The organism is Paracoccus thiocyanatus (assembly GCF_900156255.1).
GTDB lineage: Bacteria > Pseudomonadota > Alphaproteobacteria > Rhodobacterales > Rhodobacteraceae > Paracoccus > Paracoccus thiocyanatus.
Map to the genome: position 1 here is coordinate 1 of NZ_FTMK01000004.1, position 55294 is coordinate 55294.

The 55294-nt window shown below is 68.4% G+C and carries 57 protein-coding genes and 1 pseudogene; 34 read left to right on the plus strand and 24 right to left on the minus strand.

Features of this window, described 5'->3' with window-relative positions:
• The 4 genes and pseudogenes from F3H32_RS04110 to F3H32_RS04125 form a co-directional block, all read left to right on the plus strand.
• Positions 1-270 (plus strand): annotated as a pseudogene (locus tag F3H32_RS04110) (IS5/IS1182 family transposase); the annotation flags it as partial.
• A 112-nt stretch (positions 271-382) separates the two neighbouring features.
• Complete coding sequence (locus F3H32_RS04115) at positions 383-529, plus strand: NepR family anti-sigma factor (RefSeq protein ID WP_115756974.1); 147 nt, start codon at positions 383-385, stop codon at positions 527-529.
• 5 nt (positions 530-534) lie between these two features.
• On the plus strand, positions 535-1128 hold the full coding sequence (locus tag F3H32_RS04120) for an RNA polymerase sigma factor (protein ID WP_149764651.1): 594 nt from the start codon (positions 535-537) through the stop codon (positions 1126-1128).
• A 9-nt stretch (positions 1129-1137) separates the two neighbouring features.
• Positions 1138-2919 (plus strand): sensor histidine kinase, encoded by a 1782-nt coding sequence (locus F3H32_RS04125; RefSeq protein WP_149764653.1) that lies wholly within the window; start codon positions 1138-1140, stop codon positions 2917-2919.
• Positions 2920-2960: 41 nt separating this feature from the next.
• Here the strand turns inward: F3H32_RS04125 and F3H32_RS04130 are convergent, their stop codons facing one another.
• From F3H32_RS04130 to F3H32_RS04150, 5 genes are all read right to left on the minus strand, one after another.
• Positions 2961-3833, minus strand: coding sequence for a YihY/virulence factor BrkB family protein (locus F3H32_RS04130; RefSeq protein WP_149764655.1), 873 nt, complete (start codon positions 3831-3833; stop codon positions 2961-2963).
• 87 nt (positions 3834-3920) lie between these two features.
• On the minus strand, positions 3921-4640 hold the full coding sequence (gene dnaQ / locus F3H32_RS04135; protein ID WP_149764656.1) for a DNA polymerase III subunit epsilon: 720 nt from the start codon (positions 4638-4640) through the stop codon (positions 3921-3923).
• Entirely contained in the window at positions 4633-5229 is a 597-nt protein-coding gene (coaE, locus tag F3H32_RS04140; protein WP_149764658.1) for a dephospho-CoA kinase, read from the minus strand. The genes dnaQ and coaE overlap by 8 nt, the downstream gene beginning before the upstream one ends.
• Positions 5226-6074, minus strand: coding sequence for a shikimate dehydrogenase (locus F3H32_RS04145; protein ID WP_149764660.1), 849 nt, complete (start codon positions 6072-6074; stop codon positions 5226-5228). Before F3H32_RS04145 ends, coaE begins: the two co-directional genes overlap by 4 nt.
• A 157-nt stretch (positions 6075-6231) precedes the next feature.
• Positions 6232-6678: an RrF2 family transcriptional regulator gene (locus F3H32_RS04150; protein ID WP_149764662.1), complete on the minus strand. Its 447-nt coding sequence runs from the start codon at positions 6676-6678 to the stop codon at positions 6232-6234.
• A 156-nt stretch (positions 6679-6834) separates the two neighbouring features.
• Here F3H32_RS04150 and F3H32_RS04155 point away from each other — a divergent pair, with 156 nt between their 5' ends.
• The 9 genes from F3H32_RS04155 to F3H32_RS04195 all read left to right on the plus strand — a co-directional run bounded on the left by F3H32_RS04155 (position 6835) and on the right by F3H32_RS04195 (position 13462).
• Entirely contained in the window at positions 6835-8052 is a 1218-nt protein-coding gene (locus tag F3H32_RS04155; RefSeq protein ID WP_149764664.1) for an NAD-dependent epimerase/dehydratase family protein, read from the plus strand.
• Positions 8049-8903 (plus strand): glycosyltransferase, encoded by an 855-nt coding sequence (locus tag F3H32_RS04160; RefSeq protein WP_149764666.1) that lies wholly within the window; start codon positions 8049-8051, stop codon positions 8901-8903. Before F3H32_RS04155 ends, F3H32_RS04160 begins: the two co-directional genes overlap by 4 nt.
• The gene (locus F3H32_RS04165) at positions 8900-9721 is read left to right on the plus strand and encodes an NAD-dependent epimerase/dehydratase family protein (RefSeq protein ID WP_149764667.1); all 822 of its coding nucleotides are present in this window, start codon (positions 8900-8902) and stop codon (positions 9719-9721) included. The genes F3H32_RS04160 and F3H32_RS04165 overlap by 4 nt, the downstream gene beginning before the upstream one ends.
• Positions 9722-9819: 98 nt before the next feature.
• On the plus strand, positions 9820-10182 hold the full coding sequence (locus tag F3H32_RS04170) for a hypothetical protein (RefSeq protein ID WP_149764669.1): 363 nt from the start codon (positions 9820-9822) through the stop codon (positions 10180-10182).
• Positions 10183-10301: 119 nt separating this feature from the next.
• Positions 10302-10697 (plus strand): GFA family protein, encoded by a 396-nt coding sequence (locus F3H32_RS04175; RefSeq protein ID WP_149764671.1) that lies wholly within the window; start codon positions 10302-10304, stop codon positions 10695-10697.
• Positions 10698-10745: 48 nt separating this feature from the next.
• Positions 10746-11372 carry a LysE family translocator gene (locus F3H32_RS04180; RefSeq protein WP_149764673.1) on the plus strand — a complete coding sequence of 209 codons (627 nt, stop codon included), beginning with the start codon at positions 10746-10748 and terminating at the stop codon, positions 11370-11372.
• Positions 11369-12016, plus strand: a complete 648-nt coding sequence (locus F3H32_RS04185; RefSeq protein WP_149764675.1) for a pseudouridine synthase — start codon at positions 11369-11371, stop codon at positions 12014-12016. Before F3H32_RS04180 ends, F3H32_RS04185 begins: the two co-directional genes overlap by 4 nt.
• 82 nt (positions 12017-12098) lie before the next feature.
• A complete protein-coding gene (locus F3H32_RS04190; RefSeq protein WP_223191338.1) occupies positions 12099-13040 on the plus strand; it encodes an MBL fold metallo-hydrolase in 942 nt (313 codons plus the stop codon).
• Positions 13040-13462 (plus strand): GFA family protein, encoded by a 423-nt coding sequence (locus F3H32_RS04195; protein ID WP_149764677.1) that lies wholly within the window; start codon positions 13040-13042, stop codon positions 13460-13462. Before F3H32_RS04190 ends, F3H32_RS04195 begins: the two co-directional genes overlap by 1 nt.
• On the opposite strand, the gene truB is transcribed toward F3H32_RS04195, so the two are convergent.
• The 3 genes from truB to rbfA are packed head-to-tail and all read right to left on the minus strand — an operon-like array spanning position 13449 to position 15508.
• Positions 13449-14345, minus strand: a complete 897-nt coding sequence (gene truB / locus F3H32_RS04200; protein ID WP_149764679.1) for a tRNA pseudouridine(55) synthase TruB — start codon at positions 14343-14345, stop codon at positions 13449-13451. The genes F3H32_RS04195 and truB overlap by 14 nt on opposite strands.
• 1 nt (position 14346) lies before the next feature.
• Complete coding sequence (locus F3H32_RS04205) at positions 14347-15102, minus strand: phosphodiester glycosidase family protein (RefSeq protein ID WP_149764681.1); 756 nt, start codon at positions 15100-15102, stop codon at positions 14347-14349.
• Entirely contained in the window at positions 15092-15508 is a 417-nt protein-coding gene (gene rbfA, locus F3H32_RS04210; protein WP_115755649.1) for a 30S ribosome-binding factor RbfA, read from the minus strand. Before rbfA ends, F3H32_RS04205 begins: the two co-directional genes overlap by 11 nt.
• 69 nt (positions 15509-15577) lie before the next feature.
• Here rbfA and dapB point away from each other — a divergent pair, with 69 nt between their 5' ends.
• From dapB to trxA, 6 genes are read left to right on the plus strand one after another with little or no spacing between them, the layout of a single operon-like run.
• Positions 15578-16384, plus strand: a complete 807-nt coding sequence (gene dapB, locus F3H32_RS04215; RefSeq protein WP_149764683.1) for a 4-hydroxy-tetrahydrodipicolinate reductase — start codon at positions 15578-15580, stop codon at positions 16382-16384.
• 24 nt (positions 16385-16408) lie between these two features.
• Complete coding sequence (gene tsaE, locus F3H32_RS04220) at positions 16409-17827, plus strand: tRNA (adenosine(37)-N6)-threonylcarbamoyltransferase complex ATPase subunit type 1 TsaE (protein ID WP_149764685.1); 1419 nt, start codon at positions 16409-16411, stop codon at positions 17825-17827.
• Positions 17824-18495: a nucleotidyltransferase family protein gene (locus F3H32_RS04225; protein ID WP_188128582.1), complete on the plus strand. Its 672-nt coding sequence runs from the start codon at positions 17824-17826 to the stop codon at positions 18493-18495. Before tsaE ends, F3H32_RS04225 begins: the two co-directional genes overlap by 4 nt.
• On the plus strand, positions 18488-21430 hold the full coding sequence (gene addB / locus F3H32_RS04230) for a double-strand break repair protein AddB (RefSeq protein ID WP_149764687.1): 2943 nt from the start codon (positions 18488-18490) through the stop codon (positions 21428-21430). The genes F3H32_RS04225 and addB overlap by 8 nt, the downstream gene beginning before the upstream one ends.
• Positions 21420-24797: a double-strand break repair helicase AddA gene (gene addA / locus F3H32_RS04235; protein ID WP_149764689.1), complete on the plus strand. Its 3378-nt coding sequence runs from the start codon at positions 21420-21422 to the stop codon at positions 24795-24797. The genes addB and addA overlap by 11 nt, the downstream gene beginning before the upstream one ends.
• A gap of 53 nt (positions 24798-24850) precedes the next feature.
• A complete protein-coding gene (gene trxA, locus F3H32_RS04240; RefSeq protein WP_011749068.1) occupies positions 24851-25174 on the plus strand; it encodes a thioredoxin in 324 nt (107 codons plus the stop codon).
• 3 nt (positions 25175-25177) lie between these two features.
• Here trxA and F3H32_RS04245 read toward each other — a convergent pair whose 3' ends face one another.
• Entirely contained in the window at positions 25178-26098 is a 921-nt protein-coding gene (locus F3H32_RS04245) for a hypothetical protein (RefSeq protein ID WP_149764691.1), read from the minus strand.
• A 104-nt stretch (positions 26099-26202) separates the two neighbouring features.
• Between F3H32_RS04245 and hslV the strand changes: the two genes are divergently transcribed.
• The 4 genes from hslV to F3H32_RS04265 all read left to right on the plus strand — a co-directional run bounded on the left by hslV (position 26203) and on the right by F3H32_RS04265 (position 29582).
• Positions 26203-26757 carry an ATP-dependent protease subunit HslV gene (hslV, locus tag F3H32_RS04250; protein ID WP_149764693.1) on the plus strand — a complete coding sequence of 185 codons (555 nt, stop codon included), beginning with the start codon at positions 26203-26205 and terminating at the stop codon, positions 26755-26757.
• 155 nt (positions 26758-26912) lie between these two features.
• Positions 26913-28220, plus strand: coding sequence for an ATP-dependent protease ATPase subunit HslU (gene hslU, locus F3H32_RS04255; RefSeq protein ID WP_149764695.1), 1308 nt, complete (start codon positions 26913-26915; stop codon positions 28218-28220).
• A 54-nt stretch (positions 28221-28274) separates the two neighbouring features.
• On the plus strand, positions 28275-28451 hold the full coding sequence (locus tag F3H32_RS04260) for a PLD nuclease N-terminal domain-containing protein (protein WP_115755641.1): 177 nt from the start codon (positions 28275-28277) through the stop codon (positions 28449-28451).
• A 60-nt stretch (positions 28452-28511) separates the two neighbouring features.
• Entirely contained in the window at positions 28512-29582 is a 1071-nt protein-coding gene (locus F3H32_RS04265; RefSeq protein WP_149764697.1) for an alpha/beta hydrolase, read from the plus strand.
• Here the strand turns inward: F3H32_RS04265 and F3H32_RS04270 are convergent.
• Positions 29579-30175: a Smr/MutS family protein gene (locus F3H32_RS04270; RefSeq protein ID WP_149764699.1), complete on the minus strand. Its 597-nt coding sequence runs from the start codon at positions 30173-30175 to the stop codon at positions 29579-29581. The genes F3H32_RS04265 and F3H32_RS04270 overlap by 4 nt on opposite strands.
• A 3-nt stretch (positions 30176-30178) precedes the next feature.
• Positions 30179-30835 carry a Tim44/TimA family putative adaptor protein gene (locus F3H32_RS04275; protein WP_149764700.1) on the minus strand — a complete coding sequence of 219 codons (657 nt, stop codon included), beginning with the start codon at positions 30833-30835 and terminating at the stop codon, positions 30179-30181.
• A 110-nt stretch (positions 30836-30945) separates the two neighbouring features.
• On the opposite strand from F3H32_RS04275, the gene F3H32_RS04280 reads away from it, so the two are divergent.
• The 3 genes from F3H32_RS04280 (at position 30946) to F3H32_RS04290 (ending at position 32839) form a co-directional block, all read left to right on the plus strand.
• A complete protein-coding gene (locus tag F3H32_RS04280) occupies positions 30946-31515 on the plus strand; it encodes an FxsA family protein (RefSeq protein ID WP_149764701.1) in 570 nt (189 codons plus the stop codon).
• Between the two features lie 49 nt (positions 31516-31564).
• Entirely contained in the window at positions 31565-32086 is a 522-nt protein-coding gene (gene secB, locus F3H32_RS04285) for a protein-export chaperone SecB (RefSeq protein ID WP_149764703.1), read from the plus strand.
• A 141-nt stretch (positions 32087-32227) separates the two neighbouring features.
• Positions 32228-32839, plus strand: coding sequence for an HD domain-containing protein (locus F3H32_RS04290; protein ID WP_149764705.1), 612 nt, complete (start codon positions 32228-32230; stop codon positions 32837-32839).
• A 31-nt stretch (positions 32840-32870) separates the two neighbouring features.
• Here the strand turns inward: F3H32_RS04290 and F3H32_RS04295 are convergent, their stop codons facing one another.
• Both F3H32_RS04295 and F3H32_RS04300 read right to left on the minus strand, forming a co-directional pair.
• Positions 32871-33179, minus strand: coding sequence for an H-NS histone family protein (locus F3H32_RS04295; RefSeq protein ID WP_149764707.1), 309 nt, complete (start codon positions 33177-33179; stop codon positions 32871-32873).
• Between the two features lie 84 nt (positions 33180-33263).
• The gene (locus tag F3H32_RS04300; RefSeq protein ID WP_115756726.1) at positions 33264-33812 is read right to left on the minus strand and encodes an ActR/PrrA/RegA family redox response regulator transcription factor; all 549 of its coding nucleotides are present in this window, start codon (positions 33810-33812) and stop codon (positions 33264-33266) included.
• 472 nt (positions 33813-34284) lie between these two features.
• Between F3H32_RS04300 and F3H32_RS04305 the strand changes: the two genes are divergently transcribed.
• From F3H32_RS04305 to F3H32_RS04315, 3 genes are all read left to right on the plus strand, one after another.
• On the plus strand, positions 34285-35628 hold the full coding sequence (locus F3H32_RS04305; RefSeq protein ID WP_181900667.1) for an ActS/PrrB/RegB family redox-sensitive histidine kinase: 1344 nt from the start codon (positions 34285-34287) through the stop codon (positions 35626-35628).
• 73 nt (positions 35629-35701) lie between these two features.
• A complete protein-coding gene (locus tag F3H32_RS04310; protein ID WP_149764709.1) occupies positions 35702-37297 on the plus strand; it encodes a PAS-domain containing protein in 1596 nt (531 codons plus the stop codon).
• 109 nt (positions 37298-37406) lie between these two features.
• On the plus strand, positions 37407-38042 hold the full coding sequence (locus F3H32_RS04315; protein ID WP_223191339.1) for a 5'-methylthioadenosine/S-adenosylhomocysteine nucleosidase: 636 nt from the start codon (positions 37407-37409) through the stop codon (positions 38040-38042).
• 149 nt (positions 38043-38191) lie between these two features.
• On the opposite strand, the gene F3H32_RS04320 is transcribed toward F3H32_RS04315, so the two are convergent.
• The 6 genes from F3H32_RS04320 to F3H32_RS04345 form a co-directional block, all read right to left on the minus strand.
• Positions 38192-39814: a DUF4139 domain-containing protein gene (locus F3H32_RS04320; protein ID WP_149764712.1), complete on the minus strand. Its 1623-nt coding sequence runs from the start codon at positions 39812-39814 to the stop codon at positions 38192-38194.
• Between the two features lie 87 nt (positions 39815-39901).
• Positions 39902-40924, minus strand: coding sequence for an aspartate-semialdehyde dehydrogenase (locus F3H32_RS04325; protein ID WP_149764907.1), 1023 nt, complete (start codon positions 40922-40924; stop codon positions 39902-39904).
• A gap of 101 nt (positions 40925-41025) precedes the next feature.
• Complete coding sequence (locus tag F3H32_RS04330; protein ID WP_149764714.1) at positions 41026-41640, minus strand: glycosyltransferase family 29 protein; 615 nt, start codon at positions 41638-41640, stop codon at positions 41026-41028.
• Positions 41637-42683 carry a glycosyltransferase family 4 protein gene (locus tag F3H32_RS04335; protein ID WP_149764716.1) on the minus strand — a complete coding sequence of 349 codons (1047 nt, stop codon included), beginning with the start codon at positions 42681-42683 and terminating at the stop codon, positions 41637-41639. Before F3H32_RS04335 ends, F3H32_RS04330 begins: the two co-directional genes overlap by 4 nt.
• The gene (locus F3H32_RS04340) at positions 42676-43869 is read right to left on the minus strand and encodes an MFS transporter (RefSeq protein ID WP_149764718.1); all 1194 of its coding nucleotides are present in this window, start codon (positions 43867-43869) and stop codon (positions 42676-42678) included. Before F3H32_RS04340 ends, F3H32_RS04335 begins: the two co-directional genes overlap by 8 nt.
• Positions 43870-43959: 90 nt before the next feature.
• On the minus strand, positions 43960-45204 hold the full coding sequence (locus tag F3H32_RS04345) for an MFS transporter (RefSeq protein ID WP_149764720.1): 1245 nt from the start codon (positions 45202-45204) through the stop codon (positions 43960-43962).
• Between the two features lie 118 nt (positions 45205-45322).
• Between F3H32_RS04345 and F3H32_RS04350 the strand changes: the two genes are divergently transcribed.
• Entirely contained in the window at positions 45323-45910 is a 588-nt protein-coding gene (locus F3H32_RS04350) for a glutathione S-transferase family protein (protein WP_149764722.1), read from the plus strand.
• On the opposite strand, the gene F3H32_RS04355 is transcribed toward F3H32_RS04350, so the two are convergent.
• From F3H32_RS04355 to F3H32_RS04375, 5 genes are all read right to left on the minus strand, one after another.
• Entirely contained in the window at positions 45886-47094 is a 1209-nt protein-coding gene (locus tag F3H32_RS04355) for a TIGR03862 family flavoprotein (RefSeq protein WP_149764723.1), read from the minus strand. The genes F3H32_RS04350 and F3H32_RS04355 overlap by 25 nt on opposite strands.
• Entirely contained in the window at positions 47091-48119 is a 1029-nt protein-coding gene (gene holA, locus F3H32_RS04360) for a DNA polymerase III subunit delta (RefSeq protein WP_149764725.1), read from the minus strand. The genes F3H32_RS04355 and holA overlap by 4 nt, the downstream gene beginning before the upstream one ends.
• Positions 48116-48601: an LPS assembly lipoprotein LptE gene (gene lptE, locus F3H32_RS04365; protein ID WP_149764727.1), complete on the minus strand. Its 486-nt coding sequence runs from the start codon at positions 48599-48601 to the stop codon at positions 48116-48118. The genes holA and lptE overlap by 4 nt, the downstream gene beginning before the upstream one ends.
• The gene (gene leuS, locus F3H32_RS04370) at positions 48588-51122 is read right to left on the minus strand and encodes a leucine--tRNA ligase (protein ID WP_149764729.1); all 2535 of its coding nucleotides are present in this window, start codon (positions 51120-51122) and stop codon (positions 48588-48590) included. The genes lptE and leuS overlap by 14 nt, the downstream gene beginning before the upstream one ends.
• Positions 51123-51188: 66 nt before the next feature.
• On the minus strand, positions 51189-51710 hold the full coding sequence (locus tag F3H32_RS04375) for a DUF3576 domain-containing protein (protein ID WP_149764731.1): 522 nt from the start codon (positions 51708-51710) through the stop codon (positions 51189-51191).
• Positions 51711-52007: 297 nt separating this feature from the next.
• Here F3H32_RS04375 and F3H32_RS04380 point away from each other — a divergent pair, with 297 nt between their 5' ends.
• The 4 genes from F3H32_RS04380 to rpsO all read left to right on the plus strand — a co-directional run bounded on the left by F3H32_RS04380 (position 52008) and on the right by rpsO (position 55127).
• A complete protein-coding gene (locus tag F3H32_RS04380; RefSeq protein WP_188128583.1) occupies positions 52008-52988 on the plus strand; it encodes a porin in 981 nt (326 codons plus the stop codon).
• A 70-nt stretch (positions 52989-53058) separates the two neighbouring features.
• Positions 53059-53712 (plus strand): YggS family pyridoxal phosphate-dependent enzyme, encoded by a 654-nt coding sequence (locus F3H32_RS04385; RefSeq protein ID WP_149764735.1) that lies wholly within the window; start codon positions 53059-53061, stop codon positions 53710-53712.
• A gap of 99 nt (positions 53713-53811) precedes the next feature.
• Entirely contained in the window at positions 53812-54717 is a 906-nt protein-coding gene (locus F3H32_RS18150) for a calcium-binding protein (protein ID WP_149764737.1), read from the plus strand.
• A gap of 140 nt (positions 54718-54857) precedes the next feature.
• Positions 54858-55127, plus strand: coding sequence for a 30S ribosomal protein S15 (gene rpsO, locus F3H32_RS04395; protein WP_115754807.1), 270 nt, complete (start codon positions 54858-54860; stop codon positions 55125-55127).
• The last annotated feature ends 167 nt before the right edge of the window (positions 55128-55294 follow it).

Here is a 55294-nt window from a genome sequence, read left to right on the forward strand (position 1 = left end):
GGCCGCCTCTGGAAAGAAGATTGCCCCGCCGCCTTGGCCCGCAACGACATCCTGAGGGCAACCCAGCGCCTCGGCCGGACGATCTGGAAAAGGTGGTCCGGCTATCATGTCCGCAGCCGGGTCGAGGCCCGGATGAGGAATCTGAAATCCTTCGGCGAGCGGATCGCGTCGAGGGACCCCGACCGCCAGACAGCCGAGATCCACATCCGCGTCGCCCTGATGAACCGCTTCAACGCCCTCGGCACCGCCGAGATCGAACGCGTGGCCTGACCTCAGCTGGGGAAAGGGCCATCATGTCCTGAAGCCGACTTCTGCAACAATGCCGATCGGATAGGTAACGGTTAGGCAAGGTGCGCACAAGATTACCGGGAATAACTAAAAAATGAATACCAGGCGTGAGGAACGTAGACGAGCAGCCATCCAGAAGCAGATCGACGAGAATCTGCGACGGGTCTATGAACAGGATGCAACCCAGCAGATTCCGGACAGGTTCCTGCAATTGCTCGATAAATTGCGCGAGCAGGAGTGAACCGCATGGCTGAATCGAAACCGGCGCGGGCTGGTGGACCGCAAGGCCACGGCGATCCGCGCGACGAATTGGTGGATCATCTGCCGGCATTGCGGGCTTTCGCGCTGTCGCTGACGCGCGAGGGGGCCTCGGCCGACGACCTGGTGCAGGACACCATCGTCAAGGCATGGACTCACATCGACAAGTTCCAGCCCGGCACCAACCTGCGGGCCTGGCTGTTCACCATCCTGCGCAACACTTTCTATTCTGCCCGCCGCAAGACCAAGCGCGAGGTCAGCGACACCGATGGCATCCATGCCGCCCGCCAGGCCACCCGGCCCGAGCATGACGGCAGGCTGGCGCTGAACGATTTCCGCGTCGCCTTCGAAAAGCTGCCCGACGAACAGCGCGAGGCGCTGATCCTGGTCGGTGCATCGGGCTTTTCCTATGAAGAGGCGGCCTCGATGACCGGCGTCGCCGTGGGCACCGTCAAGTCGCGCGCCAATCGCGGCCGCCGGCGGCTGGCCGAACTGCTGCATCTGCAAGAAGGCGAGGAACTGGAAATGACCGACCAGGCCACGCTTGCGGTAATGGCGCAGAACGCCCCGATCCTGCGCTGAGATGCCGGCGTGCTGCGGCGATTGCTGGACAAGCTGGAATTCACCAAGAGGCTGGGCTTTCGGCTGGGCGGGCTCTTGTCGGTGGCGATCCTGCCCATCGGGCTGATCTCGGTCATCCAGACCCTGCACCTGTCGCGTGAATACCAGCGCTCTTCGGAAATTGCGCTGCTGGGCCGGACCGCGACCGCCGCCGCCGGGGAACGCGCGCTTTTGCAAAGCGCGCTTGGCACTGCGGACGCCCTGGGACCGGCGGTGCTTGAGACCATGGACCGGCCGCAAGCCTGTTCCGACATCATGCGCGGGCTGGTCCAGCGTACGGTGAATTTCGTCTATGCCGGCTTTACCCGGCTGGACGGGATCACGGAATGTTCGTCGGTGCGCGGCACCCACGACCTGACCGGCGAGGCGGCGTTCCGGCAATTCATCGAAAGCCCCGGCACGCTTGTCACCACCAGCCAGGACGGCCCGGTCACCGGAAAATCGGTGGTGGTGGTGATCCAGCCGCTTTACCGCGGGGTCGAGCTTCTGGGCTATATCGGCGTGTCGATGTCGCACGACTTGCTGCGCTCGACCCATGTGTCGGGCCTGGGAACCGACGGCGCGCGGGTGCTGACCTTCAACAATCAGGGCGAGATCATTTCCTCGGACCGCGAAGGGCCAGGCGATATCGAACGGGTTCTTCCGCGCGGCAAGTCGCTGCCTTCGCTTTTGTCGCGCAGCGAGACGACCTTTCGCGACATTTCCAATTCGGGCCAACGGCGCGTGTTCAGCGTCGTGCCGGTGGTGCCGGGGCTGGTCTATGCGCTGGGGTCGTGGAATCGCGCCGAATCCGGCATCACCGGCATCGACATCACCCGGCGCACCGCGCTGATCCTGCCGCTGATCCTGTGGGCGGCCTCGCTGGCGGTGGCCTATTTCGCCGTCTATCGCCTGGTGCTGCGCCATATCCGCGAATTGCGCAGCCAGATGCGCCGCTTTGCCATCGGCGACCGCTCGGCGCCGCCGCCGGTCCTGGCCGACGCCCCCGCCGAGATCGAGGACATGAGCCAGACCTTTCACAACATGGCCCGCATCCTGATCCGCGACGAAGAAGCGATGGAGGCGGCCGTCGACGAAAAGACCGTGCTGCTGAAAGAGGTGCATCACCGGGTCAAGAACAACCTGCAATTGATCGCCTCGATCATCAACATGCAGATCCGGGTGATCGACCACGAAGACGCCCGGCGGGTCCTGCGCTCGGTCCAGGACCGGGTGGCGTCGCTGGCGACGATCTATCGCAACCTTTATCAGGCGGAACATCTGGATTCGGTCCAGGCCGACCGGCTGATCCACGACATCATCAACCAGATGACCAATGCCTCGGTCGGGCCGGGGGCCGGGCTGCGCATCGACACGCGGCTGGAGCCCCTGGTGCTGATGCCCGACCAGGCGGTGCCGCTAAGCCTGCTGGCGACCGAGGCGTTCACCAACGCGCTGAAATATTCCGGCGTTTCCGACCCCGAGGTCGAGCCCTGGGTGCGGGTTTCGCTGCGCGCCGACGGGCCGGGCCATGCGGTGCTGGAGGTCGAGAACTCGATCGGCGCCAGCAGCCTGGCCGAAGGGACGGGGCTGGGCAGCCAGTTGATCGAGGCTTTCGCCACCCAGCTTGAGGGCGAGGCCGAGCAGGAAATGGGCGGCGGCCGGTTCCTGTTGCGGCTGCGCTTCCGGGTCGAGAACCTGCAAAAGCGCGACGGGGTGGAATTGCCGCAGGTGGTGCTGACCTCGGCCGCCCGGCCTGGGTCGCGGCATTAGGGCGGGCCGCGACCGCGGGGGCCGATGGCAGGTGCCCCGGCCTATTCGCCTGCCCGCTGCTGTGCTGCCTGCCGCAGCTTTCTTGCGGCGACAAAGCGGCGGCGGCGGGACAGTTCCACGTTGATCAGCGCCCCCAGCATCACCGTGAAGCCGCCCAGATAGAACCACATCAGAAGCGCGATCACCGCGCCGATCGAACCATAGATGCGGTTGTAGCTGTTGAAGCTGGCAAGATAGGCCGAAAAGCCATAGGAGGCCGCGGCCCAGGCCAGCGCCGCAAAGACCGAGCCCCAGGTGAAGATCGCCGTGCGCGGCGTCTTCACGTTCGGCCCATAGCGATACAGGATGCCGATCACCACCAGCACGATGAAAAAGATCGCCATCCAGGGCAGGGCGCCGATCAGCCAGTTGCGCAGCGGCACGTCGGGCAGGAAGTTGAAGGCGATGGGCACCAGGATGATCGTGGCCAGCCCCAGCGCGATGACCAGAACGATGACCAGCGTCAAAAAATAGGCCAGCAGGAACCCCATGACCGTGGAATGCGAGCGCACGCCATAGGCCGCGTTCAACCCCCGGATCAGCCCGTCCACCCCCGCCCGCGCCGAGACGGTGGCGACGATAAAGGAAATCGCCGTGGTCCAGCCAAGCTGCGTGCGGCCGGCGGCCACCAGCGAACTGATCTGGCCATAGATGATCTCGGCGGCGCTTTGCGGGATGAAGCCGTCGGTGGTGTGGACATATTGCTCGATCACCTGGGGGTCGTTCCAAAGTCCCCATAGTGCAAACAGCGCCGCCATCCCCGGAAACACCGCGAACATGGCATAAAAGGCCACGCCCGCGGCGATCAGGCTCATGTGGATCTTGTCCATCCGCTCAAAGATCGCCAGGACGAACTGCCACCAATCCCTGATCAAGGTTCCGTCCTCTTTGCTTGGGCCGCGGTCCCATAAGGGAAACCCGCTTCCCTGCCAGTAAGGTTCCGCTCTTTCTGCGCCCTTGCCTTACGTAACCGCGCCACCATAGCGCAGCCAGACCGCCTTTTCGCCCAAGGTCGCCACGAAGGCGGCATGGGCCTGGGCCTCGGCCGGGGTAATGCGGGGGGCAAGCGGGCGCGGCCGTGGCGCGCGTGGGGCGGGTCCCTGCGCCGCCTGCGGCCCGGCAGAGGTTGCGCCGCGCATCGGCCCGGCATCCAGCACCAGGCCCGGCTGGCGGCCGCCGCGCAAGGCCAGATAAACCTCGGCCAGCAATTCGCTGTCCAGAAGCGCGCCGTGCAGGGTGCGGTTCGAGTTGTCGATGCGAAAGCGCCGGCACAGCGCATCCAGCGAGTTCTGCGCGCCGGGGAACTGGCTGCGCGCCAGTTCCAGCGTATCCACCGCGCGGCTGAAGGGCATGAGCGGCAGGCCGCAAAGCCGCAGCTCGGCGTTCAGGAACTTCATGTCGAAGCTGGCATTGTGGATCACCAGCCGGGTGTCCTGGCCGATGAAGGCGGCGAAATCGGCCGCGATCTCGGCAAAGCGCGGCTTGTCGCGCAGGAAATCGTCGCCCAGCCCATGCACCTCGAACGCCTCTTGCGGCATCGGGCGCTCGGGGTTGACATAGACGTGAAAGGTGCGCCCGGTGGGCAGGTGGTTCATCAGCTCGACCGCGCCGATCTCGACGATGCGGTCGCCGGTATCGGGGTCGAAGCCGGTGGTTTCGGTATCCAGCACGATCTCACGCATGGGGCCGTTCTGCCATGATCCGGGTGCAGATGTCCACGATTGCCGCGCGCGCGCCGTCCAGCGTGTCCGAGGGGATCAGGAAATCCGCCCGCTTGCGCTTTTCCGCATCCGGCATCTGCCGCGACAGGATCATCTGGAAATCCGCCTCGGTCATGCCGGGGCGGGCCAGGACGCGGGCCCGCTGCACCTTGGCCGGGGCCGAGACCACGGCCACCCCGTCCATCTGCCGCTCGGCCCCGCCTTCGAACAGCAGCGGGATGTCCAGCACCACGATGGGCGCGTCCTGATGCGCGGCGATGAAGCTGGCGCGATCCAGGGCCACCAGCGGATGCACGATGGCCTCCAGCCGGGCAAAGCCCGAGGGGTCGGCGGCCAGCGCCTCGCGCAGCGCGGCGCGGTCGACGCCGCCATCCCGCAGCACACCGGGAAAGGCGGCGGCCACCGGCGCGACGGCCGCGCCGCCGGGCGCATAAAGCCGATGCACGGCCGCATCCGCATCCCAGACCGGATGGCCCAGGTCGCGAAACATCTGCGCGGCGGTGGATTTGCCCATGCCGATGCCGCCGGTCAGGCCCAGGCGGTAGCTCATGCCAGCACGATCCGGCGCAATTCGTCATCGACCTCGGGGCGCTGGCCGAACCAGCGTTCAAAGCCGGGCGCGGCCTGGTGCAAGAGCATCCCCAGCCCGTCCACGATCTCGCAGCCGCGCGCCTGCGCCTCGGCCAGGAACGGCGTCATCAGCGGCGTATAGACCAGGTCCGTGACCAGCGTGCCCGGTGCCAGCGCGTCCAGCGGCACGCGCAGCGGCGGCTTGCCCTCCATCCCCATCGAGGTGGCGTTGACCACGGTCATCGCGCCTTCCAGCATGTTGCCGGCCTGCGCCCAGTCATAGACCACGACCTTGGCGCCGAATTCGGCGCGGATCTGCTCGGCCCGGATGCGGGTGCGGTTAGCGATGCGCAGTTCCGGCACCCCGCTTTCCAGAAGCGAGGCGACAACGGCCCGCGCAGCACCCCCGGCGCCGATCACCGCAGCCGGGCCCAGGCCGGGGATCCAGTCGGGCGCATGCTGGCGGATATTGGCGATGAAGCCGTAGCCGTCGGTATTGTCGGCGTGGATCTTGCCGTCGGGGCGGAAGATCAGCGTGTTCGCCGCCCCGATCAGCGCCGCGCGGTCGGTGACGACATCGGCCAGCGCCAGCACGCTTTCCTTGTGCGGGATGGTGACGTTCACCCCGACAAAGCCCATATGCGGCATGGCGCGCAGCACCTGGGCCAGATGCTCGGGCATCACCGGCAGCGGCACGTAATGCCCGGCGATGCCATAGCGCCCAAGCCAATGCCCATGCAACCGGGGCGAGCGCGAATGCGCGATCGGCCAGCCGATCACCCCGGCAAGGGGCGCGTGTTTGGGGGCGGGGGAACTGTCAACCATGGCAGACCTGCGGTGCTTTCCGAGGGGCAAGGCCCCGGCATCGGGATGGATCGAACGTCGCGTCACAACTGCTATCGGGCCGCGCCGGGGTCAAGCCGCGGCGCCGGTTGCGCCCGCTGCCATGGCAAGAATGCCACCGCCGCAGGCCAGCCGGGCCTTAGGCCACGCTTATCTCTGGCAGGCCGCCTTGGGCCACCAGATCCTCCAGCGTCAGCGATTCGATCAGCAGCAGATAGGACCAGAACACCTGGCCGAACATGCGCCGCAGCCGGCAGGTCGCCTCGTCCAGGCAATCCTCGCAGCGCTGATAGGACTTGCGCGACAGGCAGGGCAGGGGGGCGATGGGTCCGTCGACCCGGCGCAAAAGCTCGCCGATGGAAATCTCGTTCGGACGCTTGATCAGCACATAGCCGCCGGCGCGGCCCCGGCGCGAGCCGACATAGCCGGCATTGCGCAGTTCCAGCATGATATGTTCCAGAAAACGCTTGGGCGCGCCGGACCGCTGCGCGATCTCTTCGATCGTCAGCGCGTGGCCGCCGGCAGCGACCTCATCGGCCAGGGCCATCAACGCCTTGATGGCATATTTGGTTTTCTGCGAGATCATAGGCAAGCCTTAGTGTTCGCCGGCTGGTCATGCAACGATTTCGGCAATAAATTGCGGGCCGCCCCGGCTTTCGTCTAGGAACCATCGCCAAATCGTCGTCGTTTTGTCACATTGTCCGCGCATTGCAGCGGGGCAACAGCAAGGAGTAGACCGACCATGCGCATCGCAGTCCTGGGGGGCGACGGGTTCGTCGGCTGGCCGACCGCCCTGCATCTGTCCAATCTGGGCCACGAGATTCACATCCTGGACAACCTGTCCCGGCGCTGGATCGACACCGAACTGGGCGTGCAGTCGCTGACGCCCATGGATTCCATCCAGGAACGCTGCCGGATCTGGCATCAGGAAACCGGGCGGCGGATCCATTTCCACCTGCTGGACCTGGCCACCGAATACGAGCGGCTGAAAGCCTGGCTGGCCGAGAATCGCCCCGACGCGGTGATCCATTTCGCCGAGCAGCGTGCCGCGCCCTATTCGATGAAGACCGACCGCCACAAGGTCTATACGGTGGGCAACAACATCAACGCCACGCACAACCTGCTGGCGGCACTGGTCGAAACCGGCATCGACGCGCATCTGGTGCATCTGGGCACGATGGGGGTCTATGGCTATTCGACCATCGGCGCGCCCATCCCGGAAGGGTATCTGGACGTCTCCGTCGACACCGCCGCCGGGCCGCGCGGCCAGCAGATCCTGTATCCGACGCGCCCCGGCTCGGTCTATCACATGACCAAGAGCCTGGATCAGATCCTGTTCCAGTTCTATGCCCAGAACGACGGGCTGCGCATCACCGACCTGCATCAGGGCATCGTCTGGGGCACCCATACCGACCAGACCCGCCGGCACGAGCAGCTTATCAACCGCTTCGACTATGACGGCGACTATGGCACGGTGCTGAACCGCTTCCTGATCCAGGCCGCCATCGGCTATCCGTTGACCGTGCATGGCACCGGCGGCCAGACCCGCGCCTTTATCCACCTGCAAGATTCGGTGCGCTGCATCGAACTGGCGCTGAAGGACGCGCCGGCGGCCGGGGAAAGGGTGCGCATCTTCAACCAGATGACCGAAACGCACCGCGTCCGCGACCTGGCCGAACTGATCGCCCGCATGGCCGGGGCCAAGGTGGCCTATCTGCCCAATCCTCGCAAAGAGGCGGACGAGAACGAACTGGTGGTCAAGAACGACCAGTTCCTGGCGCTGGGCCTCAAGCCGATCACCCTGGCCGAGGGGCTGCTGTCCGAAGTGGTGGACGTGGCGCGCAAATATGCGCATCGCATCGACCGCTCGCGCGTGCCGGCGGTTTCGGCCTGGACCAAGGACATCGCCCAGCGGGTCGAGCATGATCCCGAAGGCAAAAGGCTGCGTTCGGTATCGTGACCTCCGAAGGCATTCACCCGACAGGCAAGGCGCGGTCCGACCGCGCCTTTGTCACGCTGGCGACCAATCCCGACTATGCCATCGGGGCGGCGGCGCTGTTGCGGTCGCTGCGCCGTACCGGGACGACGGCCGACCTGGTCCTGCTATACACCGACCTGCCGCAGGACCTGGTCGAGGGGCTGCAGGCGCTGGGCGCGCGCCCGGTGCGGGTCGATTTGCTGCCGACCTCGGCAGGGTTCAACGAAAGGCACGCCCGCGACCGGCTGCATGGTGCCGCACCCTTTACCAAGGGCGAAAAGCCGCCCTTCCACACGCCCTTGGACAATTTCGCCAAGCTGCGGCTGTGGCAACTGGACTATGACCGCGTGGTGTTCATCGACGCCGATGCGCTGGTCTTGCAGAATATCGACCGGCTGTTCGACTATCCCGAATTTTCCGCCGCGCCGAATGTCTATGAAAGCCTGGCGGATTTCCACCGCCTGAACTCGGGCGTCTTTACCGCCAGGCCGTCGCAGGCGACCTTTCGGGCGATGCAGGAGCGGCTGGACCGGCCGGGCCAATTCTGGCGCCGAACCGACCAGACCTTTCTGGAAAGCTATTTTCCGAACTGGCACGGGCTGCCGGTCTTTGACAATATGCTTCAATATGTCTGGATGAACCTGCCGCAGCTTTGGCGCTGGCAGGATATCCGGGTGCTGCATTACCAATATGAAAAGCCCTGGCAGGATCACGCCAAGGTTGAGCAGCTTCGCCCGCTGGTCGATCTGTGGCGCGCCCATGCCGGCGACGGCCCGGTGCCCGATCCCCGCGACCTGCCGCCGCCGCCCGGTTCCATGGCCGGCGCGGCATGAGGATCGCGCTGACCGGCGCCTCGGGCCTTGTCGGGCGCTGGATTCTTCGCGCCGCGCGGGCGGGCGGCCACGATGTGGCAACCTTGCCCGGCTGGCGGCTGGGCGATGTGCCGGACCTGGCCGGCTGCGACGCGCTGGTCCATGCCGCTTTCCAGCATGTGCCCGGCCGCTATCGCGGCGGCGAGGGCGGGGATGCGCAGGGCTTTATCCGCGCCAACCTGGACGGTTCGCTGGCGCTGTTCCGGGCGGCGCGGGACCAGGGCGTCGGGCGGGTGCTGTTTCTGTCTTCGCGGGCCGTGCATGACGGCCATCCGGCGGGAATGGCGTTGCCCGACACGCTGTCGCCGCTGCCGACCAGCCTTTACGGCCAGGTCAAGGCCGATGCCGATGCGGCGCTGGCCGCCATGGCCGGGCCGGATTTCCGCACCGCCAGCCTGCGCCCGACCGGCGTCTATGGACCGGGCCTGCCGCAGAAATGGGCCGGGCTGATCATGGATTTCCTGCATGGCGTCACGCCCCAGCCGCGCGTCGCGACCGAACTTCACGGCGCCGACCTGGCGCGCGCCGCGCTGCTGGTGCTGGCCGACCCGGCGATGGCGGGCAGCTATAATGCCAGCGACCTGGTCCTGGACCGCCGCGACCTGCTGGCGCAGGTGGCCGGCTTGACCGGCTGCACCACGCCCCTGCCGGCCCGTGCGGATGCGGACCTGCTGCGCGTGCCGCTTTGCGCGCGCCTGCGGGACCTGGGCTGGCAGCCCGGCGGCGTGGAGCGCCTGCGCCGCGACCTGCCCCGGATCATGTCGGAGCTGCAATCATAGGCGGAACGCCGCCGACAGGATCGCGGCAGCTTGCAGCAGCCGGCATTTCCGCGCAATTTGGCCCCGAATTTGTGCGTTTTGTCGTCTGGTACCGTTCCATGCGCCTACTTTCGATCCTATGCGGCCTGTCCTTTGCGATGGTGGCCGGCAGCCTTTTCGCCTGCTGGACATTCTTCCTGCCCGCAGAGGTCGTGGCGAATGGCGGGCGGATTCCGTTTGGTCCGGTTTCCTGGACGGTAAGCGGCCTGGCGCTGCTGGGGGCCGTCATGGCCTGGCGGTCGCGCTGCGAAGGATGGACCGCGCTGGCGACGGGTTGCAGCCTGTTCCTGCTGGCCCAGACCGCGGTGCTGGCCGGGATCGGCGGGATTGCGCTGCCGGCGTTTTCATCATTGGCGGCCGCGGGCTTTGCGCTGTTGCCGCTGATGCATACCCCAAGCAGCTATAGGCGCGTGGCGGGATGAGGGCGGCCCGGCCCGGCATCGCCTGCCCGCGAAATCCCCTGGCGTCCGACCGGCGCGCTTGACTTCGGCAGCGGCCGGACCCACGCTTTCACATCACCGCAGATCGCAGGAGATCGTGGATGCCACAGCCCGACCAGACGGATTTCACCGGCCATTGCCTTTGCGGCGCAATCCGGTTTCGCGGCACCTATGACGGGACGAACGACCTGAGGGCCTGCCATTGCAGCCAGTGCCGGCGCTGGTCGGGCCATTACTGGGCCGCGATCCTGCCCCGGACGCTGAAGATCGAGGGGCAGCCGAAATGGTATCGCGCCTCGGACATCGCCCGACGCGGCTTTTGTCCCGATTGCGGCAGCTCACTGTTCTGGCAACGCGACGGGTCGGACATCATCGACGTGGCTGCGGGCGCCATCGACAGCCCGACGGGGCTGCACCTGCTGGGCCATATCTTCGTCGCCGACAAGGGCGATTACTATCCCATCGCCGACGGCCTGCCACAACAGCAGCAGGGATAGTTGACGCCGCGCCCGACCCGGCCTAGGCGGCAGGAAAAGGGGCGCGCGATGATCTGGGATACCTTGGCGAACTTTCCGATGCAGCAATTGCTGGCCTTTATGGCCGGGGCGCTGGTGCTGAACCTTGCCCCCGGACAGGACGTGTTCTTCGCCAGCGCCTGCGGCATCCAGAATGGCCCGCGGGCGGGGGTGCTGGCCGGCTTTGGCGTCGGGCTGGGCGTGGTCTGCCATGTGGGAATGGCGGCCGTCGGCCTGGGCGCGCTGGTCGCCGCCCATCCCGGCGCGCTGGTCGCGATCAAATATGCCGGCGCGGCCTATCTTCTGTTCCTGGCCTGGAAAAGCTGGACCGCGGGCCAGGTCGATCCCCGCGCCCGTTCCGCCAGCGGCCCCTGGGCCATCATCCGCCGCGGCGCGCTGTCGAACCTGCTCAATCCCAAGCCGGTGCTGTTCCTGCTGGCCTTTCTGCCGCAGTTCACCAGGGCGGATTATGGCCCGGTCTGGCAGCAGATCCTGGCGCTCGGGCTGATGTTTGCGCTGTCGGGCATGCTTGTGACCATGGGCTATGGCCTGGCGGGCGGCCTGGCCCGGCAGGCCATCGGCCCGCGGCTGGGCATCCTGAACCGCATCGCTGCGGTGATGTTTGCCGGGCTGGCGCTGCGGCTGGTGTGGAAATGAGCTTTCTCTACCAGCCGACCCAGGAACAGCCGCGGGTGATCCATGCCGATCACCAGATCCTGGTGGTGGACAAGCCCGCCGGGCTGCTGTCGGTGCCCGGCCGCGGCGACGAGCGCGCCGATTGCCTGATCGAGCGGCTGCGCGGCGTCTTTCCGACCGTGCTGCTGGTGCACCGGCTGGACATGGACACGTCGGGGGTGATGGTCTTTGCGCTGACCCGGCAGGCGCAGGGCCATCTGGGCCGGCAGTTCCAGGACCGGCTGACGAAAAAGACCTATGTCGCGCGGCTTTGGGGCCGGCTTGCGCCAGCGACCGGGCGGGTGGACCTGCCGCTGATCGTGGACTGGCCGAACCGCCCGCGGCAAAAGGTCGATCACGACCAGGGCCGGCCGGCGCAGACCGATTGGCGGGTCGTCCAGTCGACGGATGCCGAAACCCGTGTGCGGCTGATGCCCATCACCGGCCGCAGCCACCAGTTGCGGGTGCATATGGCGCAGCTTGGCCATCCGATCCTGGGCGATCCGCTTTATGCCACCGGGGCAGCGGCGGATTTCGCGCGGCTGATGCTGCATGCCGAAAGCTTGCGCTTCAAGCATCCCGAAACCGGGGTCATGCAGGGCTTTTCCGCGCCCTCGCCCTTCTAGCGGCGGGTCACGCAGGTTTTTCTGCCCCAACGGGCCGTGCTGGGCTAAGCTTGCGGAACCGACCCACCAGGAGGCAGCAACGATGACGTTCAGGACCGATATCACCCGCCGCGATGCCATGATGCTGGGCGGCGGCCTGCTTATGACCCTGGCGCTGCCGGGCCATGCCCAGACCGCGCCGGTTGCGCCGGCGGGCGGGGTGGCGCCCGCCTTTCCCGGCCGCGCCCATGGCATCCGGCTTGGCGCGTTCGAGGTGACGACTCTGCTGGGCGGCGCCAGCATGAGCGACGATCCGATCGCGACCTTCGGCCTGAACGCCGACCCGGCCGAGTTCGAAAGCCTCAGCGCCGAGAATTTCATCCCCGCCGACCGCAGCGGCGGCTCCTACACCCTGACGCTGGTGCGGACGCCCGACGCGCTGGTGCTGTTCGACGCAGGCATGGTTCCCGCGAACAACGCCGCCTCGCTGGCCCAGGCCGGCGTCCAGCCCCAGGACGTGACCCACGTCGTGCTGACCCATATGCATGGCGACCATGTCGGCGGGCTGATGGATGGCGGCAGCCCGGCCTTTCCAAACGCCCAGCTTATCCTGCCCCGGCCCGAGAACGACTATTGGGCGGCCAATCCCAGCGAGGCCTATACCGCCAAGGTGGTCCCGCTTCTGGACAAGGCGCAGCAGATCGAGGGAACCGAGGAAATCCTGCCCGGCATCAAGGCCGAGCCCGCCCCCGGCCACACCCCCGGCCATACCACCTATCTGCTGGAAAGCCAGGGGCAGCGGCTGCTGATCACCGGCGACAGCTTCAACCATTACGTCTATTCGGTGCAGCGACCGGCCTGGCATGTGCGCTTCGACGTGGACAAGGACCAGGGCGCGGCCACCCGCCAGGCGGTGCTGGCCCGGCTGGCCGAAGAGAAGATCCCCTTTATCGGCTATCACATGCCCTTCCCGGCCGTGGGCTTCATCGCCCCGAACGGCAAGGGGTCCTATCGCTTCGTGCCCGCGACCTATCAGTTCGACTGATGGGGGACGCCTGGCACAAGGGCGCCTGCCATTGCGGGCGGGTGCAGTTCCGGGTCCGGCTGCTGGACGGGTTCAGCAATGCGCGGCGCTGCACCTGTTCGCTGTGCCGGATGCGCGGCGCGGTGGCGGTGACGGCGCTGCTGGGCGACCTGGAGGTCGTCCAGGGCGCCGAGAACCTGGCGCTTTACCGTTTCAACACCGGCACGGCGCGGCATTATTTCTGCAAGACCTGCGGCATCTATACCCACCACCAGCGCCGCTCGAACCCGCAGGAGCTGGGGGTGAACGTCGCCTGCATCCAGGGGGTCAGCCCCTTCGATTTCGCCGAGGTGCCGGTCGAGGACGGGGTGAACCACCCGTCAGACGGCGGGTCGGAAGGCCGGGTGGGAATGCTGCGTTTCGTCCCGGTCAGCCCAGGTTGAACACCCGGCTTGGCTGCACCTCGCCGCCCATGTAGCGGCCGATGCAAAGCGGGCGGCCGTCGCGGCTGACCCAGACCTCCTCGCCGAATTCGGCATGGCCCAGCACCTGGCCGGGATTGCCGTTCAGGATGCGGGTGGCGCCGATCTCGGTCGCCTGCATCTGGGGCAGGTCGGCCAGCGCGGCTTGCAGGGGCAGCAGCGCCGCCTCGATCTCGGCCTGGTTGGCGCGGTCGATGCGGTCCAGGGCGATGCCATCCCCGGCCTCGAACGGTCCCGACCAGATGCGGCGCAGATGCGCGACATGGCCCAGGCAGCCCAGCTTGCGGCCCAGGTCTCGGGCGATGGCGCGGACATAGCCGCCCTTGCCGCAGACCATGCGAAGTTCGGCGCTGTCGCGGCTCGCGCCCAGCAATTCCAGCGATTCCACCCAAAGCGGCCGGGCGGCTAGTTCCACCGCCTCGCCCTCGCGCGCAAGGTCATAGGCCCGCGCGCCATCGACCCGCACGGCCGAGACGGCGGGGGGAACCTGCATGATCTCGCCGGTGAACGCCGGCAGGGCGGCGCGGATCGCCGCCTCGTCCGGGCGCGCGTCGCTGGTTTTCACCACCTGGCCCGAGGCGTCGTCACTCGCGGTCTCGGCCCCCCACATTACCGTGAAGTCATAGGCTTTCAGCGCCTCGGTCAGGATCGGCACGGTTTTTGTCGCCTCTCCCAGCGCCACGGCCAGCACGCCGGTTGCATCGGGGTCCAGCGTCCCGGCATGGCCGGCCTTCTTCGCGTCCAGCGCCCAGCGGACCTTGCTGACCACATCGGTCGAGCCGATGCCCGCCGGCTTGTCCACGATCAGCCAACCGTGGATCTCGCGTCCCTTTTTTCGCGCCATTCTAGTTCTGTCCTACATATCCGATGATCGGCCCCAGCCGCCGCCCGAAATCGGCGCGGTGCAGGCTTGGGGCGTATAGCCGCGAAATCGAGCCGTCGAAATACAGCGCATCCCGCGCCCCCAGCCCGTCGCGAAACAGCCGGCCGAACTGGTGGAACGTCACCGCCCGGTCCGAGATGGCAAACCACGCCGTCTGCCCGTCGGCCGAAACGCCGACCCCGTTCCTGATATAGCGGCTGTCGCTGTCCACCAGGAAACGCGGATGCAGCGCGCCGTCGATGACCAGCATCGGCCCCGATTGCGTGGCGATGCGGCATTCCGCGCCGGCATCCGCAAAGGCGCGGCTTTCGATCACCCGATATGGCCGCGCGCCGCCGGCGCAGAAGACGCCGTTCGGCAGCAGCCCGAAATTCCCGCCGCCGCCGGCCGTCACCAGGTCGTGTTCCTGCGCGCCGTCGCTGACATACAGCCCGACCGGGGTGAAATCGGGGTGATACATGCCGGCATTCATGGCAAAGCCCAGGCTCTCACCCTGCGCCAGCATGCGGCGGACGGCGGTGAAATCGCCCAAGACCCGGCCGTCGGGGCCGTTCAGCCACAGCCGCAGCCCCGGCTCTTGTTCCGCGGTCAGCGTGCAGATCACATAGCCCTGCCCGTCGAAGTCGCGCTTTTCGCAGATCCCGGCCATGGCGGGCAGGGTCATGGCGACCAGCGCGCCGATGGCCAGGCCCAGCCGGCGCTTAAGATCAATCCGCATCGTCTTCCGGGTCTGATTCGACGTCGCGGCGCACCCGGTCCTCGGACAGCAGGCGGCGGGTGTCGTCCATGCGGTCGAAGGTCTCGTCCAGGACAAAGCGTAGCTGCGGCGCGTATTTCAGCGTCATCGCCTTGGCGACCAGGTGGCGCAGCTCGCCCGAATTGCGGCGCAACGCGGCCAGCGCCTCTTCGGCGCCTTGGCCGCCCAGCGGCAGCACATAGGCCGTCGCGACCTTGAGGTCGGGCGAGGTCCGCACCTCTCCGACCGTGATCGAATGGCGGTTCAGCTCGGGGTCGTGGACATCCCCCCGCAGCAGGACGTCGGAAAGCGTGCGGCGGATCAGTTCGCCCACGCGAAGCTGGCGCTGCGAGGGGCCGGTGCCGGAATGAAAGCGGTTCTGTGCCATGCGCGCAGATGTAGGGGGTCGCGGCCCGCGCCGCAACGGGATAGACATGCCGCAAACGGGGGATCGAGCATGGAAAAACCGGGAATCGTCATCACGGGCGCGTCGGGCCGCATGGGACAGATGCTGGTGCGCACCGTTCTGGGGTCGGATCAGGCCCGTCTGGTCGGCGCCATCGAGCGCGAGGGCAGCCCCTGGATCGGCCGCGACCTGGGCGAGGCGATGGGGGGTGCTGCGCTGGGAATCACCGTCACCGACGACGCGGTCGAGGCCATCGCCAAGGCGCAGGCGGTGATCGACTTTACCGCCCCGGCGGCGACGGTGGCTTTCGCGGAACTGGCGGCGCAGGCCCGCGCCGTGCATGTGATCGGCACCACCGGATTCGAGCCCGCCGACCTGGACAAGCTGCGCGCCGCCGCCCGCCATGCGCCGATCATCCGCGCCGGCAACATGAGCCTGGGCGTGAACCTGCTGGTCGGCCTGACCCGCAAGGTTGCCGCCGCGCTGGGCGAAGATTGGGACATCGAGGTGGTCGAGGCGCATCACAACCGCAAGGTGGACGCGCCCTCGGGCACCGCCCTGATGCTGGGCGAGGCCGCCGCCGAGGGGCGCGGCCACGGCCTGGACGATCTGCGCACCCCGGCGCGCGAGGGTATCACCGGCGCCCGCACCCCCGGCTCGATCGGGTTTTCCGCCATCCGCGGCGGCGACATCGTGGGCGAACATGACGTGATCTTCGCCACCGCGGGCGAGCGGGTGGTGCTGCGCCACCTGGCCACCGACCGGGCGATCTTTGCCCGCGGCGCGCTGCGGGCGGCGCTTTGGGGCCAGGACAAGGGGCCGGGCGAATATGACATGGCGGATGTGCTTGGTCTTTGAAGCGCCAGCGTCTAGGTTCACGCCATGACCCTGCTTGCGACGCTTGACGATGCCGATGCCGACCTGACCGCCTGCCTGGCGCGGGTGATGGCGGCCGTGCTGAAGCCCGGCGACGTGGTGGCCCTGCAAGGGCCGGTCGGCGCCGGCAAGACGCATTTCGCCCGCGCCTTCATCCGCGCCCGCCAGGGCGAGACGGCCGAAGAGGTACCCAGCCCCACCTTTACCCTGGTCCAGACCTATGCCGACCCGATGGGGACCGAGATCTGGCACGCTGACCTGTACCGGCTGACCCATCCCGACGAACTGGCCGAGCTTGGCCTGGACGAGGCCATGCGCGAGGCCATCGTGCTGGTCGAATGGCCCGAACATGGCAGCCCGCTGGAAGGGGCGCTGACCGTGGGGCTGGAGCCGCTGGCGGATGCGCCCGACCTGCGCCGCATCACCTTGGCCGGGTCCGAGCCGCATTGGGGCCTGATGACCCGCCTGCCGGCCATCGCCCGGCTGATCCACCGCGCCGGCTGGTCCGGGGCGCGGCTGGTCCCGCTGGCGGGCGATGCTTCGTCGCGGCGCTATTTCCGGCTGGTCGAGGATGACGGGCGCAGCGCGGTCTTGATGGATGCCTCGCCCGGCGTGACCGCGCCCTATGTCGCGATGACGCAATGGCTGCGGGCACGGGACCTGCATGCGCCGGAAATCCTGGCCACCGACCAGGCCGAGGGGCTTTTGCTGATCGAGGACCTGGGCGACGACCTGGTCGCCCGCGTGCTGGAACAGCGGCCCGAACTGGCGCCGCGCCTCTATGACCGCATGACCGACCTGTTGGTGCGGCTGCATGGCCACGAGGCACCGGATTTCGTCCCGCGCCTCGACGGGCCGGAACTGGCGCGTCAGGTGGGCCTTTTCGCCGAATACTATCCCCCCGCGGCCGGCGTGCCCGGCAAGGGGGCCGAGGTCGCCGCGGCGGTCGAACGGCTCTATGCCGAACTGGCCGCCGATATGCCGCCGGTGCTGGGCCTGCGCGATTTCCATGCCGAGAACGTGGTCTGGCGGGACGAATCGCCGCTGGGTCTGCTGGATTTCCAGGACGCGGTGGCGGTGCATCCGGCCTATGACCTGGTCTCGGCCTTGCAAGACGCCCGCCGCGACGTGTCGCCGCAGATCGAGGCGGCGCAGATCGCCCGCTACATCGCCGCAACCGGGGTGGACGAGGCACGGTTCCGCGCCGCCTATGCCCTGCTGGGCGCGCAGCGCAACCTGCGCATCATGGGCATCTTTACCCGCCTGGCGCAGCGCGAGGGCAAGCGGCGCTACCTGGCGATGATGCCGCGCGTCTGGGCGGCGATCCAGCGCGACCTGGCCCATCCGGCGCTGTCCCCCCTGGTCCAGGCGCTGGAAGGCGTCCCGGCCCCCACGCCCCAGGTGATCGAGGGCATCGCCGGATGAGCCTGCCGCTGATGATCTTTGCCGCGGGCAAGGGCACCCGCATGGCGCCGCTGACGGATACGCTGCCGAAACCGCTGATCCCGGTCGGCGGCCAGGCGCTGCTGGACCGCGCGCTGGCGCTGTCGCGGCAGGCGGGCGTTGGACGCGTGGCGGTGAACATCCACCATCTGGGCCAGCAGATCCGCGACCACCTGGCCGGGCAGGACATCGCCCTTTCCGACGAATCCGACCTGCTGCTGGAAACCGGCGGCGGCTTGCGCAAGGCGCTGCCCCTGCTTGGCCCCGGCCCCGTGGTCACGATGAACCCCGACGTGGTCTGGACCGGCCCGAACCCGGTCCGCGCGCTGCTGGACGGCTGGCGCGACGATATGGACGCGCTTCTGATGCTGGTGCCTCTGGACCGGACGCATGGCCGGCAGGGCGGCGGCGATTTCAGCCTTGATCCCGCGGACCGGCTGATCCGGGGGGGCGACCTGGTCTATGGTGGCGTGCAGATCATCCGGCCCGAACGGCTGGCCGAGATTCCCGAGCAGGTCTTCTCGCTGAACCGGCTCTGGGACCTGATGATCGCCCAGGGCCGCGCCTATGGGCTGGTCCATCCCGGCGCCTGGTGCGACGTGGGGCGCCCCGACTGCATCCCGCTGGCCGAGAGCCTGCTCGATGCCTGACTGGCAGAACGGCGTCTTTGCCCTGCCTTGCGGCGCGGATTTTGCCGGTGGCCTGGCCCAGGGGCTGATCCGGCGCATGGCGGACCGGCCGCCGCAGGACATGGCGCGCGTCACGTTCTATGCCAATTCCGGCCAGTCGCTGATGGCGCTGCGCCAGGCCTTCATCCGGCGCGGGCCGCTGCTTTTGCCGCGGCTGCGGCTGATCGCCGACCTGGGCGGCGGTTCGGCCGCGGCGCCGCTGGCCCGCCGGCTGGAGCTGGGGCGGCTGATCGACGCCGCGCTGCGCGCCGATCCCGACTTGGCGCAGGGGCAATCGGTGCCGGAACTGGCCGCCTCGCTGGCGGGCTTGATGGCCGAGATGCAGCTTGAGGGGCTGGACGCCCAGGCGCTGGACCGCATCGACGCCAGCGAACACGCCCAGCATTGGGGCCGGGCGCTAACCTTTCTGAAGATCGCCGCCGGCTATTATCTGTCCGACCCGCCGCAGGACCGCGAAGCGCGCCAGCGCATCGCGGCCGAGGCGCTGGCCGCCGCCTGGGCGCGGGGCAAGGATCTGCCGCAAGGTCCGGTGGTGGTCGCCGGCTCGACCGGCTCGCATGGCGCGACGCGGGACTTCATGCGCGCCGTCGCCCGGCTGCCGATGGGCGCGGTGGTGCTGCCGGGCTTCGACGCCGACCTGCCGCAGGCGGTCTGGGATGGGCTCGACCTTCGTTCCGAGGATCATCCGCAGGCGCGCTATGCGCCGCTGGTGGCCGAGTTCGGGCCGCCCGGCGAATGGTTGCCCGGCACCGCCCCCGACCCGGCGCGCAACCGGCTGATCTCGCTGGCGCTGCGCCCCGCGCCCGTCACCGACCAATGGATCGAGGAAGGCCCGCGCCTTGGCCCGCTGGTCCCCGCGACCGAACGCCTGACCCTGATCGAGGCCGAGCAGCCGGGGCAAGAGGCCGAGGTCGTGGCGCTGATCATCCGCGAGGCGGTCGAGCGCCGCCAGCCGGTGACGCTGATCGCCGCCGACCGGATGCTGACGCGCCGCGTGCAATCGGCGCTGGACCGCTGGGGCATCATCCCCGACGATTCCGCCGGCCAGCCCTTGCCGCTGACCGCGCCCGGCCTGTTCCTGCGCCACGTCGCCGACCTGTTCGGGGCGGAAATGATGCTGGACGCGCTTTTGGTGCTGCTGAAGCACCCGGTGACGGCGACCGGCCTGGGCCGCGACTATCGGCGCGACCACAACCGCCATGCGCGCGACCTGGAATTGCACCTGCGCCGCAACGGCCCCGCCTTTCCCGACGGCACGGCGCTGCGGACCTGGGCGGATCGCGGGGACGAAAAAAGCAAGCCCTGGGCGCTGTGGCTGGCCTCGCTTCTGGACCGGATCGTGCCGCTGGCCCAGGACCGCGCCCCGCGGCCGCTGGCGGATCGGCTGCGCGATCTGCGGGCGCTGGCCGAGGATCTGGCCGCCGGTCCGGCCGGCGATGCCGATGCCTCCGAGCTTTGGGCCAAGGCCTCGGGCGGGCTGGCGCGTTCGGTGCTGGACCACCTGGCCGCCCATGCGCATCTGGGCCACGACCTGCGGCCGGCCGAGTTCTGCGACCTGCTTTACGACGAATTGCAAGGGCAGGCCGTGCGCCAGGACGTGGCCGCGCATCCGCTGGTCCGCTTTCGCGGCCCGCGCGAGGCGCGCACCGAAGCCGTGGGCGAGGATGCCGGCCTGGTGATCCTGTCGGGGCTGAACGAGGGCGGCTGGCCGCAGGCGCTGCCCCCCGATCCGTGGCTGTCGCGGCCGATGCGGCTGGCCGCCGGGCTGACCCTGCCTGAACGCCAGGTGGGCCTGGCCGCGCATGACTTCCAGCAGGCCGTCGGCGCGGGCCAAGTGGTGCTGACCCGCGCCCGCCGCGATGCCGAGGCCGAGACCATCCCCTCGCGCTGGCTGAACCGGCTGGTGAACCTGCTGGGCGGGCTGCCCGATCAGCAGGGGCCGCAGGCGCTGGCCCAGATGCGGGATCGCGGCCGCCATTGGCTGGACCTGGCCGAGTTGCAGGCCCGGCCGCGGATGCGGCTGGCGCCGGCGTCCCGCCCCTCGCCCATCCCGCCGCCGCCGGCGCTGCGCGAACTGTCCGTGACCGAGGTCAGGACGCTGATCCGCGACCCCTATGCCGTCTATGCCCGCCGGGTGCTGGGCCTGCGCGCGCTGGACCCCTTGCGCCCCGAACCCGACGCGGCCGAGCGCGGCAATGTCCTGCATCACATCATGGACCGTTTCCTGCGCGGCCTGCCCGACCTGCCCGAGGCGCCGCAGACGATGGCGGCGCGGCTGCTTGCCCTGACCGACGCGGTGCTGGAGGCCGAGGTGCCCTGGCCCTCGGCCCGGCTGTTCTGGCGCGCGCGCATCGCCGGCATTGCCGACCGGCTGATGGCGGACGAGGCCGCAAGGCTGGCGCGCGGCCGGCCGATCCTGGTCGAAGAATATGGCGAACAGGGCATCCCCGGCCTGGATTTCCGCCTGATCGCCCGGCCCGACCGGCTGGACCTGCTGGATGACGGCCGGGTGCATGTCTATGACTACAAGTCCGGCAAGCCGCCCTCGGACAAGCAGATCGCGCATTTCGACAAGCAATTGCCGCTAGAGGCCGCCATGGTCCGGCACGGCGCCTTCAAGACGCTGGGACCGGCCGAGGTCGAGGGCATCAGCTATATCCAGCTAGGCGGCGAGGGGAAGACCGAGCCGCGCGAGTTCTCCGCGGGTTTCGCCGAGGAAACCTGGGCCGGCTTCGTCACCCTGATCCGCCGCTATCTGGGCGGCGAGCGCGGCTTTACCGCCCGGCTGGCGATGGAACGCAGCGACCACGCCAGCGATTACGACCACCTGTCGCGGCATGGCGAATGGGACACGACCGAGGTCGCGATGCCGCAGAGGTTCGGCGATGATGGATGAGGCGACGCTGGCGCAGGTGCGGGCGGCGGACCCGCATCGTTCGACCTGGCTGACGGCCAATGCCGGTTCGGGCAAGACGCGGGTGCTGACCGACCGGGTGGCGCGGCTCTTGCTGGCCGGGACCGCGCCCGAGCGCATCCTGTGCCTGACCTATACCAAGGCCGCGGCGACCGAGATGCAGAACCGCCTGTTGGCGCGGCTGGGGCAATGGGCGATGCTGCCCGAACCGGCGCTGCGCGCGGAACTGGCGCGGCTGGGCGAGGCGGGCGCCCCCGACCTGCCCGCCGCGCGCCGGCTGTTCGCCCGCGCCATCGAGACGCCGGGGGGCCTGAAAGTCCAGACCATCCACAGCTTTTGCGCCGGCGTCCTGCGCCGCTTTCCGATCGAGGCCGGGGTGCCGCACGGCTTCACCGAGCTTGACGACCGCAGCGCCGCGCTGATCCGCGCCGAGATCGTCGAGGAAATGGCCCGCGACCAGGCGCCAGAATTGCAAGACCTGCTGGCGCTGCATTCGGGCGAGCGGCTGGACGCCTTCCTTGCCGGCCTGCGGGGGTTCGAGGCTCCCGCAGACCGGGACGCGCTCTGGACTGCCTGCGGGCTGGCGCCGGGCGAGGATATGCGGGCGCTTCTGGCGCAATGCTTTGCCGAAGGCGCCACGGTCATCGCCGCGCTGGTCCCGCATCTGCTCAAGGGCAGCACCACCGACCAGAAGGCGGCGGCGAAGCTTGCGCCCGGCAACTGGGCGCAGCCGGGCCTGGCGGAACTGGCGATCCTGGAATCGGTGCTGCTGACCGGAGCGGGTGCCAAGGCGCCCTTTACCGCGAAATACGACGGCTTCCCGACCAAGGCGCTGCGAGGCGGTCCTTGCGCGGAACTGCTGGACGACCTGGCGATCCTGATGGAGCGGGTCGAGGGCGCGCGCCCGCGCCGCATCGCGCTGGCCCATGCCGAACGCACACTGGCGCTGCATCGTTTCGGCCATGCCTTTCTGGCCCGCTATCGGGCGCAGAAGGCGGCGCATGGCCGGTTGGATTTCGACGACTTGATCGACCGCACCGCGCGGCTTTTGTCGGAAAACAGCATGGCGCAATGGGTGCTGTTCCGGCTGGACGGCGGTATCGACCATATCCTGGTCGACGAGGCGCAGGACACCAGCCCGGCGCAATGGCAGGTGATCGAGCGGCTGACGGACGAGTTCACCGCCGGCCAGGGCGCGCGCGACCAGACCCGCAGCCTGTTCGTGGTGGGCGACCCGAAACAGTCGATCTACAGCTTCCAGGGCGCCGATATCGCGGTGTTCGAGGCCCGCCGCACCGGCTTTGCGCAAGCCTTCCAGGCGGTGCAGAACCCGATGCAGGTGCTGGAACTGCGGCATTCCTTCCGCAGCTCGACCGCGATCCTGTCGCTGGTCGACCAGGTCTTTGCGGGCGACGCGGCGCGCGGCCTGGGCGATCCGCCGCAGCACCGCGCCTTTCGCACCCAGATGCCGGGCCGGGTGGACCTGTGGCCGGCGATCCCCAAGCCCGAAAAGCCCGAGCCCGGCGACTGGACCGACCCGGTGGACCAGCCGGCTGAAAATTCGGAAACCGTGCAACTGGCCCGCGCCGTCGCCGATGCCGTGGGCCAGATGCTGGGCCAGCCGATCCATGACGCCAAGACCGGCGCGGTGCGCCGCATCCGCGCCGGCGACGTGCTGATCCTGGTCCAGCGCCGCTCGGAACTGTTCGCCGAGATCATCGCGGCGCTGAAATCGGCGAACCTGCCGGTGGCCGGCGCCGACCGGCTGAAGCTGGCCGGGGAAATGGCCGTGCAGGACATCCGCGCCCTGCTGTCGGTGCTGGCCACGCCCGAGGACGACCTGTCGCTGGCGGCCTGCCTGCGCTCGCCGCTGTTCGGCCTGGCCGAGGAACAGCTTTACCGCCTTGCCGCCGGGCGCAAGCGCGGCGAATACCTGTGGCGGCGGCTGCGGGAATCGTCGCATCGCCATGCGGTCGAGGTTCTGGCCGACCTGATGGGCCAGACCGGCTTCATGCGTCCCTATGACCTGGTCCAGCGCCTGCTGATCCGCCATGGCGGGCGCGAACGGCTGATCGCCCGGCTTGGCCCCGAAGCGCAGGACGGCATCGACGAATTGCTGTCGCAGGCGCTGAGCTATGAAAGCTCGGAAACGCCCTCGCTGACCGGCTTCCTGGTCTGGCTGGCCGGCGACGATGTCGAGGTCCGCCGCCAGCCCGGCTCGGCCGGGGATGGCGAGGGGCTGATCCGGGTGATGACCGTGCATGGCTCGAAAGGGCTGGAAAGCCCCATCGTCGTCATGCCCGATTGTGCGCAGCGCAAGCCCCCGCGCGAGGCGCCGGTGCTGCCCGGCCCGGACGGTCTGTCGCTGTGGCGCGGCCGCAAGGGAGAGCGGCCCGAGCCGGTCGAAGACCTGGCGGCGATGCAGACAGAGCGGCAGTTGCAGGAACGCAAGCGGCTGCTTTACGTCGGTCTGACCCGCGCCGAAAGCTGGCTGATCGTTGCCGCGGCGGGCGAGACCGGCGCGGCCGAAGATAGCTGGCACGCCATGGTCCAGGCCGGCATGGGCCGCACCGACCTGGCCCAGGCGCGCCTGCCCGCGCCCTGGGGCGGCGAGATCCTGCGGCTGGCCTTTGGCGACTGGCCCGAGGACGCGCCGCAGCCGGTGCTGGCGGAAAGGCCCGCGCTGGCCGAGCCGGACTGGCTGCGCGCCCCGCCGCCGCCGGCGCCGCCGGAAAAGCTTCGGCCCATTCCCGCGACCGCTTTGGGCGGGGCCAAGGTGATCGGTGCGCCCGGCGAAGGCGATGCCCAGGCGGCGATGCTGTTCGGCACGCGGCTGCACCTGCTGCTGGAGCATCTGCCGGGCCGCGATCCCGCCGAATGGCCGGGCCTTGCCCGCGACGTGCTGGCGGGTGCCGAGGGCGGCTTGCCCGCGTCGGGTGAACTGGCCGCCCTGCTGTCTGAGGCGCGCGCGGTGATCGAGGCCCCGGCCCTGGCCCAGGTCTTTGCGCTGTCCGAGGCGGCCGAGGTGATGGCCGAGGTGGCGCTGGCCGCGCCGCTGCCGGGCATCGGCATCCTGACCGGGGCGGTGGACCGGCTGGTGATAGAGCCGGGACGGATTGTCGCGGTGGATTACAAGTCGAACCGCGAGGTGCCGGGCACGCCGCAGGCGGTGCCGCTGGGCATCCTGCGCCAGATGGCGGCCTATCGCGCCGCGCTGCGGCTGATCTGGCCCGACAGGCGGGTCCAGGTTGCGGTGCTGTGGACCGCCGCGCGCAGCCTGATGGCGCTGCCCGACGAGTTGCTGGATGGGGTCATGGCGGGTCTTGACCCCAACCGCCCCCGTGCCTAGCTGTTGACCCATACGCCCTGCCGGCCCGCGCCGGCACATTGCAGGAGAGCCCGATGGCCAACACCCAAGCCGTTTCCGACGCCGAGTTCGACAGCGAAGTCCGTCAATCCCCGACCCCGGTCGTGGTCGATTTCTGGGCCGAATGGTGCGGGCCCTGCCGCCAGATCGGCCCCTCGTTGGAAGAGCTGGCCGCCGAATATGAAGGCCGGGTCAAGATCGTCAAGGTCAACGTGGACGAGAACCCCGAAAGCCCCGCCGCGCTTGGCGTGCGCGGCATCCCGGCGCTGTTCCTGTTCAAGGACGGCCAGGTCGTGTCGAACAAGATCGGCGCCGCGCCCAAGGCCGCGCTGAAGGCCTGGATCGACGAATCCATCTGATGCTCAGGCGCCGGGGGCGGGGCCGATCGGCCAGCCGCCCCGGCGCATCGCCGCCAGGATCCGCGCGCCAGCATCGGGCCGCGTGGCGTTGATGGCTTTTTCCTGAAGAAACCAGAACAGGTAACGGTCGAAATCCGGCGCATGGGTTTCGGCCTGCGCCAGCGCCTTGGCCGCGCCCAGTTGGGCGACGTTCAGCCCGATATGATGAAAGTCGATCTGCCCGAACAGGACAGCGGGCTTGCCCAGCAGGTAGCCGTCGAAGGCGACGGCGCTGTTCTGCGTCGCGACAAAGGCGCAATCGCGCAAAAGCCGCGTCGTGTCGCCGCCGATGGTCAGGTTCGGATGGCGCGCCGCCAGTTCGGCCAGGGCCGCATGGTCGGCAGCGTCATAGCTTTCTCTGGGATGCAGCGTGGCGATGGTGGGCCGGCCGGTGGCGGCGACCGCGCCCAGCATCTTGACCGGGCTCATGGTCTGGAAGGACCGGCAGCGGCGGATATGGCCTTGCAGCGGCACCAGCACCGTGTCGCCGCGCCGGGGCGGCGGGCCGGGCAAGACGCGGGCGCGCAGCCGGTCGGCAAAGCTGCGCGCGGCATCGGGGTCGATCGTCGCGGGATCGTGGCGGGCCTGCGCCACGGCAAAGCGCCAGCGTTGCGCCGCCGGCTCGATTTGCCAGAACGGGTAGTGATAGGCGCGGCGAAAGGTCAGGGCGCGGGCATGGGTCGGCGCCTGCATGTGAAACAGCGCATAGCCGTCACGCAGGGGCGCGGCCGTGCGGGCCATGGCGCCGGTCCGGTGCCATTCGACGCGCCAGCCCGCGCCCTCGACCGCCCGGCGCAGCACATTCATGAAGTTGAAGCTGCCCGCCCGCGCCGTTTCCAGCATCGAGCCTTCCAGGTAGACGCGCAGGACGGGGGCGTGGGTCATGGCCGGCACGCTAGCGGCTGGCGCGGCGTGGCGGAAGGGGGCGGGTTGCGAAAGCGCCGCCCGGCCCATATCTGACCCGGCAAGGCGAGAGATCGGAGAGAACCATGTCCGAAGACAGATTTCCCGGCTGGCACGGCACCACCATCCTGGCCGTGCGGCGCGCGGGCCGCGTGGTCGTTGCCGGTGACGGCCAGGTCAGCGTCGGCCAGACGGTGATGAAGGGCACGGCCCGCAAGGTGCGCCGGCTGAGTCCCGGCGGCCATGACGTGGTGGTGGGCTTTGCCGGCTCGACCGCCGACGCCTTCACCCTGCTGGAGCGGCTGGAGAAGAAGCTGGAGGCCGCGCCCGGCCAATTGGCGCGGGCCTGCGTCGAACTGGCCAAGGATTGGCGCATGGACAAATACCTGCGCAACCTGGAGGCGATGCTGATCGTCACCGACGGCAAGGATATCTTCGTCGTCACCGGGGCCGGCGACGTGCTGGAGCCCGAACATGACGTGGCCGCCATCGGTTCGGGCGGGAATTACGCCCTGGCCGCGGCGCGCGGGCTGATGGAGGGCGACCTGGACGCCGAGGCGGTGGCGCGCAAGGCCATGGCGATCGCCGCCGATATCTGCGTCTATACCAATGGCAACCTGACGGTCGAGGTTCTGGGCTAGCAAGGAGGGGCTTTGCCCCTCGGCCCTGGCGGGCCTCACCCCAGGGTATTTGCACAACGGAGAAAGCCGGCGCAGGGCGGCAGTCGGGGCGGCGGCTTGGTTGAAACGCGGACCGGCCGGCTTTAAGTGATGCGGAAATGAGACAGGAGCCCCGAATGTCCGACCTGACCCCGCGCGAGATCGTGTCCGAACTGGATCGCTTTATCATCGGGCAAAGGGATGCCAAGCGCGCCGTGGCCGTGGCCCTGCGCAACCGCTGGCGCCGGCGGCAGCTGGGCGACGACCTGCGCGACGAGGTCTATCCCAAGAACATCCTGATGATCGGTCCGACCGGCGTCGGCAAGACCGAGATCAGCCGCCGGCTGGCCAAGCTGGCCCGCGCGCCCTTCCTGAAGGTCGAGGCGACGAAGTTCACCGAGGTGGGCTATGTCGGCCGCGATGTCGAGCAGATCATCCGCGACCTGACCGACGCCGCCGTCATCGAGACCCGCGAACGCATGCGCGAGGAGGTCAAGGCGCGCGCCCATAAATCCGCCGAGGAGCGGGTCGTCGCCGCCCTGGCCGGCGAGGGTGCGCGCGAGCAGACCCGCGAGATGTTCCGCGACAAGCTCAAGCGCGGCGAATTGGACGACACGGTGATCGAACTGGAGGTGCAGGACAATTCCAGCCCCTTCGGCATGATGGAGATGCCGGGCCAGCCCGGCCAGCCCATGGGCGGGATGATGGACCTGTCGGGGCTGATGAAGGCATTCGGCGGGCGCCGGGTGCGGCGCAAGGTGACGGTGGCGGAAAGCTATGAGCTGCTGATCGCCGAGGAGGCCGACAAGCTTCTGGACGACGAGGCCGTGAAGGCCGCCGCGCTGGAGGCGGTGCAGGAAAACGGCATCGTCTTCATCGACGAGATCGACAAGGTTGCCGCGCGGACCGATGCCCGCGGCGGCGATGTTTCCCGCGAAGGGGTGCAGCGGGACCTGTTGCCGCTGATCGAGGGCACGGCGGTTTCCACGAAATACGGGCCGGTCAGGACCGATCATATCCTGTTCATCGCCAGCGGTGCGTTCCACATAGCCAAGCCCTCGGACCTCTTGCCCGAGCTTCAGGGCCGGCTGCCGATCCGGGTCGAGCTGCGCGCGCTGACCGAGGAGGATTTCGTGCGCATCCTGACCGAGACCGACAACGCCCTGACCCGGCAATATACCGCGCTGATGGCGACCGAAGGTGTGGTGGTCCAGTTCACCGAGGATGGCATCCAGGCCCTGGCCCGCATCGCGGCCGAGGTGAACGGCTCGGTCGAGAATATCGGCGCGCGGCGGCTTTACACGGTGATGGAGCGGGTGTTCGAGGAACTGTCCTTCAGCGCCCCGGACCGTTCGGGCGAGCAGGTGGTCGTGGACGGGGCCTTTGTCGAGCGGCATCTGGGCGATCTGGCACGCTCGGCCGACCTGTCGCGCTATGTGCTTTAGGGAACCGCGGCGGCTGGCTGCCGTTGTGAAATGGCATAACGGCCGGGGGCACGCATGGGATATCTTTTCGGCATCATCGTCTTTGTTCTGGATGTCTGGGCCATCGCCTCGATCATCAACACCAACGAGACCATGACCACCAAGCTGATCTGGATCGCACTGGTGGCGATCCTGCCGGTGCTGGGCTTTATCATCTGGTGGTTCGCGGGACCCAAGGCGAATTACGGCTAGGGTCTTTTCCGCCGCGACCGGCGGTGGCATTGTGCCCCGCAAGTCGGAAGGGCGGGGGACATGCCAGGGCGGATCGTTGTTGCGCTGTTGCTGCTGCTGGCGGCCTGCGCGCCGCGGGGCGCGATCACCGTCGCCCCCCAGGCGGGGCAGGTGGGAACCGTGGAGCGCATCTATGTCGCCTCCAACCGCAGCCCAGCGGGCAGCCGGCAGGAAGAGGTCAGCTTTGGCCGCGTCGATGTCGCGGTGCCGCCGCAGCGGCTGCCCGGATCGATCACCTATCCGCGGCCGGGCGCCGTTCCCGATCCGCAGCGGGATTTCCTGGTCGCGGAATATGCCCGCTTTGCCCGGCCCAGGGATTTCCGGGCCGAGCTGCGCCAGGCCATCGCCGCTCGGGCGCCGGGCGACCGCGACGTGGTGCTGTTCATCCATGGCTATAACAACACCTTCGCCGAGGGGCTGTATCGTTTTGCCCAGATCGAGCATGATCTGAACCTGCCCGGCGTGCCGATGCATTTCTCGTGGCCGTCGCGCGGGCAGCCGCTGGCCTATGCGGCGGATCGCGACAGCGTGCTTTATTCGCGCGACGGGCTGGAGCGCAGCATCGAGATCGCCGCCCAGGCGGGCGGCAAGACGATCCTGGTCGCGCATTCCATGGGCGCGGCCCTGTTGATGGAAAGCCTGCGCCAGATGGCCATCGCCGGCAAGCGCGACACCCTGGACCGGATCGGCGCGGTGGTGCTGCTGTCGCCCGATATCGACGTGGGGCTGTTTCGCATGCAGGTCCGCGCCATCGGACGGCTGCCGCAGCCTTTCGTCATCTTCACCTCGGGGCGCGACCGGGCGCTTAATCTTTCGGCGCTGATCTCGGCCGAGCCGGTGCGGCTGGGCAATCTGACCGATGCGGGGCCGGTGGCCGACCTGCCGGTCACTTTGGTCGATGTCGGGGCCTTTTCGACCGGGGACGGGCATTTCAACGTCGCGACCTCGCCGGCGCTCTTGCGCATCCTGTCCCAGGCGCAGGCGCTGAACAGCGGGTTTTCCGCGGATGTGGGCGGCGGGGTCGGGCCGCTGACCCGCGCCGCGCTTCATGCCGAGCAGGCGGCGCGGATCGTGATCTCGCCGGCCTTCTAGCGGCGCAGATAGACGTAATAGGCGCCTTCGCCGCCATGGCGGCGATGTGCGGGACGGACTTGCAGCACCGCGGCATTCAGCGGCGGCATGTGCAGCCAATGCGGCACGGTGTGGCGCAGCGCGCCGGGGCGGACCGGCAGCGGTGCATCGGGGCCGGCGCCGCGGCCCTTGCCGGTGATGACCAGCACCAGCCGGCGGCCATCGGCGCGGGCCTGCATGACGAAACGGGTCAGGACCGGCTGGGCCACGGCCAAGGTCATCCCATGCAGGTCGATGCGCGCCTCGGGCGCAAGCTTGCCGCGGCTCATCTGGCGATGGGTCTTGTGATCCATGCGCAAGGGCTGGGCGTGCAGCGCCTGGGGCAGGGGCGGGGACAGGTCAACGCGGGTCGAGCCCCCGCCGGAGCGCGCGCCCAGCCGCAGATCCGCCAGCGGCAAGGGGGCCGGCTGGGACACGGCAGGCGGCTTTTTCAGCGGCGGTGGTTCGGGCGCCGGCTGGGCCTGTTTGCGGGCCGGGTGCAGCGGAACGGCGGTCGAGGCGACACGGGACCAAAGGGTCTTGTCCTCGGCCGAAAGTCCGCGCCGCCGTGCCATGGCTCAGGCCGTGGCGACAAGCTGCCAGTTCGGGTCGTCCTGACCCATCCGGCGGGCGAAGGTCCAGATATCGCGCTGCTTGCGCGATGCCTTGGGATCGCCCTCGACCACGTTGCCGTCGGCGTCGCGGGTGGCGACGATCATCTCGCCGACGAAGCGCACCGAAAGTTCGGCCATGCCGGTCGCGGGGGTGAACTCGGCCCCGGCCAGCGCGGTTTCGCGCGTGCCCAGGAATTGCGCCTCGGTGGTCAGGTTGCGCGCCTTGCGGTCCTGGATCACCGATTCAAAGGCTTCGGCCACCGGCGGTGCCAGAAAGCCCCGCACCTCGGAAAGATCGCCGCGCTCAAAGGCCATCAGGATCATTTCATAGGCGGATTTGGCGCCCGACAGGAACGGCCCCACGGCGAAATCGGGTTCGACCCGTTTCATCTCGGCCAGGGCCAGGGCGGGGGGGCTGCCGGGTTCGGCATGGTCGGAAATGTCGGTATCCGCCGGCTCGGCGGTGCCGTCGATCACGTCGAAGCGGTGACGCTGCACCGGCTCTTCGGGCACGCGCGGCGGCTCGAATCCGTCGCGGGTGCCAAGAACCCCGCGCAGGCGCAGGATCAGGAACACGGCGATCGCCGCGAGAACAAGCAATTGCAGCAGGGGGTTCGACATCAACGGACCTAAGCTTTGTATCGGCGCTTCCGCATGCTTATGTAGGGTGAGGACCGGCCCAAGTCCAGTTTGGTGCCGGGAAATAGAGCTGCCCGGAGGAAAAAGCCGTCATGTGGCTGTTGCTGCCCTTTGTGATCCTGCCCATCGTCGAGATCGCGCTGTTCATCCAGGTGGGGGGCGCGATCGGCGTCCTGCCCACCATCGCGCTGGTCTTGGCCTCGGCCCTGGCCGGGGTGGCGGTCATGCGCCGCCAGGGCGCGCGCGCGGCGCTGGACGTGCAGCGCGCCATGCAGGATTTTCGCGATCCCGGCCGGCCGATGGCCCATGGCGCGCTGGTCATGATCGGCGGGCTGCTGATGGTGGTGCCGGGCCTGTTCACCAGCGCCCTGGGGCTTTTGCTGCTGATTGCGCCGCTGCGCAGCCTGATCCTGCGGCGGATGGCCCGGCGGATGCGGGTTTCGGGCGCCGGTTACAGCTATAGCCGCACCTATGGCGCCGAGGCTGATTTCGGCGCCGATCCGACCGGATTTCGCCGCGGGCCCGGCTGGAGCGACCAGGGCGCGATCGACGGGGAATATTCGGTTCAGGACGACCCGCCCGGTCCCGTCCGCGATGGGCTGACCGACCAGACCGAACCGCCTGCGGGCCGGCGCGGCAACTCGGGCTGGACCCGGCATTGAGCGCCGGGTCGGGGGGTGCTAGAAACCCTCCAGATCCGAGGAGAATGCGATGAGCGACGACAACAACAGCGGCGCGGCCGCGCCTGCGCCGCAGACCGGCGAACAGCCGGCCGTGCGGTTGCAGATCCTGACCCAATATATCCGCGACCTGTCCTTTGAGAACGCGGTGGCGCAAAAGGGCCTGCCCTCGGGCGAGGTGCAGCCGGAAATCAGCGTCCAGGTCAGCCTTGACGCCCGCAAGCGCCCGACCGAGCACCAGTACGAAGTGATCAGCAAGTTTCGCGTCCAATCCGCCAATGCCAGCGACAAGTCGCCGCTGTTTCTGTGCGAACTGGACTATGGCGGCGTCTTTCACGTCGAGGGCGTCCCCGAGGACCAGCTGCATCCGTTCCTGATGATCGAATGCCCGCGGATGATGTTCCCCTTTGTGCGGCGCATCGTGTCGGACATGACCCGCGACGGCGGCTTCCCGCCCTTCAACATGGACCCGGTGGATTTCGTGGCGCTGTATCGCCAGGAAATCGCGCGGCGTGCCCAGGCCCAGCGTCCCGCCGACCAGCCGCTGTCCTAAGTCACTTCTGCGTGACTGCGCCGATCCGGCCCGCGGTTTCCCGACCGCGGGCCTTTTCCTGTCCGCCTTGCGGGTCGATCCGGTGCTGGCGCGGCCGCCGCCCGGCGGCTAGCTTGCGCCTGAGAAGACGGAGGAAACGGCATGGCGAACCGCGGGCGGGCTTGGCAAAGGATGCTGTCGGGGCGCAGGCTGGACCTTCTTGACCCGACGCCCATGGACATCGAAATCGGCGACATTGCCCATGGCCTGGCCTTTGTCGCGCGCTGGAACGGCCAGACCCGCGGCGACTGGGCCTATAGCGTCGCCGAGCATTCGCTGCTGGTCGAGGAAATCCACGCCCGCAGCCAACCTGATTGCGACCCGCGCTGGCAGTTGGCCGCGCTGCTGCATGATGCGCCGGAATATGTGATCGGGGACATGATTTCCCCGGTCAAGGCGGCGCTGGGGCGCGAATATGGCGAAATGGACGCGCGATTGGCGGCGGCCATCCACCGGCGCTTTGGCTTGCCCGCGCAATTGCCGGCGGCGGTCAAGCGCGGCATCAAGCGCGCCGACCGGATATCGGCCCGGCTGGAGGCCATCCAGATCGCCGGTTTCTCTCAGGCCGAGGCCGACCGGCTTTTTCCCGTTCCCCGCCCCGAACTGTTGCAGGGGCTGGAAATACGGCTGCGGCCGCCAGCGGAAACGCGCAATGCATATCTGTCGCGCTTTTCCCAGCTTATCGCGGAAATCGACGAAAAGCCCTGCGCGTAAAAAACCCCGCATCAAGGATGCGGGGCATGGATCAGATTTCCAGGTCTTCCAGCTTTCTGCCGGTGTCCAGGGCTTCCTGGATCCAGCGTGGCTTGCGGCCGCGGCCGGTCCAGGTCTGTTCCGGGGCGGCGGGATTGGCATATTTGGGCGCCACCTTGCCCCGCGCCGGTTTGGCGGTGGTCAGATCGGCCAGGTTGAAGCCAAATTCGCGCGCGGCGCTTTCCGCGGCGGCCAGCGCTTCGCGCTTGCGACGATCCTCGAAGGTGGAAATGGCGCGATCGAGCTTGTTACGCAGATCACGAAGTTCGCGCAAGGACATGGCGTCCAGTTCAATGCTCATCTCGTTTATCCTTGGTTCTTGCCATATGTGCCCCTCAATATTTCCATTCCAATATGAAATGCAATAACTTTCGAGAAGCGGTTATTAACGCGGGCTGCGCTTGGCCAAAATCCGCTGCAAGGTTCGCCGATGCATATGCAGGCGCCGCGCCGTTTCGCTGACATTGCGGTCGCATTGTTCATAAACGCGCTGGATATGTTCCCAGCGCACCCGGTCAGCGGACATCGGCGTTTCTGGCGGGGGCGGCAAGGTATCGCCCCGCGCCAGCAGCGCACGGGTCACGTCATCGGCATCCGCCGGTTTCGACAGGTAATCCGTCGCGCCCATCTTGACCGCGGCCACCGCGGTCGCAATCGCGCCATAGCCGGTCAGCACCACGATGCGGACATCCTCGCGCGCTTCGCGCAGGGCATCGACGACATCAAGCCCATTCCCATCCTCAAGCCGCAGATCGACCACCGCATGGGCCGGGGCATGTGCCGCGACCGCGGCGCGCGCCTCGGCGACCGAAGCGGCGCGGGTAACGGCGAAGCCGCGTTTTTCCATGGCACGGGCCAGACGGTTCAGAAAGATCTCGTCGTCGTCCACCAGCAGCAGGCTGGGGTCGGGCCCGATTTGGTAATCTTCTGCCATATTCTCTTGCCCTTGAAAGTTCACTGTTGATTAGAGTGTTTCGGCCATCCGGTCAAACCCGGCATCTGACGCTGCGTCAATGAAACAGGCGGCGCATTCTGCCCAAGGCAAGGCGGAAAACGCGGGACCGAAAGATCGACAGTGTCGATGCCGGGAATCACAAGATAGGGATCAACCGCCGGATCGACCAGAGAGGCGTGGCGATTTTCCCCGCGAATTCCGCGGCAATGGGATTGCACGATATTACCGCGGCGATTTCGGCCGCGGTTCCGTCCAGGCTGTCGCCGTGCCGGCGAAGGCCCCGGATTAACCCGCCCCGCGGACCTGCCCAGTCCCTTGCCGATGACGGCAAGGTGACAAAACTGGACGGGTCCGTTCATTCCCATCTTCACAACTCCGAATGTCTGAACGCATTGATTGCCTATCTGGCGCTCGTTATCAATGCAAAAGCCCCAGCAAACAGGATGACCCCGTGCCTCTTGGTCTAGTTTCCCACCGAATCGACCTTTTACCGGGCCGTCCCGCGCCAGAGCCGATCCGCCTGCGCACGCTGATCCTGCTGCGCTGGGTGGCGATTGCCGGGCAATTGGCGGCCGTCGGCGGGGCGCTGATGATCGGGGCGGGCTTTCCGCTGGCGGCGGTGCTGGCGATGATCGGGCTGGCGGTGGCGCTGAACCTTGGGCTGTCGGTGCGGCCGGACCGCCGCATCTCGGCGCGCGAGGCGGCCTGGCAGTTGGGCTTTGACCTGGCGCAGGTGGCGGCGCTGCTGGCGCTGACGGGCGGGCTTGCCAACCCCTTCGCGCTGCTTTTGCTGGCGCCGGTGACGGTTGCCGCGACCGCCCTGCCGCCGCCGCACATGCTGGCGCTGGGGGCGGCGACCTTTCTGATGGTCACGCTTTCCGCGATCTGTCCGCAGCCGCTGACCTTCGGCTCGGGCGGGCTGGTCACGCTGCGCGAGCCGCTGCTGGTCGGGCATTGGTTCGCCATCGTGATCGGGGCGGTGTTCTTTGCCGGCTATGCCCGGCTGGTCGCCGCGCAGGTCAGCGCCACCTCGGACGCGCTTTTCGCCGCCCGCTTGGCGCTGGAGCGTGAACAGAAGCTGCAACATCTGGGCGGCGTGGTGGCCGCTGCCGCGCATGAGCTGGGCACCCCCCTGGCCACGATCAAGCTGGTCAGCGCCGAGCTGGCCGACGAACTGGCCGATGCCCTGCCCGAGCGCGAGGACCTGGCCGAGGACGTGGCGCTGCTGCGCCAGTCCACCGACCGCTGCCGCGACATCCTGCAATCCATGGGCAGCGCCGGCCGCGACGACCTGCTGATCCGCTCGGCCCCGCTGACCGAGGTTCTGGCCGAGGCCGCGGCGCCGCATCGCGACCGTGGCGCCGAAATCCTGGTTCTGCCCGCACCCGAACCGCTGATCGTCCTGCGCGATGCCGCGATGATCCACGGTCTGCGCAACCTGGTCCAGAACGCCGTCGATTTCGCCGCCAGCCGCGTGACCATCGAGACCGGGGCAGACCGCCGCGACCTGTGGGTGCGGATCACCGATGACGGGCCGGGATTTCCGCCCGCGCTTTTGCCGCGCATCGGCAGCCCCTTCCTGACCACCCGCCCGCGGGCCGAGGACGGGCGGCGCTACGAAGGCATGGGACTGGGCCTGTTCATCGCCAAGGCGCTGCTTGAACGGTCCGGTGCCCGGCTGCGCTTTGCCAATGGCCGCCGGGGCGGGGCCGAGATCGTCGTCACCTGGCCGCGCGGCAAGATCGAGACCGGGGATCGCGGCGCCCTGGGCCCGAATCCGCAGATTCTGCCCTGAGGCGCGCGCGCGTTAACCACTTCTTAAAACATCCCGCTATAGTTGATTGGCTGTGTTGTTCAGGGATGTTGCGATGGTTGTGCATTTCCTTATCGCCTTTGCGGCCGCGGTGCTGGCGGTGCTGGCAGGGCTGGTGCTGCTGCGTCTTGCGGACCGGCGGGGCCGGGCGCGCGCGTCCCAGGGGCGCGGACTGGACCGCGCCCAGGAACCGATCGCCTTCCTGTTTCAGGGCGGGACGCTGGTCGACGCCACCACGCCGGCCAGAACGCTGTTGTCCAGCCTGCCCGGCGATGGGGACTGGCAGCGGCTAAGCGCCTGGCTGGGCATGCGCCTGCCGGAATTCGGCGCGCTGCTGCCCGATCTTGGCGGCGCCGCCCGCATCGAGATGAAAGAGCGTGGCAGCGACAATCCCCTGCGGCTTTTGGCCGAGGATCTGGGTGACGGGATGCTGCGCCTGACCCTGGCCGACCCGGCGGCCGAGGATGCCGGGATCCTGGTCGATTCCCTGTCCCTGCGGGCGATGGAACACGAGTTGGAAATCCTGCGCGGCGCCATGGACCTGTCGCCGATGCTGGCCTGGCGGCAGGATCGGCACGGCCAGATCACCTGGGCGAACTCTGCCTATCTGAACCTGGCCGAGGCCAAGGCCCAGGGCCAGACGGTCTGGCCCCTGCCGCGGATCATCGACCTGTCGGCCCGGCCGGTCCAGCCTGCCGCCGCCGCCGGGGCCCGGCGGGTGCAGGTCGAACATGACGGGCAAAGCCGATGGTATGACTGCCACCTGCACGAGATCGGCGGGCAGACCGTTGCCATCGCCCTGCCTGCGGATGCTGCGGTTCGGGCGGAACGCTCGCTGCGCGAATTCGTCCAGACGCTGACCAAGACCTTTGCCGACCTGCCCATCGGGCTGGCGATCTTTGACCGCGACCGCAACCTGCAGCTTTTCAACCCGGCGCTGATCGACCTGACCGGGCTTGCCACGGGCTTCCTGACCGCGCGTCCGACGCTTTACGCCTTTCTCGACCGCCTGCGCGAGGCGCGGATGGTGCCGGAACCCAAGGATTACCGCAGTTGGCGCAGCCAGATGAGCTCGTTGGAGGCGGCGGCAGCATCGGGGCACCATGTCGAACTGTGGTCGCTGCCGGGTGGCCAGACCTATCGTGTGGCCGGCCGCCCGCATCCCGACGGCGCGGTGGCCTTTCTGTTCGAGGACATCACCTCGGAAATCTCGCTGACTCGAAAGTTCCGCGCCGACCTGTCGCTGGGCGCCGAGGTGATGGACGCGCTGGAGGATGCGGTGGCGGTCTTTGCCGCCAATGGCGATCTGCTTATCTCGAACCGCCGCTATGCGGAACTGTGGGGCGCCGCCCCCGCCACGCTAGAGGGGCATATGCAGATCTGGACCGAAGCCTGCGGCGCCAGCCCCGGCCTTGCCACCTTGCGCGATGCGCTGAACGCGGCCTTGCCGGACGAGCCGATGCGCGGGGCCATGGCGGGGCCGGCGGGCGGGCTGCTGTTCTGGGGCCTGCGCGGGCTTTCCGGCGCGCGCCTGCTGCTAAGCTTTGCCGCCCCGGTTCCGGCGCTGGCATCGGGGCGCGAGCCTGCGCGCGCCGCGGAGGGACCCGAACCGGCCAGGGATGCGGCGATGTCACGCGTCCTGACCGGATGATCGCCGCGGTCTTGCCTTGGCGTGCCGGTCGCGCTTCCCTTGGCGAAACGGTCGCAGGTGGAACATGGCGGAACAGGGACGGACGGCGGATGCGGGGGGAAAGGCCATGATGGCTGGACCCGATCTTGTGGCCGGGCGACGGGTGCTGTTCGTCATGGCTGTGAATGCGGAATACGGGCCCCAGTTGCGGGCGCGCATCGCGCCGCTGATGACCGGGGTCGGCCCGGTCGAGGCGGCGGTGGCGCTGACCGCGGCGCTGTCGCAGCTTGCGGCGGGGGACGGGCTGCCGGAACTGGTGGTCTCGTTGGGTTCGGCGGGGTCGCGCCGGCTTAGGCAATTGGGCATCTATCAGGTGGCCTCGCTGGAATATCGCGACATGGACGCCTCGGCCCTGGGGTTTGCGCGGGGCGAGACGCCGATGCTTGGCCTGCCGGCGCGGGTCGAACTGCCGCTGCGCATCCCCGGAATCGCCGCCGCCAGCCTTGCGACCGGGGCCAGCATCGTCAGCGGCGCCGCCTATGACGCGGTCGGGGCCGACATGGTCGATATGGAAAGCTTTGCCGTGCTGCGCGCCTGCCAGCGTTTCGGATTGCCGCTGATCGGGCTGCGGGGCATTTCGGACGGGGCCGAGGAACTGGCGCAGCTTTCGGACTGGACGCAGTATCTGCATCTGGTCGATGAGCGCCTGGCAAAGGCGGTGGACCGGCTGGCCCAGGCGCTGGAGCGGGGCGAACTGGCGCTGTAGCATGGCTGACGGACTGGCGCCTGCGCCCCCTCAGGCGGCGGCGCGCCCGGTGCCGTCCTGATCACGGGCGGCGTCGGCGGTCGGCATGGCCGTGCCTGCGGCCGGGCGGAAATCTGCGGACCAAAAGGGGTTTCGCCGGAAGGCCGGCTTCAGTCGCCGCCGATCAGCACCTGCCCCTCGGGCCAGCGCAATGTGGTGGTCAGGGTGATGGCGCGTTCCTCTTTCGCGGGGATGGTTGCGTTCCAAACCAGCAGGCCGCGCTTGCCGTCGGGGTCGGTCTCGGCGGGATCCGGGTCGGCCGACCAGTCGATGCGCAGGTCCTTCTGGGTCGAAACCGGCACCCGGTCGATTACCCGCAGCGGCCAGTCCTCGTCCGTCAGGTTGCGGACCGTCAGGATCGCGGTTTCCCGGCGCTCCGAGGATTTGGCGATCAATCCGCGGTCGCCCTCGATCTCGTCGGGGACGCGGCGTTCCAGCGTGATGCCCGACAGCGGGCCGAAGCCCAGCTTCATGTCGTCGCCGGGGGCGGTCCGTTCCAAGGCGCCGCGTCCGACCATGGCGCCATCGGCGTAAAAGGTCGCGTCGCCCGGCAGGATCGCCGCCCCGGTCGTGTTCACCGTATCGGCCACCAGATAGGCGCTGTCGTCGCGCCGCGGCACCGCCTCGGCCACCACCTTGGCCGTCATCTCGTGCGAATCGAGCGGCAGGCGCAGCGCATCGGCGCCGCCGCGCAGCGTGACCGGCGTCGGATAGTCATAGACCACGGTTTCGCCCACCAGCCCCACCAGCGCCGAAGCCGCGACGGGCGCCGGCGCGGCGCGCTCGGCCGCATCCATCGCCGCCTCGGCCACCAGCGGCTGGGCCGAGCGGCGGTAATGCTTGGCCTCGGCATCGCCAAGGCGGGGGAAATCCGGCTGCAATTCGCTGGGGGCCGACTGGCCCATCGGCCGCGCGGTCGAAAGCAGCAGATGCACATCCTGCCAATCCTCGCCGCTGTCCTGCCGGACCAGCAGGCCGCGGTCCAGGCGCAGCCGGCCTTCACGGCGCTGCAAGGACAGGTCGTAGACCGGCTCCCAGCGGGCCTGGTCGGTCAGGCTGGTGATGCGGATGCGGGCGGGCTGGCCCTGGCCCTGCACGGCGACGACCAGCGCGCCGCGCTCGGATTGTGGGCCGCGCAGCGCCTCCAGCCGGGCCTCGGCGCGGGCAAGCTCTTCGGCCAGATCCTCGCGGCCGACATCGGCGGCCGCGGCTTCCAGCCCGGCGCGAATCGCGGTCTGGCGGGCCTGCAACAGCTGCTCGGCCACGGTGCGGGTCAGGGTGGCGATATCGCCGCCGCCGGCAAGATCGGATTCGGCCAGGTTCATCAGGAAGGCGATGGTGTCCTTTGCCGCCTCGGCGCGGGCCTTGATTTCGGCCACCCCGGCATCGCGTTCGCCAAGCGTGGCCTGAAGCCGGCGGACCTCGTCTTCGGCGGCGCGCAACTGGGGGGATTTCGCCGGCGCCTGGGGCAGGGCGCGTTCCTGCTGAAAGCCGGTCGCGCCGATCACCGCGCCCTGGGCCACGATGCGCAGGCTGGCCGGGTCGATGCCCTGGGGGATGCCGGGGATCACCAGTTCATGCGCGCCGGCCGGCAGGTCCAGCGCGGCTTCGCGGGTGACGCCGGCGCCCCAGGGATAGACGGTCACGTCGGTGACGCGGGCCGTGGTCTCGATCCGCTCGGCCAGGGCCGGGCTGGCCAGCAGGATGGCGGTGGAAAACAGCAATCGGCGCATCGGGGCCCCCTTTGTCACGACCCGGCCAAGGTCCGCGAGGGGCGCCGGAAAAGCAAGAGGGCGCCCCGCAGGACGCCCCGTTCCAGTTCAGCCCTTTTTCAGGCAGCGATTGCCCAGCAGCTCGGCGATCTGCACCGCATTCAGCGCCGCGCCCTTGCGCAGGTTGTCGCTGACGATCCACAGGTTCAGGCCGTTTTCCACCGTCACGTCCTGGCGGATGCGGCTGACGAAGGTGGCGAAATCGCCCACGCATTCCACCGGGGTCGAATAGCCGCCCGGCTCGCGCTTGTCGATGACCAGGATGCCCGGCGCCTCGCGCAGGATGTCGCGGGCCTCGTCCTCGTCCAGGAAATCCTCGAACTCGATGTTCACCGATTCCGAATGGCCGACAAAGACCGGCACGCGCACGCAGGTTGCCGTGACCTTGATCGCCGGATCGACGATCTTCTTGGTCTCGACCACCATCTTCCATTCTTCCTTGGTGTCGCCGCTGTCCAGGAACACGTCGATCTGCGGGATCACGTTGAAGGCGATCTGCTTTTGGAACTTCTTGGGCTCGACTTCCTGGCCGGGAACATAGACGCCCTTGGTCTGGTTCCACAGCTCGTCCATGCCGTCCTTGCCGGCGCCCGAGACCGACTGATAGGTCGAGACGACGACCCGCTTGATCCGCGCCCGGTCATGCAGCGGCTTCAGCGCCACCACCATCTGCGCGGTCGAGCAGTTGGGGTTGGCGATGATCATCTTGGTCCGGTAATCCTCGACCGCGTCCGGGTTCACTTCCGGCACGACCAGCGGGATCTGGGGGTCGTAGCGGTAAAGCGACGAGTTGTCGATCACCACGCAGCCCTGGCTGGCGGCGATGGGCGCATAGGTCTTGGTCGCGTCCGAGCCGATGGCGAACAGCGCCATGTCGTAGCCGGTAAAGTCGAACCCCTCGATATCCTTGCATTTCAGGGTCTTGTCGCCATAGCTGACCTCAGTGCCAATGCTCCGGCGCGAAGCCAGAGCGACAACCTCATCAGCAGGGAACTGGCGCTCGGCCAGGATGTTCAGCATTTCACGGCCCACGTTCCCCGTGGCGCCGGCGACAACGACCTTGTAGCCCATTGGGGTCTCCTTCAACAAAGGACGCCGCGATATAGGGGGTATTGCAGCAAAGGGAAAGCGAGATTTCGTCAGAACGCCCGCCGTTCCGGCAGCATTTCGGCTTAATGCTGGGTTATTCGGCGATCTGCCAGAATGAGTTCCCGCACCCATTCGGATTCGCCTTTGAAATCATGGGGAACCTGCTTGGCGGTCCGCCGGCCCGACAGCGAAAGCGAGGCGAAGAAATCAAAGCCGTAAAGTTCCAGCCGCGCCATGTCCGACCGCGCGATCAGGTCGATCATCATCGCGCCGGTCGTGGGTGGGGCGCCCAGCCGGGCCTTGAGCGCCCGGTAATCCGCCAGCGGGTGCAGGTAAAAACCGGGACCGCTGGCGGTGCGCCAGTCCAGCCGCTTGCGCTTGGGCGACATCCACAGGATGCGCGCGGGCGCGATGCGGGTGCGGTCGGCATCCGAAAGCCGCACGGCCAGCGCCAGCCAGTCGGTGCGGCTGCCGTGGCTTTCGGCCAAGGGCATGGGCGCGCGGTTGATGCGGATCACCAGGTCTGCGGCGTCGATCTGCGCGCCGTGCCGGGTCTGGGCCAGCGCGCGGGCATTGCCGACCAGCGCGACGCGCTTGCCCGCAAGATCGTCCAGAAGCGCGGATTGCGGGGCCGAAAGGCGTTGCAGCGCAGCTTCGTCCCGCAAGGTGCGGGCGATCAGGAAGCCAAGCCGGTTCACCCCAGAAGCCCGCGATAGACTTGGGTGATGGCGCGGGCCTCGCCCTCGATCGCGTGATTGGCCTGCACATGGGCGCGGGCCGCCTGTCCGGCCGCCCGGCGCGCCGCATCGTCGTCCAGCCAGCGCGCCAGCGTCGCAGTCAGGGCCTCTGCGTCTTCGCGCGCAACCAGGCTGCCGGTTTCGCCGTCGCGGATCAGCGTCTCATAGGCGCCGACGCGGGCGGCCACGGTCGGCACGCCGCAGGCCGCGGCCTCTAGCGGGGTCAGGCCGAACCCCTCCCACCGGGCGGGGGCGGCGAACAGGTCGATGGCCTGGTAGTTGCGCACCACCTGCGCCCAGGGCACCTCGCCCAGGAAGCGGATGCGGTCGGTCAGGCCGGCGGCGGCGATGCGGGCTTGCAGGTCGTCGGCAAAGGCCTGGTTGTCGGCGGTGATGCGCCCCGACAGGATCAGCCGCGCGCGGGGACGGGACGGGAACAGGTCCAGCGCCGCCTGGACCAGCAGGTCGATACCCTTTTGCGCCCGGATGCGGCCAAAGCAGCCGATGACGATGTCGTCCGGGGCAAAGCCCAGTTCGGCCCGCAGCGCGGCGCGGTCGGCGGCGGGGTGAAAGACGGACAGGTCCACGCCGTGCAGGATCACGGTGGCGGGACGTTCCAGATAGCTGGCGGCCTGTGGCGAGGTGGCGATCAGCGCATCCTGCCGGCGGATCAGCCAGCGGGTGAAGCCGGTATGCCGGCGCTGCGCCGCCGAGGTGAAAAGCAGCCGATAGCGCCGCCGCAGCACATGCCGCAGGATCAGCCCCAGCGCCATTTCCGTGTTGCGCCGCGCGTGCCAGACCCGCCAGCGGTCGCGCGGCAGGGTCGCGGCGCGGGCCAGCGGGATATGCGGCAATTCGGGCGGCAGGCCGGGGCCGGTGGCGACGATGCCGATGGCCCGCGCCTGCACCGGGATCAGCCGCACCACGGTGGCCGTCACGCCCGAGAGGCGCCGTTTCAGGTTCGGGGCGACCACGTCGATCCGGTCGGCGGGAATGTCAGGCATCGGGTGTCTCTGGTGTCAGCACATAGAACAGGACCCCTACCGTAAGCGGAATCAGGAAGAACAGGAACAATGTCGAATAGGCCTCGGCCGGGCCGCCATGGGCGCTGGCCCAGCGATAGACCGGGCGCGAGGCGAATTGCAGCGCTCCGGCCCCGCCGATCGAGAACAGGTTGAGAAAGGTGACGCCCCGCCCCACCAGATGCGAGGGCAGGAAGGCCCGGCCATGCGCCATCAGCACGGTATAGGTCGCCCCCGACAGCCCGACCAGCGCCAGCAGCGCAACCGACAGCGGCACGCTTTCCGCCGGCAGCAGCCACAGTGCCGCCATCACAGCGACCGAGCCGACATTGGCGGTCAGCGCCAGCCGGCGGACCGAGCCGACCAGCCGCGTCGCCGGCCCGACCAGGAAATTGCCGACCACCATGGCCACGCCCATGGCCAGCGTCGCCCAGCCGATGAGTTGGTCCGAGGCGCCATGCACTTCGCCCATATAGGGCCCGGCCCAAAGCCCGCGGATCGCGGCCGAGGCGGCATAGTTCACCGAAAGCAGCGGCAGGATGAACCACAGCGCCCGCAGCCGCAGGATTTCGGCCAGCGATCCGCGCGGGGCGGTGGCCGCCAGCCGCTCTGGGTCGCGGGTAAAGGCCAGGATCGCCAGCGCCACCGCCAGCGTGACCCCGGCCAGCGCCCACAGCGTCTCGCGCCAGCCGAAGGCCTCGGTCGCCCAGACCAGCGGCGCGGCGCCCAGGATATTGCCCATCGAGCCCACGGCCACCACCCCGCCCGCCAGGGTTCCGAACAGCGCCGGCGGATAACTGCGGGCGAAGATGTAATAGCTGCCCATCAGCGTCGGGGCGCAGCCGATCCCCATAAGCGCCAACGCCACATGCAGATGCCAGGGCGCCTGCGCCAGCGCAAAGATCGCCGCGCCGCTTGCGCCACCCAGCGCCAGCAGCGCCGCGACGGTGCGGCGCGGGCCGACCCGGTCCAGCGCCGATCCGATGGGGATCTGCATCAGCGCGAAGGTCAGGAACCACATCCCCGAGGAAATCGCCAGATCCTCGGGCGCGGCGCCCAGCTCTGATTGCAGGACCGGGGACAGGACCGCCAGGAAGGCGCGATAGAACTGGCTTAGCGTATAGGCCAGGATCAGGCTGACGATTCCGCCTGACAGCAATGCGCGCATGAACCGATCCCTTTTCCGCCCTGGCCGACCGGGCGAAACTGGCCCATCGACCGGCGGGACGCAATGGCTTGCCCGCCGCTCGCTGTCCGGTCAGGCGGCGGCCACTCGCGCCGGCGCTTCGCGCACCGGCAGGTGGATCAACGCGCTGAAGGCGCCCACACCCACGCCCACCCACCACACGACGGTGTAGTCGCCGTAGATGTCATACATCTTGCCGCCCAGCCAGACGCCCAGGAAAGAGCCGATCTGGTGGCTCAGGAAAACAAAGCCGTAAAGCGTGCCCATGTAGCGCAGCCCATAGATATAGGCGACCAGGCCAGAGGTCAGCGGCACCGTGGCCAGCCACAGCGCGCCCATCACCAGCGAAAAGACGACGACGCTGGTGGGCGTTATCGGCAGCAGGATGAATGCGGCGGCGACCACGGTGCGCAGCGCATAGATCCCGGCCAGCAGGTATTTCTTGCTGTAGCGCTTGCCCAGCCAGCCAGCAAAGATCGAGCCGGCGATATTGGCCAGCCCGATCAGCGAGATGGCGGCCGCCCCCAATGCCGAGGTGGTGGTGATGCCCAGCCCGGCCAGCGGGCCCGCCGGGCTGATCGGCCCGCACATCTCGGTCACCATGGCGGGGAAATGCGCGGTGATGAAGGCCAGTTGGTAGCCGCAGGAAAAGAAGCCGGCAAAGATCATCAGATAGGAAGGGTCGGCGAAGGCGCGCTTCAGCACCGCCCCCATGCTTTCTTCCAGTTCGCTGCGGCTGGCGGGCTTGCCCCCGCCCAGCATGGGCAGGAAAAACAGGCAGGCCAGCACGATCACCCCGAAGATGAGGAAGACGGTCTGCCACGGGTATTGCATCAGCAGCACCTCGGCCAGGGGCGCGCCGAAGACCTGCCCGGCCGAACCGGCGGCGGTGCCGATCCCCAGCGCCAGGCTGCGGTTCTCGTCGCTGGCGGCGCGGCCGATCACCGCCAGGATGACGCCAAAGCCGGTGCCGGCGATGCCGAAGCCGACCATGACCTCCAGCAGTTGCATGGCCAGCGGGTCGGTCGCATAGGCGGTCAGGATCAGCCCGGCGGAATAAAGGAACGCGCCGATGATCACCGACCAGCGGTCGCCCCAGCGTTCGGCCAGGGCGCCAAAGATCGGCTGGCCGATGCCCCAGGCCAGGTTCTGGATGGCGATGGCCATGCTGAATTCGGCCCGCGGCCAGTCGAATTCCTGCGCGATCGGGATCTGGAAGACGCCGAAGCTGGCCCGCAGGGCAAAGTTGATCAGCAGGATGATCGAGCCGCCCACCAGCACCGGGGTGAACAGCGAGGCGCGCATTGCCTTGGACATCAGGCCCTCCCTCTCGCAGCCCGCAATTCCTGCGCCGCGGCGGCGGGCAGGTCAATGCCGCGATTGTCTGAATCCCGCGCCGGCGTTAGCGTGGGGGCCAAGCGATGCGAGGATCTGCATGTACCAGGTGATCGGAACCGGCCAAAGCCGCACCCTGCGCGTGCTGTGGATGCTTGAGGAACTGGGCCAGCCCTATGACCATGCCGCCGTCAACCCGCATACCGAGCGCGTCAGGCCCTTCAATCCCGCCGGCAAGGTGCCGGTGCTGGTGGCGGACGGCGTGCCGATCACCGATTCGACGGCGATCCTGACCTATCTGGCGGACCGGCACGGCGCGCTGACCCATCCCGCGGGCACGCTGGACCGTGCGCGCCAGGACAGCCTGACGCAATTCGTGCTGGACGAATTCGACGCGGCGCTGTGGCTGGCGGCGCGGCACAGCTTCGTGCTGCCCCCGGAAATGCGGCTGGCCGCGATCAAGAACACGCTGCGCTGGGAGTTCGAGCGCAGCCAGCGCACCCTGGTCCATCGCATGACGGATGGTGGCTTCCTGATGGGCGATCGCATGACGGTGCCCGACATCATCCTGGCGCATTGCCTGACCTGGGCGCTGACCGCGCGCTTTCCGATCGTGGAACACCGGCTGACCGATTACCTGGACATGATGCGCGCCCGCCCGGCCTATCTGCGCGCTGCGGCCAGATAGGCGGCGGCGCCGCGCCCGGCCAGCCGCCCGGTGGCCAGGCAGCCGGTCAGCAGATAGCCGCCGGTCGGCGCCTCCCAGTCCAGCATCTCGCCGGCGGCAAAGACGCCGGGCAGCGCCTTCAGCTCCAGCGCATCGGTCAGGCTTTCGCCGGCGATCCCCCCGGCCGAGGAAATCGCCCGCGCGATGCCCATCGGCCCGTCATGGCGCAGCTGCAACGCCTTGGCGCGCATCGCCAGCCGCTCTGGCTCGGCCGGCAGGGGGCGGCCCCATTCCATCATTAGCGCCGCGCGCAGCGGATCGCCCAGCACCCGCCGCAGCCGGTTGCCGACCGACAGCTTGGCCGGGGCCTTGGCAAAGCGCCGCGCCAGTTCCTCTGCCGCAAGATCGGGCGCCAGGTCGACGAAAGCCGTGGCGCCCTCGCGCATCGCGGCGGCGACCTCGTAGATCCCGCCGCCCTCGACGCCTTCGGCCGTGACCACCCATTCGCCCCGCCCGATGCGGTCGCCGACATGCAGCGCGACGCCCTTGACCGCCTGGCCGAAATGCCGCGCCATCGGCGCCGACCAGGTGACGCGAAACCCCATATTCGCCGGCCGGAACGGCGCTACCATGACGCCCCTCTCGCGCAGCCACGGCACCCAGGCCGCGTCCGAGCCCAGTCGCGGCCAGCTTGCCCCACCCAGCGCCAGAACCACGACGCGGGGCCGCAGCAACGCCACCCCGCCCGGCATTTCGAAACGCCAGCCCTCGTCCTGAAAGCCTGTCCAGCGCCAGCGCGTCCGCAACTCGACCCCCAGCCCGGAAAGCCGTGCCAGCCAGGCCCGCAACAGCGGCGAGGCCTTCATGCCGACCGGAAACACCCGCCCGGTCGAGCCCACGAACAGCTCCACCCCCAGCCCGCGTGCCCAATCCATGACCTCGGCCGGCCCCATTTCAGCGTTTTCCAAATACTCCGGGGGAGGCCGCAGGCCGGGGGCAGAGCCCCCATAGCGGCGCAGGAAGTCCGCGCGCGGCTCGTCCTTGGTCAGGTTCAGCCCGGATTTCCCCGCCATCAGCAGCTTGCGGGCCGGGGTCGGCATGGCCTCGGCCAGCACCACAGGCGCGCCCTGTCCGGCCAGAATTTCGGCCGCCATCAGCCCTGCCGACCCTGCGCCGATCACCAGCGCCTCAACCGCCTCGCTCATCGCCCGCCCCGCGGCATCATGCACAGCCGCAGCAGCATCCGCTCCATCAGCGCCATGGCCGGCGCGCGCGAGGACGAGCGCAGCACCAGGTCGGTTTCGATCAATTGATGGATCGCATCCTCCAGCGCCCGCATCCCCCAGGCCTGGGCCTGGCCGATCATCCGGTCGCGCCGCGGCCCGAAGACCGGCGGCCGCAGCCGTGCAAGCCCCGCGCCCGGCCCGCCGGGATCCGAGGCCGCAGCATGCAGCGCCCGGAAATGCCGCAGCGCCGCGATGCACAGCGTCACCGGCAGGATGCCTTGCCCCTCGATCCGCCGCATCAGCCTGCCGAACTCGCGCGCCTGTCCCGCGGCCACGCAGTCGATCAGGTCGTCCACCTCGGCCTCGATGGTCGCGGGGGCCAGCGCGGCAATCTCGGCCGGGCTCAGCGGTGCCGGGTCGCCATGCTTGTAAAGCCCGATCTTTTCCACCGTCTGCCGGAAATCGCCCGGATCAAGCGCGCGGGCCAGCGCCATTAGGTCGCGCATCGCGTCGCGCGGCACCTCGCGCAGCCCCGCGTCATGCAGCCATCGCCCCACCTCGTCCTCGCCGGGCGGGTCGTCGTAGATCGGCGCGGTCGCGGCGGCGGGATGCGGCTCGAACAGCTTGCGCAGCGCCGAGGACTTGCCCAAGGCGCCACCCGCGACCACGATCACCGCGTCGCCGGCTTTCCATTCCGCAAGGGCCGCGGCGATGGCCGGCGCCGCCGCATCCGTCGCATCATCGACCAGCACCACGCGCTGGCCCGGAAAGAATCCGACCGCCTTGACCGCATCCAGAAGCGCCGCCGGATCCTTGCGCAGGTCGGCGCCGGGGATGCGGGTCAGGCGCATCTCTTCTTCGGCCCCAGGACCGACCAGCGCCTTGACCGCCTCGGCCCGTTTCAGCGCCACGCGCATCGCGTCCTGGCCATGGATCAACAGCGCCGGGCGCGTCGGATCGGGCCGCGCCAGATAGCGTCCGATCTCGGCGCCCTTCAGGATCATGGCACCGCGTCGGGCTGGAGGGCCAAAAGCCGCGTCGCCACCTGGTCGGCCAGCATCCGCGCCAGCCGCTCATGCGCGTCCTGTTCGGCGGCCATGGTGGCGATGGTGGTGCCGGTGGTGGAATACGAGGTGAAGCTGCTGACCTGCCCGCGCGTCACCATCCGGCCGGTCGCCGCCTCGGTCAGGGTGAAATCGGCGGTTCCGTTCAGCGCATAGCGGGTCGTCACCTCGTCTGGGGTGATGGCCTGCGGCACCACCGCGACGCGCAGATTGTAGTCCAGCAGAAAGCCGGCCTCGGCATCCGGGCCCAGCCGTTCGGCGATGCGGCCGGCAAAGGCGAAATCGTCGGGCGTGCGCGGATCGGCGGTGCGGACCTTGCCAAACAGCCGCGCCCCGGTGCCGCCCGGCCCATAGACCGGGGAAAAGCCGCAGCCGGCCAGGGCCAGCGCGCCCAGGACGGCCGCCCGCCTAGACCACGACATTGACGATCCGCCCCGGCACCACGATCAGCTTCTTGGGAGGCTGCCCCTCCATGAAGCGGCGCACGGTTTCGTCGGCCAGCACGATGGCCTCGATTTCCTCCTTGGGCATGTCCTTGGGCACCTCGATCTCGGCCCGGCGCTTGCCGTTGATCTGGATCGGCAGCACCACGCTGTCGGAAACCAGCAGCGCCGGATCGGCCTTGGGCCAGGGCGCATCGACCGCCATGCCCTGCCCGCCGGCCTTGGCCCAGACCTCTTCGGCCAGGTGCGGCACCATCGGCGCCATGAGCTGCGCCAGGATGCGCAGCGCCTCGCGCCGGCTTTCGGCGCCCGCCCCGGACTTGGCGATGGCATTCGCCAGCTCATAGACCTTGGCCACCGCCTTGTTGAAGGCAAAGCCCTCGATCGCCTGCGTCACCTCGTCGATGGCGCGATGGGCGGCGCGGGCCAGGTCCGCGTCGGTTCCACCCTCGGGGATCTCGTCGGCCAGCCGCCAGACGCGGGACAGAAAGCGGTGCGCGGCCTCGGCCCCGGCGGCGGTCCATTCCACGTCCCGTTCGGGCGGGCTGTCGGACAGCATGAACCAGCGCGCGGTATCGGCGCCGAAGCTTTCGACGATGTTCACCGGATCGACGACGTTCTTCTTGGATTTCGACATCTTGGCCGAGGGAATCACCTCGACCGGGGTGCCGTCGGCCAGCTTGCCGTCCACCACGTCCTCGGGCAGGTGATAGACCGGGCGGTCGCGCTCGTCGCGGGTCCGGTAGATTTCATGCGTGACCATGCCTTGCGTGAACAGCGCGGCAAAGGGTTCCCTGGCGCTGTCCGGCAGATGGCCGGTCCTGACCATGGCGCGGGCGAAGAAGCGCGAATAGAGCAGGTGCAGGATCGCATGCTCGATGCCGCCGATATACTGGTCCACGTTCATCCAGTAATCGGTTTCGGCCCGGTCGGTGGGCGTGGCCGCCTGGGGCGCGGTAAAGCGCGCGTAATACCAGGACGAATCGACAAAGGTGTCCATGGTGTCCGTCTCGCGCCGGGCCGGGCCGGCGCATTTCGGGCAGGTGGTCGCGGCCCAGGTCGGATGCCGGTTCAGCGGGTTGCCGGGCACCTCGAAGCTGACATCCTGCGGCAGCAGCACCGGCAGGTTGGCCTTGGCCTCGGGGACGGTGCCGCAGGCGTCGCAATGCACCACCGGGATCGGGCAGCCCCAGTAACGCTGGCGCGAGATGCCCCAGTCGCGCAGGCGGAACTTGGTCACGCCTTCGCCATAGCCCGCCGCCTGGGCATGGGCGATGGCTGCGTCCACCGCCGCCTCGCCAGTCTGGTCGGCCGCGCCGGCAAAGCCGCGCACATAGGTCACGGTCTCGGATTTCAGCGGCACATAGGGCGCGGTCGCGACCAGCGCATCGGCCTGTTCCAGCGTCATGCCGCGCTCGCCGAAGGTGGCGCGGATCGGCAGGCCGTATTTCAGCGCAAATTCGTGGTCGCGCTCGTCATGCGCGGGGCTGCCGAAGATCGCGCCGGTGCCGTAATCCATCAGCACGAAATTGGCGATCCAGATCGGCAGTTGCCAATCCGCGTCCAGCGGGTGGCGCACGGTCAGGCCGGTGTCCAGGCCCATCTTGGGCGCGGTCTCGATGGCTTCTTCGGTGGTGCCGATGCGGCGGCATTCCTCGACGAAAGCTGCGACCTTGGGGTCAGATGCGGCCAGCGCCTTGACCAGCGGATGATCCGGCGACAGGGCCACGAAACTGGCGCCCATCAGCGTGTCGGGCCGGGTGGTATAGACCTCGATCTGCGGGAAATCGGGCAGGTCCACAGTGTCAAAGCGGAATTGCAGCCCGCGCGACTTGCCGATCCAGTTGGCCTGCATCAGCCGGACCTTTTCCGGCCAGCCGTCCAGCCCGTCCAGCGCCGTCAGCAATTCCTGGGAATAGTCCGAGATGCGGAAGAACCATTGCGTCAGTTCGCGGCGCTCTACCGCTGCACCCGAGCGCCAGCCCTTGCCGTCGATCACCTGTTCGTTGGCCAGCACGGTCATGTCCACCGGGTCCCAGTTGACCATGGCCGACTTGCGATAGATCAGCCCCGCCTCCAGCATGTCCAGGAACAGCGCCTGCTGCTGGGCGACATAGGCATCGTCGCAGGTGGCGAATTCGCGGCTCCAGTCGATGGACAGGCCCAGCGGCTTCAACTGGCTGCGCATGGTGGCGATGTTGGCATAGGTCCAGTCGCGCGGATGGCCGCCCTGTTCCATCGCCGCATTCTCGGCCGGCATGCCAAAGGCGTCCCAGCCCATCGGGTGCAGCACCGAAAACCCCTGCGCGCGCTTGAAGCGGGCCACCACGTCGCCCATCGTGTAGTTGCGCACATGGCCCATGTGGATGCGCCCCGAGGGATAGGGGAACATCTCCAGCACGTAATACTTGGGCCGCTCGTCGCGGACGGCGCGGAACGTATCGGCCCGTTCCCACGCCTCTTGCCAGCGCGGTTCGCTGATTGCGGGATCATAGGGCATGGATACCTCCGGGCGTCAGATTGCCCGCAGGGTATTAGCCGCTTGCCCGATGCAGGTCCAGCGGGGTCAAAGATTGCGGTCCCGGACCCGCAACTGCCGGGCGCGGGTCAGGATCGCATCCTCGACCGCGCGCACGGTGTCGGGGGCCACGGCCGCGCCGCCCGCCCCCTGCAAGGAAAGCTTCAGCCCGCGCGCGTCCAGCGCCGGGTCGCTGACCTTGATCGTGGCGCGATAGGACCGCCCGCCGCCCGGAGGCGTGCCGTAGCCGGTGACGATGACGCCGGTAAACGGGTCCACCGACTGGATGGGCAGGAAGTTCAGGACCTCCAGGCTGGCGTTCCACAGGTATTTGTTGACCGCCACCGTGTCGTTGGGGTTGCGGCGGTCGCCGAAGACGTCCCAGATCGTCTCGCGCCGTTCCTCGGCCCGCGGCTGGGCCTGGCGGTTGCCGCCGCCCGGCAACGATGTCGCCGAGCCGGCCGAGCCCGCCGAACCGGCAGAGCCCATCCCCGACCCCCCGCCGGAACAGGCGGCAAGCCCGGCCGAAATCAGCAGGGCGGCGGTCAGCCGTGCGGCGCGTCTGGTCATCTGGTGTCCCCCGGATCGTCCTTGGCCGAGCCATAGCGCAATTCGGCCCCTTGCGACAAGAGAGGGCGGCGCCCCGCCGCCGCCGGCGCGTCAAAAGGCTCGCGCGCGCGGGGCTTTGGGTGCGGCGGGCTGGCGCGGCGTTGCAACCGGGTGTGGCCCATGTGCATCACAGCGTTTCGGAATCCGGGTAAACGAAAGCGATTTCGTTGCAATGCCGGGGGGAAAGCGCGACACAACGGGCATACCCCAAGCCGGCCAACCGGGTGGGGCATACGAGAGAGACAAGAGGGAAACACCATGAAAAAGGCTCTTATCGCCTCCACCGCGCTGGTCCTGACCGCGGGCGTTGCCGCCGCCGACGTGACCATCTCCGGCTATGGCCGGACCGGTGTGATCTATTACGAGAACACCGCTGCTCAAGACGCTGCTGGCCTGAACGAGACCCTGGTCGCTAGCCGTCTGCGGATGAACATCGACGCCTCGACCTCGACCGATTCCGGCGTCGACTTCGGTGCGCGCTTCCGCCTTCAGTGGAACCAAGGTGAAGAAGGTGCCGTCGCGAACCCCGGCAAACTGTGGATCAGCGCCCAAGGCCTGACCGTCGAAGTCGGCAACGTCGACACCGCGATGGACAACAGCGGCCTGATCTACGCGACTGAACTTGGCGCCTTTGACCGCTCGGTGGGCTTCAGCGCCGTGGCCGGCAACTTCTTCGCCTACGAGCCGCAGTATTACGACCTGGGATACCAGGATCGCGTGGGCGTTGCTGCGATCTACAGCATCGACAACCTGAAGCTGCGCGCCTCCTACATCGACCCCGACCAGAAGCATGACTACGCTGCAGATGCCGGCGTGGACGAGAAGGAATTCGGCCTGGTGGCTGACTACACCTGGAACGACGTGCTGGAACTGTCGGCCGCCGCCACCTGGAATGGTGCTGGCATCGACGGCAACGACATCTTCTTCCTCGGCGCGCGTTATGCCGTCATGGAAAACGCCCGCGTCGGTCTGAACTACGTCACCACCAATGACGAAGACGACACCGAATACGCTTCTGTTGGGGACACCATCGCCCTTTACGGCGACTACACCCTGGCCGATGGCCGCACCAACATCGAAGCCTATGTCGCCAACAACAACCGCGACAGCAACGAAACCGACAATGCGTTCGGTATTGGTGTGAACTACGATCTGGGCGGCGCTCGTCTGGGTGCCTCGCTCCAGCGCGACTATGCTGAAAACGTGACCGCCGACATGGGCGTTCGCTTCGATTTCTGATCCTTCGGGATACGGAAACGGCAAAGAGCGGGCCTTGCGCCCGCTCTTTTCTTTTGGGAATCATGCCGCCATGGAACTGGATGACATCAGGCGCCGCATCAGTGCGGCCGAACAAGCCGCCGGGCGCGCTGCGGGCGAGGTTACGCTGATCGCCGTCAGCAAGGTGCAGCCCCCCGAACGGGTCGAGGCGGTGCTGGCGGCCGGCCATCGCGTATTCGGCGAAAACTACGTGCAGGAAGCCGCGGGGAAATGGCCCGCCTGGCGCGAGAGTTTCCCCGGTATCCAGTTGCACATGATCGGCCCCTTGCAGACCAACAAGCTGAAGCAGGCGCTTGATCTATTCGACGCCATCCACACGCTCGACCGTCCCTCGCTTGCCGGGAAACTGGCGCGGCAGGTGCAGGCGCGCGGTTCCTGTCCGCAGCTTTTCGTTCAGGTGAACACCGGCGCCGAGCCGCAAAAGGCCGGCATCCTGCCCGACGAAGCCGATGCCTTTGTCGCCCAATGCCTGGCGATGGACCTGGCGATCACCGGGCTGATGTGCATCCCCCCCGAAGGCGGCGACCCCGTCCCGCATTTCCGCACCCTGCGCCAGATGGCCGCCCGCAACGGGCTTGCCGGCCTGTCCATGGGCATGAGCGCCGATTTCGAAACCGCCATCGCCCAGGGCGCCACCCATATCCGCGTCGGCAGCGCGATCTTTGGCGCGCGCGATTATCGCTGACCGCCGGTCGTTAAGGCTTTATTAGTAATGATGATGCGGCGCCCTGGCGGGGGCGGTATGTGTTGTTTTGGGTTTATGTGATTCGTTTGGGTGCCCGTCATGTTGTTGATCAGCAGTATCGTCAGCCTGTTTCTTGCCGGTCTTGCCACCGATGTGACCGGGACCACCCGCGCCGCCGATGCGGACGGCAATTCCGACGCCGATCCCGATGAACCGCCCCGGCCGCAGGGGCTGGCGGCCGACGGGACCGAAGGCAGTGACTGGCTTGTCGGCGGCGATGGCGACGACCTGTTGTCGGGCTATGGCGGCAATGACGATCTGCATGGCGGGCAGGGCGGCGACACGCTGCTGGGCGGCGACGGCGCCGACTCGATCTATGGCGACGGCGATTTCGGCCCCGGCGGCGACGATTCCATCGAAGGCGGCGCGGGCGACGATTACCTGGCGGGACAGAACGCCAACGACACCGTGCATGGCGGCCCCGGCAACGACACCATCTTGGGCGGCGATGGCGACGATCTGCTGACCGGGGGCGAAGGCCAGGACTGGATCTCGGGCAATGCCGGCAACGACACGCTGATCGCCGGGCCGGGCGAAAGCGACCTGGACGGCGGCGATGGCGACGATCTGCTGATCGGCTCGGACGATCCCGAACGGGCCTGGATGCATGGCGGGGCCGGGCGGGACACGCTGCAACCCGGCCTGGGCGATTTTTCCGAAGGCGGCGCGGACGAGGATCTGTTCCTGCTCTCTCCACCGGCCGCGGCGCTGGAAGATCCCGGCGACAAGCTGCCGGTGATCGCCGATTTCGACGCCAGCCAGGACCGGATCGAACTGGCCTATCAGGACCGTGCCGACGGTGCCTTGCCCAAGGTGACGCTGGAACGCGACAGCGACGGATCGGCGCTGATTCGCCTGGACGGGCAGCCCGTGGCCCGGCTGCTTCAGGCCCAGGGGCTGCGCGCGGATGACATCGCCCTGACCCGGATCGCGCCGCCGGGCTAGGCCAGAAAGCGCTTTCCTTTTCGTCGGTTTGCGCCTATACGCGCCCATCCGCTGGGACTTCCGGCGGAGCTCTCCACGGGCCTGTGCTGGACGACATCCCGGCCAGAGCCATAACCCCTTGATCCTGAAAGGAGACCCCGATGTCGATTACTGTTGAGGAAAAGAATCGCCTGATGACGGAATTTGCGACCAAGAAAGGCGACACCGGCTCGCCCGAGGTCCAGGTTGCGGTCCTGTCGTCGCGCATCTCGACCCTGACCGAGCATTTCAAGACCCACAAGAAGGACAACCATTCGCGTCGTGGTCTGCTGAAACTGGTCGCGCAGCGCCGCAAGCTGCTGGACTATCTGAAGGGCAAGAACGAAGCCCGCTACAACGTGCTGATCGCCAAGCTGGGCCTGCGCCGCTGACAGCCGGCGCTGAACCGCAGCCAAGCCTTGCAACGCCCGCGCCCAAGCCGCGGGCGTTTTGCTGTCCTGGTCCAGGGGCGGATAAAACCCTTAAAATCCAAGCTATTGTCCTTCTGGATTCTTAAAGGCCGTAAACTAATCTGCAATTTGTCCGCAAAATGGAGATT

Excerpts from the sequence above, each read along its gene's own strand:
- F3H32_RS04115 (WP_115756974.1), top strand. The coding sequence starts at position 383 with ATGAATACCAGGCGTGAGGAACGTAGACGAGCAGCCATCCAGAAGCAG.
- F3H32_RS04120 (WP_149764651.1), top strand. The coding sequence starts at position 535 with ATGGCTGAATCGAAACCGGCGCGGGCTGGTGGACCGCAAGGCCACGGC.
- dnaQ (WP_149764656.1), bottom strand. The coding sequence starts at position 4,640 with ATGCGTGAGATCGTGCTGGATACCGAAACCACCGGCTTCGACCCCGAT.
- coaE (WP_149764658.1), bottom strand. The coding sequence starts at position 5,229 with ATGAGCTACCGCCTGGGCCTGACCGGCGGCATCGGCATGGGCAAATCC.
- F3H32_RS04145 (WP_149764660.1), bottom strand. The coding sequence starts at position 6,074 with ATGGTTGACAGTTCCCCCGCCCCCAAACACGCGCCCCTTGCCGGGGTG.
- F3H32_RS04150 (WP_149764662.1), bottom strand. The coding sequence starts at position 6,678 with ATGATCTCGCAGAAAACCAAATATGCCATCAAGGCGTTGATGGCCCTG.
- F3H32_RS04155 (WP_149764664.1), top strand. The coding sequence starts at position 6,835 with ATGCGCATCGCAGTCCTGGGGGGCGACGGGTTCGTCGGCTGGCCGACC.
- F3H32_RS04165 (WP_149764667.1), top strand. The coding sequence starts at position 8,900 with ATGAGGATCGCGCTGACCGGCGCCTCGGGCCTTGTCGGGCGCTGGATT.
- F3H32_RS04170 (WP_149764669.1), top strand. The coding sequence starts at position 9,820 with ATGCGCCTACTTTCGATCCTATGCGGCCTGTCCTTTGCGATGGTGGCC.
- F3H32_RS04175 (WP_149764671.1), top strand. The coding sequence starts at position 10,302 with ATGCCACAGCCCGACCAGACGGATTTCACCGGCCATTGCCTTTGCGGC.
- F3H32_RS04180 (WP_149764673.1), top strand. The coding sequence starts at position 10,746 with ATGATCTGGGATACCTTGGCGAACTTTCCGATGCAGCAATTGCTGGCC.
- F3H32_RS04185 (WP_149764675.1), top strand. The coding sequence starts at position 11,369 with ATGAGCTTTCTCTACCAGCCGACCCAGGAACAGCCGCGGGTGATCCAT.
- F3H32_RS04190 (WP_223191338.1), top strand. The coding sequence starts at position 12,099 with ATGACGTTCAGGACCGATATCACCCGCCGCGATGCCATGATGCTGGGC.
- F3H32_RS04195 (WP_149764677.1), top strand. The coding sequence starts at position 13,040 with ATGGGGGACGCCTGGCACAAGGGCGCCTGCCATTGCGGGCGGGTGCAG.
- truB (WP_149764679.1), bottom strand. The coding sequence starts at position 14,345 with ATGGCGCGAAAAAAGGGACGCGAGATCCACGGTTGGCTGATCGTGGAC.
- F3H32_RS04205 (WP_149764681.1), bottom strand. The coding sequence starts at position 15,102 with ATGCGGATTGATCTTAAGCGCCGGCTGGGCCTGGCCATCGGCGCGCTG.
- rbfA (WP_115755649.1), bottom strand. The coding sequence starts at position 15,508 with ATGGCACAGAACCGCTTTCATTCCGGCACCGGCCCCTCGCAGCGCCAG.
- dapB (WP_149764683.1), top strand. The coding sequence starts at position 15,578 with ATGGAAAAACCGGGAATCGTCATCACGGGCGCGTCGGGCCGCATGGGA.
- tsaE (WP_149764685.1), top strand. The coding sequence starts at position 16,409 with ATGACCCTGCTTGCGACGCTTGACGATGCCGATGCCGACCTGACCGCC.
- F3H32_RS04225 (WP_188128582.1), top strand. The coding sequence starts at position 17,824 with ATGAGCCTGCCGCTGATGATCTTTGCCGCGGGCAAGGGCACCCGCATG.
- addB (WP_149764687.1), top strand. The coding sequence starts at position 18,488 with ATGCCTGACTGGCAGAACGGCGTCTTTGCCCTGCCTTGCGGCGCGGAT.
- addA (WP_149764689.1), top strand. The coding sequence starts at position 21,420 with ATGATGGATGAGGCGACGCTGGCGCAGGTGCGGGCGGCGGACCCGCAT.
- trxA (WP_011749068.1), top strand. The coding sequence starts at position 24,851 with ATGGCCAACACCCAAGCCGTTTCCGACGCCGAGTTCGACAGCGAAGTC.
- F3H32_RS04245 (WP_149764691.1), bottom strand. The coding sequence starts at position 26,098 with ATGACCCACGCCCCCGTCCTGCGCGTCTACCTGGAAGGCTCGATGCTG.
- hslV (WP_149764693.1), top strand. The coding sequence starts at position 26,203 with ATGTCCGAAGACAGATTTCCCGGCTGGCACGGCACCACCATCCTGGCC.
- hslU (WP_149764695.1), top strand. The coding sequence starts at position 26,913 with ATGTCCGACCTGACCCCGCGCGAGATCGTGTCCGAACTGGATCGCTTT.
- F3H32_RS04260 (WP_115755641.1), top strand. The coding sequence starts at position 28,275 with ATGGGATATCTTTTCGGCATCATCGTCTTTGTTCTGGATGTCTGGGCC.
- F3H32_RS04265 (WP_149764697.1), top strand. The coding sequence starts at position 28,512 with ATGCCAGGGCGGATCGTTGTTGCGCTGTTGCTGCTGCTGGCGGCCTGC.
- F3H32_RS04270 (WP_149764699.1), bottom strand. The coding sequence starts at position 30,175 with ATGGCACGGCGGCGCGGACTTTCGGCCGAGGACAAGACCCTTTGGTCC.
- F3H32_RS04275 (WP_149764700.1), bottom strand. The coding sequence starts at position 30,835 with ATGTCGAACCCCCTGCTGCAATTGCTTGTTCTCGCGGCGATCGCCGTG.
- F3H32_RS04280 (WP_149764701.1), top strand. The coding sequence starts at position 30,946 with ATGTGGCTGTTGCTGCCCTTTGTGATCCTGCCCATCGTCGAGATCGCG.
- secB (WP_149764703.1), top strand. The coding sequence starts at position 31,565 with ATGAGCGACGACAACAACAGCGGCGCGGCCGCGCCTGCGCCGCAGACC.
- F3H32_RS04290 (WP_149764705.1), top strand. The coding sequence starts at position 32,228 with ATGGCGAACCGCGGGCGGGCTTGGCAAAGGATGCTGTCGGGGCGCAGG.
- F3H32_RS04295 (WP_149764707.1), bottom strand. The coding sequence starts at position 33,179 with ATGAGCATTGAACTGGACGCCATGTCCTTGCGCGAACTTCGTGATCTG.
- F3H32_RS04300 (WP_115756726.1), bottom strand. The coding sequence starts at position 33,812 with ATGGCAGAAGATTACCAAATCGGGCCCGACCCCAGCCTGCTGCTGGTG.
- F3H32_RS04310 (WP_149764709.1), top strand. The coding sequence starts at position 35,702 with ATGGTTGTGCATTTCCTTATCGCCTTTGCGGCCGCGGTGCTGGCGGTG.
- F3H32_RS04315 (WP_223191339.1), top strand. The coding sequence starts at position 37,407 with ATGGCTGGACCCGATCTTGTGGCCGGGCGACGGGTGCTGTTCGTCATG.
- F3H32_RS04320 (WP_149764712.1), bottom strand. The coding sequence starts at position 39,814 with ATGCGCCGATTGCTGTTTTCCACCGCCATCCTGCTGGCCAGCCCGGCC.
- F3H32_RS04325 (WP_149764907.1), bottom strand. The coding sequence starts at position 40,924 with ATGGGCTACAAGGTCGTTGTCGCCGGCGCCACGGGGAACGTGGGCCGT.
- F3H32_RS04335 (WP_149764716.1), bottom strand. The coding sequence starts at position 42,683 with ATGCCTGACATTCCCGCCGACCGGATCGACGTGGTCGCCCCGAACCTG.
- F3H32_RS04340 (WP_149764718.1), bottom strand. The coding sequence starts at position 43,869 with ATGCGCGCATTGCTGTCAGGCGGAATCGTCAGCCTGATCCTGGCCTAT.
- F3H32_RS04345 (WP_149764720.1), bottom strand. The coding sequence starts at position 45,204 with ATGTCCAAGGCAATGCGCGCCTCGCTGTTCACCCCGGTGCTGGTGGGC.
- F3H32_RS04350 (WP_149764722.1), top strand. The coding sequence starts at position 45,323 with ATGTACCAGGTGATCGGAACCGGCCAAAGCCGCACCCTGCGCGTGCTG.
- F3H32_RS04355 (WP_149764723.1), bottom strand. The coding sequence starts at position 47,094 with ATGAGCGAGGCGGTTGAGGCGCTGGTGATCGGCGCAGGGTCGGCAGGG.
- holA (WP_149764725.1), bottom strand. The coding sequence starts at position 48,119 with ATGATCCTGAAGGGCGCCGAGATCGGACGCTATCTGGCGCGGCCCGAT.
- lptE (WP_149764727.1), bottom strand. The coding sequence starts at position 48,601 with ATGTCGTGGTCTAGGCGGGCGGCCGTCCTGGGCGCGCTGGCCCTGGCC.
- leuS (WP_149764729.1), bottom strand. The coding sequence starts at position 51,122 with ATGCCCTATGATCCCGCAATCAGCGAACCGCGCTGGCAAGAGGCGTGG.
- F3H32_RS04375 (WP_149764731.1), bottom strand. The coding sequence starts at position 51,710 with ATGACCAGACGCGCCGCACGGCTGACCGCCGCCCTGCTGATTTCGGCC.
- F3H32_RS04380 (WP_188128583.1), top strand. The coding sequence starts at position 52,008 with ATGAAAAAGGCTCTTATCGCCTCCACCGCGCTGGTCCTGACCGCGGGC.
- F3H32_RS04385 (WP_149764735.1), top strand. The coding sequence starts at position 53,059 with ATGGAACTGGATGACATCAGGCGCCGCATCAGTGCGGCCGAACAAGCC.
- F3H32_RS18150 (WP_149764737.1), top strand. The coding sequence starts at position 53,812 with ATGTTGTTGATCAGCAGTATCGTCAGCCTGTTTCTTGCCGGTCTTGCC.
- rpsO (WP_115754807.1), top strand. The coding sequence starts at position 54,858 with ATGTCGATTACTGTTGAGGAAAAGAATCGCCTGATGACGGAATTTGCG.